We start from the raw sequence: 56691 nt of genomic DNA on the forward strand, positions 1-56691 counted from the left end.
GGGTCAAGGAGCTGTTGCGGGATCGCTGGCGCGGGAAGGCAGCAACATCGGGGATCTTGCTGGGTCGCCGCGGCTGGAGGCAGCAGTATCGGGGATATTGCTGCCTCGACGATCGGGCGCGGGGCGGCGCGGGGCGCGGGGCGGCGCGGGGCGCGGGGCGGCGCGGGCGTGGGGCGGCGTGGCGTGGCGTGGGGTGGCGCGGCGCGGGCGGCGTGGCGCGGGGCGCGGGGTGGCGCGGCGTGGGGTGGGCGCGGGTGGGGTCAGGTGCGCTCGGCCAGCCAGGTGAGCAGGACTTCGGCCTGAGCCTGTTGGAACGCTCGGAGGGTGGGGATGCCCGGCGGTGCGGGCAGGCGTGCCCGGTCGGTGAAGAAGCCGGCCAGGCCGGCGTAGAGACCGGTCACCGCGTCAGGGTCGGCTGCGGCGGTGAGCGGAAGCCGACGGATCAGCGACTCGGTGTCGTGCCCGCCCTGGAGGCGTACGTCGAGCAGCAGCATCGCGGTGTCCAGCCAGTTCGGGCCGCGAGCCGCCCAGGGCCAGTCGACCACGGTGACGCGACCGGCCCGGTCGACGAGCAGGTTGTCCGCGCGGATATCCACGTGGCACAGGGTGTCGCCGGTCAGCGACGCGAGGCCGTGGTCCGCCCAGGAGCAGAGGTCGTCGAGATGCGTCCGGGCCCAGGCGTTCAACTCCGGCGGCGGGTCGTCGACGATTCGCCGCCAGCCGGCGAATTCGTCGGCCAGCCGCTCGGCGATGGCCGGCACCTGCGCCACCGGGCTGGGCGTGAGCGCCGTCGACATCCGTTCCAGGGCGTCCAGCACCGCGTCGAGTTCCTCGGCGCGCCACGGGGTGACCGGATGCCGCCCGTCGACGTCGGTGAGCACCAGCGCCACCCAGTGGCCGTCGTCGTGGCAGCCGAGCAACCGGGGCGTCGGGGCGTACGTGGGGAGTGCCGCGGTGATCTGCGCCTCGGCTCGGTGCATGTCCGGGGTGTCCGGGTTCTGGGTCGGGCTGGCCGCCTTGACGAAGGCGCGACGGCCGCTGGCGGTGCGTACCCGGTCGGCGGTGCCGGGGGAGTAGCCGCCCGGCTGCGACACCGCTTCGATCACCCGGTCGCCGAGGATCCGCTCCACGGCGGATTGGACATCAGGGGGCAACTGGGCCCACCGTAGCCGATTCCGTGTCTGCGCCTGCATGTCGTGCACGCTGCCGGTCGGGCACCCGTACGGGCAACCCGTTTCCCGCCGGTGTGGGCACCCGGCCCACCGGCGAGGACTGTTCACCAGCGCAGCGGGGAATCGGCGGAGCGGACGCACCTGGGGAGGAGCGACGGATGACGCGTGCCGGACTGACCATCGGCGTGCTCGGCTCGTACGGCGGGCGCAACCTGGGCGACGAGGCGATCCTCACCGGTCTGCTGACAGATCTGCGGCAGCAGGAGCCGCACGCCCGGATCATCGTGTTCTCGCGGAATCCCGCACACACCGCGGTCGCCCACCCGGACGTGGAGGCGGTGCCGTGGGAGGGGGTCAGCCGGACCGACTCCGCCCTCGTACTGTCTCAACTCGACCTGCTCATCCTGGGCGGCGGCGGCATCCTCTACGACAAGGAGGCACGCCGCTACCTGCGGGTGGTCCGGGTGGCGCAGGAGCGGGGTCTGCCCCTGCTGACGTACGCCGTCGGCGTCGGGCCGCTCAACGAGATGGTGGACACCGGCATGGTCCGGGAGACGCTGGCCAGTGCGGTCCAGGTGACCGTACGCGACCAGGAGTCGCGGATGGTGCTGGAGGAGGCCGGTCTGCTCAATCCGATCACCGTCACCGGCGATCCGGCGTTTCTGCTGGAACCGGAGGACTTTCCCGCCCAGTTCCTCCGGGAGGAGGGCGTGCCCGCCGGCAAACGGCTGGTCGGCATGAGCGTGCGGGAGCCGGGCCGGGCGGCGGAACGGCTGGACGTGGACGGATACCACCGGCTGCTGGCACAGATCGGTGACTTCCTGGTGCACCGGATCGACGCGCACGTGCTGTTCGTGCCGATGGAACGCGACGACATCCGGCACTCGCACGGGGTGCTGTCGCACATGATCGCCGCAGAGCGGGGGCGGATCCTGCACGGCACCTACTCACCGCAGCAGATCCTCGGGTTGATGCGTCACTTCGACCTGGCGGTCGGTATGCGCCTGCACTTCCTGATCTTCGCCGCGATGATGGGTACGCCGTTTCTGCCCCTGCCGTACGCCGGCAAGGTCTTCGACCTCGCCCAGCGACTCGGGGTGCCGGCGTTGCGTGGCGTGGAGCGTGAGGTGGAGGGCCCCCTGTTGGCCGAGGTGGACCAGTTGTGGGATGAGCGTGAGCAGCGGGCCGAGGTCACCGCCCAGCGGGTGGCGCGGGTGTGTGACGAGGCCAGAGGCACGTCCCAGGTCACCCGGGCGGTGCTGGAGAGCCTGCGCAACCGGTCGCTGGTCGAGGTCGGCGCCTGATCGCTGGCGGGGGGGGCCGGGTCAGACGGCCGGGCCCCGCCAGCAGTAGCGCCACTGCTGGCGGTCGGTGTCAACGGACTCCAACTCGTAGATCTCCGCTGCCGCCAGCCCCTGTGGCCCCAGGTGGTGGTGGGTCAGTGGAGGCCGGCCGTTCGGGTCCAGTTCGACGGTGACGTGCTCACCGTCGGCCGTGCCGCCCACCAGTGGGATCTCAACCGTGGATGCCATGCGCCCATCCTGCCCCGGCCGTCGGTGACCCGCAGGGCGAAGCGGGATGATCCGGCCGTCAACCGGGCGCGTTGCACAGGGCGGCGTAGCGGTCAAGGTAGAGCGGCCATCCTCCGTCGTTGGCAACGCCGTCCCGGACGGACTCCCAGCCGGGGCCGTGCCGGTCGAGGTGGCGGTGCTCCAGTTCCACCCGGGTGCGGTGCGGGGCTTCGGCGACGAACCGCACCTCGACCTCGCTGGTGTTGTCGGGCTCGGTCTCGACCTGCCACTGGGGGCTGATGTCCCAGCTGAACACGACCCGATCCGGTGGGTCGTAGGCGAGCACCCGAGCCCAGCGGCACTCGGTGCCGTCGACGCCACGGTCGTAGATGTGGCCACCGACTCTCGGCTCGAACACGGTCTCGGCGATCGCGACGCCGAGCAGGTTGTGTTCCCGTGGCTTGAAGTCGCCGAAGCGTTCGGTGAACGTGGTGAACGCCCGTTCGATCGGCGCGTTCACGATGATCTGGCGGCGCACCACCACATCCGCTGCCTGGGTCATGAGTCCTCCTCGGTGGTCTGGTCGACGACGTCCTGGTAGCCGTCCAGCGCGCGGTGCCAGAACGTGTCGAGTTGGTCGCGTAGGGCTGCCACGCCAGCCGGGTTGAGCCGGTAGACCCGCCGGGTGCCGGCCTGCCGGTCGACGACCAGTCCGGCGTCCTTGAGCACCTTCAGGTGCTGGGAGACCGCTGGTCGGCTGATCGGTAGTTCCCGGGCGAGTTCGCCGACGGCACGTGGCTGTTCCGCCAGGCACGCGACGATGGCGCGGCGGGTGGGGTCGCCGAGGGCGTCCCAACCCTCGTCAGATTGGTAAGTAGCCACGAACGGTAAGCTACGACTTACCGAAGGAGCTGTCAAGCGCCACCCGGCAGCGGCACGCCCCGGTCGGTCAATCGTGGGGGAGCAGCCCCGGCGGGTACTCCATGCCGTCGTGGGTGCAGGCCGCGGCGGCGACCCGGGACGCGTACCCGGTCGCCTCCAACCAGGTCGCGCCGCGGGACCGGGCCGCGATGATCCCCGCCGCGAAGGCGTCCCCGGCGCCGTTGGTGTCGATCACCGGGCCGGGCGGGACGGCCGCCGGAACGCGATGGACGTCCCGGCCCAGGTACAGATCGGCACCGTCCGCGCCCCGGGTCACCAGCACCGGACGCGGTGCCAGCGCGCCGGCCACGGCCGCCGCCCGGTCGCCGAGCGCCGCACCGCTGACCAGCACGAGCTCGGCGACGTCGGCGAAGCGGCGGTGGTACGGGTTGTGCCCGTCCCAGTCGTGCAGGTCGGTCGAGGTGCCCGACCCCTCGTTGAGCACGTCACCGAGGTCGGGCAGCAACTCCCGCACCCATCCCATGATCGACAGATGCACGTGGGTGGCGTCCTCGATCAGCTCCGCCACCCGGGGTGCCGCGAAGGGTGGCGGACCGTCCGAGGCCCGGGGGTCGTACAGCGACATCCGCCGCCCGCCGGGGTCGACCAGGTTCACCGACCGCCGGGTACCCGCCGGGTCGTCGGCCAGGACCGCCCGCACGCCGGTACGGGCCAGCGCGGCTCGCACGACGGCGCCGGCCGGATCCACGCCCACCGTGTCGACCACCGTCACCCGCAGCCCGAGCGCGTGCGCGGCGAGGACCACCCCGGCGCCGGTGTTGCCGACCCGCAACTCGATCGGATCGACGGTGACCGAGTCGACCACCGGCAGCGGCAGCCGGGGCACCCGCACTCGCACATCGACGCCGAGGCCACCGATCACCAGGAGGTCGCACATGGCGCCGACGCTAGCCGGTCGACGCCGCCTATCCTGGCCCCGGGTCGCCGCCGACGTGGCGTGGACCCGCCCGGTTCGAGGGGGAGTGCGTGCTGGTCGTCCATGGGATGTGGCTGCCCGGCCGGGGGCTGGCGGTCTGGGCCGAGGACAGCACCCTGCCACCCCAGGCCCCGCGTCGTCCCGGCCGGGCGCCGCGAGCCCGCCCCCACCCGTTCGCCGCCGGGCACGCCGAACTGGTCGCACTGCTGGCCGACGTCGCCGAACCGGACGACCTCGGCACGGCGCTGCTGCGCCTGCCCACCCGCGCCGGCTCGCCGCTGGACTCACCGGAACTGGTCCGCACCACCGCCGTGGAACCGGTCCGTGGTCCGGTCACCCTCGCCGGGTGGCAGGTTGCGGTGCTGGCGTACGCCCCGGACGCCGCGCTGTCGTTGCTGCGTACCGTCGAGAAGCTGGCCGCCGCACCCGGCGCGAGCCTGCGACACCTGGCTGAACTGGCCGACTTCGCGACCGACCTGGCCACCCGCGGCCGGGTCCTGCCCAGCCTCGCCGATCCGCTCGCGGCCACCGATCCGCTTCCGGCCACCGGGGCAACCGACGCCCGGGCGGTGTGGCGACCGTTGCTGACCGGCACGGACGCCGCCTGGGCCCGGTCGCTGGCGCTGGCCCTGCCCCCCGCCGCGCGGGCCGTGGTCGAGGCGGAGCTGCCCGCAACGGTGCCCGCCCGCCGGGCGGGCTCGTCGGACGCCCGCCGCCGTCGAGCGGCCTCCACCCGTGCGGCTGCCGACCACGCCGGCCGGGGGTCCGCGACCCGGGCCGCGACCCGCGCCGACACGTCGGCCGAGGTGCCCGGGCTACTGGTCGCCGACGCGCTCGACGCGCTCACCGACGCGGCCGTGCGCGCCGCGCTGCCGCCGATGACGCTGTCCCGGGGGGTGCGACCGAACGGTGCCGTGACGGCCTGGCTGGGCGCGTTGACCGGGCCGCAGCGCGGGTTCACCGCCGAGGCGGCGGCGCTGCGCACGCTCCGCTCCGAGCTGGACCAGTGGCAGCGCGACGCCGCCGGTGGCACGGTGCGGGCCAGCTTCCGGCTGGTCGAGCCGTCGGCCGACGAGCTGACCGAACCGGTGACGGTGGTGCCGGCCGACCCCGATGCCGTGGTCGCCACCACCGGCCGCTGGCGGGTCGAGTTCGGACTGCGCGCCAACGACGAGCCGGGCCTGCACGTCGACGCCGGACAGGTGTGGCGCGGCGACGGCGGGACCGTGGCCGGTGACCATCCGCAGGAGATCCTGCTGGCCGAGCTCGGCCGGGCCAGCCGACTGTGGCCGGAACTGGACGTGGCCCTGCGTACGGCCCGGCCGGAGGCGCTGGAGCTGGACACCGAGGGCGCGCACCGGTTTCTGCGCGAGGGCGCTCCGACGTTGCACGCGGCGGGCTTCACGGTGCTGCTGCCGTCGTGGTGGCGTCGGCCCGCATCGCGGCTCGGCGCCCGCCTGCGGGCCAGCTCCCGCAGCGCGCCCGGCACGGTCAGCGGCCCGGCTGACCGGGTGGGACTGGACGCCCTGGTCGACTATCGCTGGGAGCTGGCTCTCGGCGACGAGCCGTTGACCTCCGACGAGTTGACCCGGCTGGCGGAGCTGAAGACCCCGCTGGTACGGCTGCGGGGGCGCTGGGTCGAGCTGGACCCGAAGCGGCTCGCCGCCGGCCTGCGCCTGTTGCGGGCCAGCGGCGAGCTGACCGTGGCCGACCTGCTGCGGCTCGGTCTGTCCGATGCCGAGCAACCGGACGCGTTGCCGGTGCTCGAGGTGAGCGCCGACGGCGCGCTCGGTGACCTGCTCGCCGGGGCCGTGGACCGTCGGCTCGCTCCGCTGGACGAGCCGCCGTCCTTCCACGGCACCTTGCGGCCGTACCAGCGGCGGGGGCTGGCCTGGCTGGCGTTTCTCCAGTCGCTGGGGCTCGGTGGGGTGCTCGCCGACGACATGGGGCTGGGCAAGACGGTGCAGCTGCTGGCGCTGCTGGCCGCCGACCCGCCGCAGGCCGGTCCGACCCTGCTGATCTGTCCGATGTCGCTGGTCGGCAACTGGCAGCGGGAGGCCGCCCGGTTCACCCCGGACAAGCGCGTACACGTGCATCACGGCGCGCAGCGGGCTCGCGGCACGGAGCTCACCGCCACCGTGCACGCCGCGGACCTGGTCCTCACCACGTATTCGGTGGCTGCCCGGGATGCCACGGAGTTGGCCGGCGTCGACTGGCACCGGGTGGTGGTAGACGAGGCCCAGGCCATCAAGAACGCCGCCACCCGGCAGGCCGAGGCGGTACGCGCCCTGCCCGCCCGGCACCGCATCGCGGTCACCGGCACTCCGGTGGAGAACCGGCTGGCGGACCTCTGGTCCATCATGCAGTTCGCCAACCCGGGCCTGCTCGGCCCGGCGGCGACGTTCCGCAAGCGGTTCGCCGAACCGATCGAACGGCATGGGGACACCGAGGCCGCCGAGCGGCTCCGCCGGATCACCGGTCCGTTCGTGCTGCGCCGGCTCAAGACCGACTCGTCGATCATCTCGGACCTGCCGGAGAAACTGGAGATGGAGGTCGTCTGCAACCTCACCGCCGAACAGGCGGCGCTGTACCGGGTGGTCGTCGACGACATGCTCGCCCGGATCGAATCCAGCGACGGCATCGAGCGGCGCGGGCTGGTGCTGGCCACCATGACCCGGCTCAAGCAGGTCTGCAACCACCCCGCGCAGCTGCTCCGCGACGGCTCACCCCTGCACGGACGGTCGGGCAAGCTGGCCCGGCTGGAGGAGATCCTCGACGAAGTCCTCGCGGCGGGGGAAAAGGCCCTGCTGTTCACCCAGTACGCGGAGTTCGGCGGGATGCTGCGCGGGCACCTGTCGGCCCGGTTCGGCCGGGAGGTGCTGTTCCTGCACGGCGGGGTCGGTAAGGCCGACCGGGACGCGATGGTGGCCCGCTTCCAGTCCGACGGCGGACCGGCGCTGTTCGTCCTCTCGCTCAAGGCCGGCGGCACGGGCCTGACGCTGACCGCCGCCAATCACGTGGTGCACGTCGACCGGTGGTGGAACCCGGCGGTCGAGGACCAGGCCACCGACCGGGCGTTCCGGATCGGACAGCGGCGCCGGGTGCAGGTCCGTAAGTTCGTCTGCGCCGGCACGGTCGAGGAGAAGGTCGCCGCGATGATCGCCGACAAGCGTGGCCTGGCCGCCTCGGTGGTCGGCACCGGCGAGCAGTGGGTCACCGAGCTGTCCACCGCTCAGCTACGGGAGTTGTTCACACTGGAGGCGGGGGCGGTGGCCGAGTGAGGGCCGACGACGGCGGCAGGTTCGCCGAATACGGCCCGCCGCGCCGGGTCGACGGCGGTCTGCGGGCCCGCAGCACCCGGGGCGCGATCGGCGTCTCCTGGTGGTCCCGCCGGTTCCTGGAGGTGCTGGAGTCGTTCGCGCTCGGCACCCGGCTGACCCGGGGCCGGTCGTACGCCCGCGCCGGGCAGGTGCTCCGCCTCGACGTCGCGCCAGGCGTGGTCACCGCGGTGGTGCAGGGCTCCCGGGCCCGGCCGTACCAGGTCAGCGTCGGACTGCCGCCCTTTCCGGCCCGGCTGTGGGCCCGGATCGAGGCGGAACTCGCCGCCCAGGCGTTCTTCAGCGCCCGGCTGCTCGCCGGCGACCTGCCGGCCGAGCTGGAGGAGCTGTTCGTCGCGGCCGAGGCGCCGCTGTTTCCGGCGGCGATCAGCGAACTGGACCAGCGGTGTTCGTGCCCGGACGTCGCAGTGCCCTGCAAACACCTCGCGGCGACGTTCTATCTGCTCGCCGAGGCGTTCGACGCGGACCCGTTCACCCTGCTGCACTGGCGTGGGCGCAGCCGAGCGGACCTGCTCGCGCGGCTACGGCAGCTGCGCGCCGGCGCATCGGCCACCGACGCCTCGACGAGCCGGCGGCCCGGCGGCGGCGAAGCGGCGGGCCGCGCCGACGAAGCGGCGCGGCGGGACGTGACGGCACCGACCGGCCACAGTGCTTCCTCGGCCCCGTCGGGCGCCGGGGCGGCCGACACCGGCTGGCCCGGCGACCACGAGGTGAACATGCCCGCGGCCGGGGCCGTCCGGGCCCTGGCCGACCTGCCCGTCACGCCGCTGGCCGAGGCGGTCGACCGGTTCTGGTTGCCGCCCGTGCCGCTGCCGGACCGCCCGCCGAGCCTGACCGCCCGACCGGACCTGCTGCTGCGGCAACTGGGCGCGCCCGCGCCGGCCATCGGCGGGCCCGGACTCGTCGAACGTCTGCGCCACGCCTACCGCCAGCTCGGTGAGCAGTGAGCCACCACGACCCGCCCGGTCACAGCCAACGTTGACGGAACCGCCACATCAGCGCCGCGTTGGTCAACAGCACCACCGCGAAGATCGCCCCGGCCAGCCGGCCGGCGAGTACGGTGGTCGCCGGCAGCGCCGCCCAGAGCACGACGGTCAACAGCAGCAGCCAGCGGCCGTGACGGCCCCGGGCCCGATGGTCGAGCCGGGCGAAGAACGCCGGATCACTCTCCCGTAGGTGGCGGGTGATCTGCTCAAATCTGCGTTGATCCTCTTTGCTGAGCATGTGCCTTCCCCTCACGCGTTCAGCAACGGTGCGACGGAATACCCGCTGCGGAGAGGGCTCACGCGCTCTTCCTGTTGCTACTTTGGCGCCCACGGCTCCGTCGCGCGGCCGGGCGAGAGCTGAGCGACCCCTTATCCCAGCCTTAAATTTCTCCTGCGCGGCGGTGCGGTGCGGCGCGGGTTCCGGTTGGGGGATTGTCGCCCGCCGGGCAACGGCGGGCGAGCGAAGGCCCTGCTTGTGACGTGCGTACCCGATTGGCCGGTAACCGCCCGACGCCGGCTCGCGATGAGCGCCGCCTTAAGTGCCCCGACCTGGGGCGGTCGACCAGCCTTGTCGGGTGTCGGCCCGGTGACTACCTTCCCGGGGCAAACCCTCAACAGCAGGCGTCGCACTTCGGCAGACCGGTCACGTCCAGGGTCGACGCCCGGCAGGAATCGGAAACGGTGCATGGCCGATCAGCTCGACGAGTGCGGCGGGCGGGCGTGACGACCTACCCCCGCCCGTACGTCAGTCCCCGGCCGGCCGGGCCGGGGACGGGCGCGTCCGCCCCACCGGCGGTCGTGCCGCGGCGCGGTGCCCATGGTCGGCGGCTGCTGGTCGTGCTGTTCCTGGGCGGTCTCGTGGCCAGCGTGCTGCCGTGGTGGCGGGACACCCCGGACGGCTCGTTGACCGGTGCCACCGCCATGACCACCGCCGCCGGGCAGATCACCGGACTGGTCGCCGGCTACCTGCTGCTGGTCCAGGTGCTGATGATGAGCCGCCTGCCGGTGCTCGAACGGTGGGCCGGTGGCGAGCGGATCGCCCGCTGGCACCGCGACGTCGCGACCACGCTGCTGGTCGCGGTGCTCGCCCACACGGCCCTGATCCTGGTCGGCTACGCCGGGCTGGAGGGCCGCTCGCTGCTCGGCCAGGCCGGCGTGATGCTGCGCGAGTACCAGGACATGGCCTCCGCGTTCGCTGCGGCCGGCCTGCTGGTGCTGGTCGGGTTGGTAAGCGTGCGGGCGGTACGCCGGGTGCTGCCGTACGAGCTGTGGCACGCCACCCACCTGGCCGCGTACGCCGTGCTGCTGCTCGGCTTCGCCCATCAGTTCAGCAACGGCAGTCAGCTGTTCCGGCCCGGCCCGGCGCGGACCGGATGGATCGCCCTGTACGTGCTGGTGGTCGCCGCGTGGCTGTGGGGTCGGGTGATCAACCCGCTGCGGTTCAACCTGCGGCACCGGCTACAGGTCAGTGACGTGGTCACCGAAAGCCCCGACGCCGTCTCGCTCTACCTGACCGGGTCGCGCCTCGATCGGCTGGAACTGCTGGGTGGGCAGTTCTTCCGCTGGCGCTTCCTGACCCGGGGCTGCTGGTGGCAGTCGCACCCGTTCTCGGTCTCCGCCGCCGCCAACGACCGCTGGCTGCGACTGACCGTCAAGGTGGTCGGTCGGCACACCCAGGACCTACGCAACCTCGACCCGGGCGTACGGGTCTGGGCGGTCGGCCCGTCGGGCACCTGCACGGCGGCCCACCGCACCCGCGAGCGCGCGTTGCTGATCGCCGCCGGCAGCGGCATCACCCCGCTGCGGGCGATGCTGGAGGAACTGCCGCCCGGTGCCGCCCTGATCTACCGGGCCCGTACCCCGGCCGACGTGTTGTTGCAGGAGGAGTTGGACTGGCTGGTCCGCAACCGTGCTCTGCGGGTCTGGTACGTCGTCGGCTCCCGCAACGACCCGGGTCCACGGCAGGTGATCACCCCGGACGGGCTGCGCCAGCTGGTGCCGGACGTGGCTCGTCGCGACGTCTACCTGTCTGGCCCACCCGGCCTGGTCGAGCAGTATCGCCGGGTGCTCCGCCAGGCCGGCGTCCGCCGCCGGCAGATCCATCTCGCCACCTTCGAACTCTGAGAGGGCCCCACCGCATGCGTCGCGCGCTCCTCGCGATCACCGGCCTGGCCGCCAGCACCACCGCGCTGGTGGTGCTCAAGGCTGCCCCGGGCACCGGTCAACTCGCCCAGGAGACACCCACCGCCGCCGAGGGGCCGGCACCAGCAGCCGGCTCGGACGAGACGACCCCACGGGCCAGCGCCGCGCCGGAAACGACGCGCAGCGCCTCCGGCGCGAGCCGGTCCGGTTCGAGCGGCGCACCGAGTGCCCCCGCCGCGTCCCGGACCGGCACCGCCGCCGCGTCACCCACCGCCAGCACACTCGTCGGGCCGGTGGTGAGCAACGAGTTCGGCGACGTGCAGGTCCGCATCACGGTGGTCGGCGACCAGATCGTCAATGCGGCGGCGCAGCGGCTGCCGCGCGGGACGGCCCAGTCCGACCAGCGCAGCGACCAGGTCGACAGCCGCTACAGCGGTACGGTGGGGATGGTGGTGGAACGGCAGAGCGCCGACCTGGACACCATCTCGGGCGCGACCGCGACCAGCGACGCGTACCGGCGGTCCTTGCAGGCCGCGATCGACCAGAGGCGATGAGCGTGGACACCTCGACCCGACCCGGGCTGCGGCGGGTCGAACACGTGATGGGTACCCCGGTCAGCCTCGACATCGCCGACGATCGGTCCACGACCGAGCTGACTGCGCTGGCCGACGAGGTGTTCGCCTGGCTGCGCGAGGTGGACGCGAGGTTCAGCACGTACCGGACGGACAGCGAGGTGTGCCGCTTCGACCGGGGCGAGCTGCTGCTCTCCGAGGCGTCAGCCGACCTGCGCCGGGTGCTGGAACGCTGCGCCGACCTGTGGGGCGCCACCGACGGCTTCTTCGACGCGTACGCCACCGGGCGGCTGGACCCGTCCGGGTACGTCAAGGGCTGGGCGGTCCAGGTGGCCTCCGACCGGTTACGCGCGGCGGGTGTCGACAACCACTGCCTGAACGCCGGTGGTGACGTCCGGGTGCGGGGCCGCTCCTCGACCGGGCTGCCGTGGCGGATCGGTGTGCGGCACCCGTGGAACCCGTCTTCGGTCTGTCTGGCGCTCACCGGGACAGACCTGGCGGTCGCCACCTCGGTCGCCACCTCGGGTGTCTACGAACGTGGCCCTCACGTGCGGGACCCCCGGCGGGGCGCGCCGGCCAGGGGGCTGCGCTCGGTGACTGTGGTCGGGCACGACCTCGGACTGGCTGACGCGTACGCCACCGCGGCGGTGGCCATGGGCGTGGCCGGGATCGGATGGCTGGATCGGCTGCCCGCGCACCAGCACGTGGTGGTCACCGACGACGCGCGCTGCCTGCACTCTACCAACCTGCCCCTGTCGGCCTAGCCCGACCGACCTCCCCGCCCCGCAGCACCCGGGGGGGGGGAACCGTTGCGGTCAGGGCCAGCGGGTTGGGCGGTGGATGATAGCTGGGCGGGATCCGGTCGGCCGGGGACGGCCGGGCCGGGCTCCCGGGGGACGGGTGGCTGCCCATGGGCGGCCGGGTCGGTGTCGCCGGGGCGGCTCTGCTCCGCCCGGATGGTGTCTGGTGTCGCCGGTGGACATCGCATCCCCGCTCCCGGCGCAGGCGCGCCGTCGAAGGATCCAACGAGCGCCGGTCGGTTCGGGTCTCGCTGCCGGTGCCGTGGAGCGCGGCGAAGGTCGTGTCGGATCCGGTCTGGCAGGGGCCGGCGACGCGTCGCACCGCGCGTCCGGTCAGCGGCTGCGGCGAGGTAGCGGCAGATGGCCGGGGACCAGTGCCGAGGTCAGCGTCACGCCGGTCGTACGCAGCGCCTCGACCAGGGTGTTCTGCACCAGGTAGGCGTCCGGTAGCTGCCAGCGGGCCTGCTCCGGTGCGACCGCCCAGCGGACCTGGCCCTCGGGCAGCCGGGTCGGTGGCGCCGGAACCCAGGAGCCGCGGCCGTGCAGCACCACGTCGAAACAGTGCTCCAGTTCCGGTCGCAGGGGGTCGCCCGGCCGGACCAGGAACATCCAGCGCCCCGTCGGGGTGACCAGCACCGGTCCGCGTACCCCCGGACCGACCGGGTGGACCCGCACCGCGTCCAGGACCAGCCGCCCCAGGTGGGCGGGAACCTCCAGCACGTCGAAGGAGCGGCCGGTGGGCAGCAGTACGCCGTGTGGCCGGGACCGCCACCAGGTGGCCACCCGCGCCGGGTCGGTGCTTGCCGCGTGCTCCCAGTCCTCCAGGGCGGGATGGCAGCCGACGGTCGGGCAGCCGGCCCGGCCGCAGACGAAGCGGCTCCGCGCCAGACAGGCGCCCGGGGTGATCGCCCAGCCGTGCAGGGCGTAGCGCACGGCGATCCGGCGCAGCCGTACCCGTTCCAACGGCGACAGACGCGCCACGTGCGGTGCGACATTCCCCCACATTGGTGCCATCTCCCCTCGCCGCGCCTGACCGGCGTCAGCTCGTACGTCGAGACCCGTCACTGCCGTAGCCCGCCATCGTTTTGTTTGACAAAGTGGCCGATGCAACTTGCACGAAAGTTACGAGGCTCGGCCAGATGGCTGACGCACCTCCTGTGCGACCAGCGGAAACCAGAGATCCGGACGGATCGCCGCGCCCACGGAACGGCCCCCGGCCCCCGGCCAGGGCTCCAGCAAAGGGAGGACTGGGGAGATGGACGAGCTACCCATCGGGCGGCGGGTGGCCTACTGGCGCGGCCGGCGGAAAATGTCGCAGCAGGTTTTCGCCGACCGGTTGGGCAAGTCGAAGAGCTGGGTCGACAAGATCGAGCGGGGCGTGCGGCGGCTGGACAAGTTCTCCGTGCTCTACGAGATCGCCGACATCCTCCAGATGGACGTGCAGTTGCTGCTCGGCAAGGATCCGGAACGCCGCACCGACGCGCTCAACTGCATCGACCAGTTCGAGGTCGAGGAGATCCGGGCCGCGCTGGAGCGGTACGACTCGATCAGCGCGTACTTCGACGCGGCGCCGAGCCCACCGCCGCTGGCCGACATGAGCAAGGCGGTCACCCACGCCTGGCTGACCTACCAGTACGGCCGCTACGGCATGCTCACCCGGGCCCTGCCGAAGCTGCTCCGCGATGCCCAGGCGGCCGACGCCGCGTACGGCGGCGACCAGGCCCAGCGTGCCGCCCACCTGCTCGGGCAGGTCTACCAGCTCGCCTCCTCGGTGCTGCGCAAACTCGGCGAGTGCGATCTCGCCTGGCTCGCCGCCGACCGTTCCATCGCCGTCGCGCAACGCGCCGACGACCAACTGCTCGCCGGGGTCGCCACCACCCGGGTCTGCAACGCGCTGGTGGCGATGGGCCGGCCCCGGCCGGCGCTTGAGCTGAACGTGCGGATCGCCAACCAACTCGCCCCGGGCGGCGGCAACGACAGTCGTCCCGAGCGCCTCTCCGTCTACGGGATGCTGCTGCTCCAGGGTGCGATGGCCGCCTCCCGCATCGGTGACAGCGCCACCGTGGAGGATCTGCTCGACGGAGCCCACGCGGCGGCGGTCGAGCTCGGCGGCGACCACAACCACTACTGGACGTCGTTCGGGCCGACAAATGTGGAGCTGCACCGGGCGGCGGCCGCCGTCGAGCTGGGCGACGGCGGGCGGGCCGTCGAGGTGCACCGCCAGAAGATCCAGCCCGCGCCGTTCGATGCGATGCTGCCCGAACGCCGGGCGCATCACCTGCTCGACCTGGCCCGGGGCTTCGCGCTGATCGGCGACGTGGCCAACGCCGGGGAGATGCTGCTGCGCGGTGACCGCCTGGCACCGTCCGAGATCCGCTGCCGCCCGATCGCCCACGAGGTGATGTCGGACGTCCTTCGTCGCACACGTGGTGCGCCGCCTTCTCCGATCGCAGAGTTGGCTGAGCACATGGGAGTAGGAGTATGACCTCGGAGCCGGCATGACCGGTTCGCACCGCCACGACGGGCACCGCCAGGTGCTCTACATCATCGCCTGTGGTTCGCCACTGGCCCGAGACGTGGGCCGGCTCGTCGACCTGGCCCAGCAGGACGGCTGGGACGTCTGCGTGATCACCACGCCCGACGGTGCCAAGTTCGTCGATCGCACCGCACTGGCCCGTCAGACCGGTCACCCGGTACGCACGCACTACAAGAACCCGGGCGACCCTGACGTGCTGCCCACCGCCGACGCCATGATCGTCTGCCCGGCCACGGTCAACACCGTGAACAAGTGGGTGGCCGGCATCGCGGACACCCTCGCCCTGGGGCTGCTGGTGGAGGCCCAGGGCCGTGGGATACCGCTGGTGGCCGTGCCGTACACCAACGCGGCGATGGCCGCCCACCCCGCCTTCCGGGCGGGCCTCGCCCGGCTCGCCGAATGGGGGGTGGGCGTGCTCTTCGGCGATGACGTCTACCCTCTGCATCCGCCGGGGACGGGTGAGCGGCACCAGCACGCCTTCCCGTGGGCGCTACCGCTGACCGCCGTGCGTGACCTCCTCTGCCGGACCAGTTCACCGGCATCGCACAGTTGACGCCGCCGAGCGGGCCCGGGTGACAGCTTTGTCCCGGCCGCCACAAAGTTCACGTCCCGGCCGCGGCGAGGTCCGCGGCCGGGTGACGTCCGGTAGACGTGCTGACGCCGGTAAGCTCACCGGCCGTGAGCACAACCGAAGCCGTGCCGACCGTCGCCGACGTGGTGGCCGAGGTGGCGCGGCACTACCCGCCGGCCTGGGCCGAGGAGTGGGATCGGGTCGGCTTGGTGCTCGGTGAGCCGTCCGCCCCCGTACGCCGGGTCCTCTGCGTCGTGGACGTGGTTCCCGAGACGGTCGCGGAGGCGCTCGACGCGGGCGTCGACATGATCATCGCCCATCATCCGCTGCTGCTACGCGGGGTGTCGTCGGTGGCGCCGACGACCTACAAGGGCCGCATCGTCCACCAGCTGATCAAGGCCGATGTCGCGCTGTACGTCGCACACACCAACGCCGACGTGGCGGTGCCGGGCGTGTCCGACGCACTCGCCGCCCGGTTCGGCCTGCTCGATCTGCGCCCGCTGAAACCGGCCCGCCCGGGCACCCCCGCCGAGGGGGAGGGGCGCGGCGCCGGCCGGATCGGCCGGCTGCCACAGCCGCTGACCCTGGCCGAACTGGCCCGCCGGGCCGCCGCCGTACTACCGGCGACCGCCGCCGGAGTACGCGCCGCGGGCGATCCGGACCGCCTGCTGCGTACCCTGGCGGTCTGCGGTGGCGCCGGGGACAGCTTCCTGGCCGACGCCACCGCCGCCGGGGTGGATGCCTACCTCACCTCGGACCTGCGCCACCACCCGGCCGGCGAGCACCTCGCCACCGGAGGGCCGGCGTTGCTCGACGCCACCCACTGGGCCACCGAACGGCCGTGGCTGGACGACCTCGCGGCGCTGCTACGGGCCGCGCCCGGCGTCGAGACCCTGGTGTCCGACCTGGACACCGACCCATGGACCGTGCACGCCGCCTCACCGCACCCGGACGAACGCGCGCCGGACGAACCCGCAGCGGACGACAAGGAGCCCGACCGTGAAGGCTGACCCCCAGGTCCAGCGCCGCCTGCTCGATCTCCAGGCGATCGACACCGCCCTCGCCCAGCTCGCCCACCGGCGTCGGTCGTTGCCCGAACGGGCCGAGCTGGAGGCCCTCGCCCGGGAGTTGTCCGCCCTGGAGGACGAGCGGGTCCGCGCCCAGGTGGCGGTCGACGACCTGGACCGCGACATCGCCCGGCTGGAAAAGGACGTGGACCAGGTCCGGGCGCGTAAGACCAAGGACGAGGACCGGCTGGCCGCCGGCACCGGCCCGGCCCGCGAGCTGGAGGCACTCCAGCACGAGCTGGCCTCCCTCAACCGCCGGCAGAGCGACCTGGAGGACGCCGAGCTGGAGCTGATGGAGCAGCGGGAGACCGCCCAGTCGGTGCTGGACGGCGTGGAACAACGACTGACCGAGGTGCGGGAACGGCGGGCGGCCACCGAGCAGCGGCGCGACGACAGCCTCGCCGAGATCGGTCGCGAGGAGGAGTTCAAGCGCTCCGCCCGCCAGCCCCTCGCCAACGACCTGCCCGCCGACCTGGTGCAGCTCTACGACCGGATCCGCACCGACACCGGCCTCGGCGCCGCGCTGCTGACCGCCGGTCGCTGCGGCGGATGTCGGCTGGAGCTCTCCGGCGCCGACCTGGCCCGGATCCGCAAGGCCGACCCAGACGACGTGGTCCGCTGCGAGGAGTGCCGCCGGATCATGGTCCGCACCAACGAGTCCGGGCTGTAACCGTGGCCGCGCGCGCGGTCCTCGTCGAGGCCGACGGCGGATCCCGGGGCAACCCCGGGCCGGCCGGGTACGGTGCGGTGCTCCGCGACCCGGCCACCGGCGAGGTGCTGGCCGAGCGGAGCGAGGCGATCGGCACCGCCACCAACAACGTCGCCGAGTACCGCGGACTGATCGCCGGCCTGGCCGCCGCCGCCGAACTGGGTGCCGACGAGGTCGAGGTCCGGATGGACTCCAAGCTGGTCGTCGAGCAGATGTGCGGCCGCTGGCAGATCAAGCACCCCGGCCTGCGCCCGTTGGCCGCCGAGGCCGCCCAACTGGTCGGCCGGTTCACCGCCGTACGGTTCAGCTGGATTCCCCGGGACCGCAACACCCACGCCGACGCCCTCGCCAACGCCGCGATGGACGCCGCAGCCGCAGCCGGCGTCGCCACGCCCGCCGTCGAGCCGCCCCGCGTGGTCGAGCCGCCGCGTCGCCTCGGTGGCCCGGAGCCCGCCGGTGGCGGTGCCGCCAAGGTCGCCGCCCGGGCCGAGTCACCGGGTGCCGACCTGACCAGCGCGCCGGTGTCCTGGGAGCCCCGGCCCAGCTTCACCGCCACCCGGCTCATCCTGATCCGGCACGGCGAGACCGAGTACACCGAGCAGGGCCGCTACTCCGGTCGCGGTGACATCCCGCTCAGCAGCAAGGGCCAGGCCCAGGTGCGGGCCACGGCCGCACGGGTGGCCGCGCTCGCGCCGAACGCCGTGGCCGTGGTCAGCTCACCGCTGTCCCGGTGTACGGCAACCGCCGAGGCGATCGCCGCCGCCGTCGGCGACCTGCCGGTACGCCGCGACGACGAACTCATCGAATGCGACTTCGGTGCCTGGGAGGGACGCACCTTCGCCGAGGTCCGCGAGGGCTGGGCCGGCGAACTCGACGCCTGGCTCGCCTCCACCCGGGTCGCCCCGCCGGACGGCGAGTCGTTCGCCGCGGTCGCCGAACGGTGCGACCGGGTGGTGCGACGGCTGCTCGACGCGTACCCCGGGCAGACCGTCGTGGTGGTCTCGCACGTCTCGCCGATCAAGCTGATGCTGCGCGACGCGCTCGCCGCCACCGACTCCTTCCTGCACCGCCTCTACCTCGACGCGGCCGGCGTCTCGGTGCTGGACCGCTGGCCCGACGGCGGCGTCGCCGTCCGCTCGGTCAACGAAACCGCTCACCTCGCCGACCTCTGACCCGCCACCCGGCCCCGTCTCGCCGATCTCGCACTCTGGTCCCTGACGGCCGATTCGCGGAGCCACCGGGGCGGGATCGGCGGTTCAGAAGAGGGCGCGCCAGAGCAGGTAGCCGCCGATGACGGTGCCGAAGCTGACGATGATCGTCTTCAGCACCACCGAGGGAAGCCGGCGGACCAGGCGGGCACCGACGTACCCGCCGACCAGCGTGGCCGGGGCTACCACCGCGACCCCGGCCCAGTTCACCGGGCCGGCGATGGCGAAGACGACCACCGTGGTGAGGCCGATCACAGCGGACAGCAGATTCTTGATCGCGCTCACCCGGGCCAGCGTCGCATCCAGCACCAGGGCCAGCCCAGCGACCAGCATCACCCCGACGGCGGCACCGAAGTAACCGCCGTACACCGCGGCCAGCGCCACCACCACCTGCACCGTCACGGCCCGGCGGCGCGGCGTCAGGTCACGCGGGTGGCCGACCAGCCGGCGCAGCGGGTCCTGGAACGCCAGCAGCGCGGTCGCCCCCAGCACCAGGAAAGGTACGACCAGCTCGAACGCCCGCGCGGGGGTGACCAGCAGCAGCCCGGCACCGGCCAGCGCGCCGACCACCGTGGTGGGCACCAACGCGGCCAGCAACCGCGACCGAGGTAGATCCACCCGGCTGCCCGCCACGGCGGCGAGATACCCGGGAGCGACCGACAGCGAGTTGGTGACGTTCGCCGGAACCGGCGGCAACCCGATCGCGAGCAACGCCGGAAACGTGATCAGCGAACCACCGCCGGCCACCGCGTTGACCGTACCCGCGGCGAGTCCGGCGGCGAGCAGTAACGCGGCTTCGGCGAGTTCCATGATCCGCAGGCTAGCGGTCCGGCTCCTGCGCCGGTTGCCCTCCCCGGCTCCTGCGCCGGTTGCCCTTGCCGGCTACTCGCCGATCGGGCCGCCGGCCACCTCGGTCACGATGTCGAGGTGGCCGAGGTGGCGCGCGTACTCCTGCACCAGGTGGAACATGATCCGCTCCAGCGACGCCGGATCCGCGCCCTCCCACCGTGGCCCCGGCGCCCCGCGTGCGGCCAGATCGGTGCCCTCGACCACCGCCCGGGTGTGGGCACCCTGCGACCGCAACGCGGCCGCCAACTCCGCGAAGCTCTCCTCCGGCGCGACGTACCACCGTTCGTCACGCTGGTCGCCCCACGGGTCCGCGACGTCGCGCCCCTGGAACCCCCACTCGATCCAGCGAAGCTCCACGTAGCGCAGGTGCTTGAGCAACTCCAGCGGGGTCCAGCCGGACGGCAGTCGGCTGCCCCGCCGCTCCTCCTCGGTCAGCCCGGCGGCCTTCGCCAGCACGCCCTCCCGGAAATAATCCAGGTAGCGCAGGAACACCTCGGCCCGCCCGTCGGCCGGCGCAGTCGGTTCAGGGAACGGCGGCATCGTCACCGCGCCATTATCCGCCCGCCTGCCCTACGCCGCCCTGCCACCGCGTGCCCAACCGCCCCCACGCGCTGCCGTGTCCGAGCCGCCCCCGGTGGCGCGGTCCATGGCAGCGAATGCGGTCGACCCGCCAGCCCGGAAACACCACCACTGCCACGGATCGCCGGCTGCGCGTCGACCAGACCCCGGCGGCGGGATCGGGGCTGCCCGCGTTACCTGGGCGAGCCTCGTGCCCGCCGGCCCTGATGCAGGCGCGGCAATAGTCGCGCACCCGGTGTCGTTAGGATGGGTACGCGACGGACGAGTCGACCGGGCGGTCGCGGCGGCGGGCTGCGGCCCGCCGCCGAGGAACGTCCGGACTCCACAGGGCAGGGTGGTTGCTAACGGCAACCCGGGGTGACCCGCGGGACAGTGCCACAGAAAACAGACCGCCGGCCCCATCGGGGACGGTAAGGGTGAAACGGTGGGGTAAGAGCCCACCAGCATCCCGGGTGACCGGGATGGCTCGGTAAACCCCACCCGGAGCAAGGCCAAGAAAGGGCTGCCATCGCAGGATGACGCCCGCGCAGACGCTTGAGGGCGGCCCGCCCGATGTCTGCGGGTAGGCCGCACGAGCCTGTCGGCAACGGCAGGCCGAGATGGATGGCCGCCGCCGGCACGCACCCCAGGTGCGCGCCGCGCACAGAATCCGGCGTACAGGTCGACTCGTCCGTCGCCCACCAGGTCGTAGTCTCGATCGAGGCTGCGACCCGGTTCTGTCTTCGGTCATCGATGGGCCTTGCGCTCCACAGATGGCCGTACGAGCAGCGACGTGCCGTCGGCGAACGCCCTAGGCTGACATCATGCCGGCGGAGCGTGAAGTGATCGACCTGGATGAGCACGACCGGCAGTCGACGGGCGCGGGTCGGGCTGCTCCCGACCGCCTCCGGTCCAGACGGAAGATGAGTGTCGGGCTCGTCGCTGCTTTCGTGGCCGGCGGGGTGCTTGGTGGCTTGGGTGTGAGCGAGCTACGGGATTCGCGGGAGGAGCGGGAGCGACATGCTTCGGTCGCGCTCGTGGCGGTCCCCGTGTCCATCGCTGGCGAAGGTTCGTACGTCTCGGGTGTTCTTCGGATGGACGGGCAACTGGCAGTGACAAACGCTGGCCAGGCGCCGATCACGGTTCGTACGGCGACTGGGCAGGGACCGGGCGCCCAGGTCCGGGACACCGGCGAGTCTGGTTTGCTCCGCCCCGGTGATACGGACCTGATCGATGTCGAGCTGCGCCTCGAATGCGCGACCGCGTTCGAGAGTGGGCACTTGCCGATGCGATTCTCGGTCGAGACCGACGATCGCCAGGTCATCGAGATCGACTACCCCGTGGCTCTGGGGGGCAGCGTCTGGCAGGTCCGGGCTGAGCAGCCGTGCGCGCGCACTTCCGGGGAATGAGAAGGCACGGCTGATCCGCGTCCTCATCCTCGTCACCGGGGCCAAGTGGGACGCTGCGGCTAAAGGGATCGGTGCCGGGGCGACTCACGTGCCGGGTGGGAACCATTGTCGAGCCGATGCGGGCAGCAGCAACAAGCCGACAACGGCAGCGAAGGCCAGCATCCGTAACACCGACAGTGGGTGGATGTCGGGGAGTTCCACAAGGCCGTACGCGATGTTGAAAGCGGCGAAACCGACCGTCAGGATCTGGGCACGCCCGACCTGGCGCCACAGGCCGTACGCGAAGGACAGCGACAGGAGGATCAGTCCCACGACGAAGATCGTCGTCCTGGGCTCGGTGGCCCCCGGCGCGGTACTCGTCTTGAACTGGACCACCTGGATGGCGCTTGCCAGCAGAAAGCTGATCGCGGCTGCGACGACCGGGACGGGAACGCGTCGTCGATCCTGATCGATCATCGGCACATGGTAGGTGTGGTCTGCTCGGGTCGACCAGATGTGATCGATGGATCGAGCGGCGCAGGCGACGGCCGGCGGACAGGCGACGGCGGCGGCTTGCGGGGCAGCGGGGACGGGTGGGCTGTCGCTAGGGTCCGGGTATGGAGGCTCCGCCCGGCCACGTGGTCACTGCGATGATGGCGAGCACCGGCGACGAACGCGTGGTGCTCGACGCGTTTCTCGATTTTCATCGCGCGGTGTTGCTCGGGAAGCTGCGGGGGATCTCCGACGCTGAGGCTGCCCGGCGACTCGTGCCGTCGGCGACCACCCTCGCCGGCCTGGTGAAGCACCTGACGCTTGTGGAGCGGAACTGGTTCCGCTGTCTGCTCGCGCCCGGCCCGGGGGACGTCTATCTCACCTCCGAGGAGGACGCGACGGCCAGCTTCGCGTTGGCCGAGGGGGACACCATCGAGCGGTTGTCGGCGGCGTACGAGGCGGAGTGCGCCCGGTCGCGGGAGGTGGCGGCCCGCTTCGACCTCGACCATGTGGTGCCTCACCCGCAGCTCGGGGAGGTTTCGTTGCGCTGGATCATGGTGCACCTGATCGAGGAGACGGCCCGGCACGCCGGCCATGCCGATATTCTCCGCGAACTGACCGACGGCTCGACGGGGGCCATCTGACCGAGGTCCACCCTGCGACTGGCGAAGACCGTTGCCTCAGGCGGGAGCCAGGAGTTTGGCGAGCCGGTCGGCTACCGGTGGGGCGTGCAGGTGCAGGCGGGCCACGTTTATCGCATCGGCACCGACCACCGAGAGCAGCGCATGCGGGCCGACGGCGTACACGGAGAAGTAGCCGGCCTGGTTGCGGACGGTGGACTGACGGAATTCGCCCTGGCCGAGGCGGAGGCTGACCTGCCGGCCGAGGCCGAAGGTCGCCGCCGCCATCGCGGCCAGGTCGTCCGGGTCCAGAGTGTCGGGCACGTCGTGCGCGATGAGCAGGCCGTCGACTCCGCCGAGAACACTTCCCTGCACCCCGGGGATCTGGAGGCGCAGCTCGTGCAGTTCGGTGCCGATCGCCGGGTACGGCAGCGACGGGTCACCGGCCAGCGACGGTGGGAGCCGCACCGGCGGCGGAAGGTTCGGCTGCTGCGCGGTACGACGGGGGAGGAGAGTGTCACCGCTGCTCACAGTTCCAGCTGCTCCTCGATGGTGCGCAGCTGGTGCCGGGCGAGCGCCAGGTTGGACCGGGTCTTGCTGAGCATCAGGTAGAGGAACAGCCCCTTGCCGTTGGGGCCGTTCAGCGGCCGGATGATGTGGTACTGGCCGCCGAGGGTGATGAGCATGTCCTCGATGTCGTCGTTCAGCTTGAGCATCTCGATGGTGCGCATCTTGGCGCGTACCACGTCGGTGTTGCCAGCGGCGGCCACGGTGAGGTCGATCTCCGGAGTACCACCGGCGACGCCGAGGGTCATCCCGCTGGTGTAGTCGACGAGTGCGGCGCCGATGGCCCCGTCGATCGTCATGGCGTCCTTCAGGGCGGTGTCGAGGTTTGCCACGTGCCTCTCCAGGTTCTGCTGACGAGCGGTAGGTGCGCACTGGTACGGGGTCGTACCGGGTGAGCAAATCTCGGATGAGACTGGCACATGCAACCTCCCATCCGCATCTTGTGCAGCGCGAACGGGCTGAGCGGGCCACGTTGGGTGACCACCGGGGCGGCCGAGAATCGCCGCAGCGGCTGATGCCAGAAGAACGAATTCGTCTGCTACCTGCGTGGATGCTTCCCGCTCCAGCTGAGGAGCCGGGCGGCGCGCTGAACGAGACGACGGTCAGTTCAGGCGGGTGCGCCGGCGAGGTCGGCGAGCACACGTCGCTGGAAGGCGCGAGCGGCCGCCCCGGCCGGTGGCGGACCGCCGTCGCGAGCGGCGATCGACCGCTCGACCAGTTCAATGGTGTCGGCGTCGACAAGCGGTCCGGCCTCGTCCAACAGCCGCCGGCCAGCGGCCACCTTGGGTAGCCACATCCCGGTACGCAGGCGTGCCCAGGAACGGCAGGCACCGAGCACGGCGTCCTCCGCTCCGGGCGCGGGCACCTCCTCGGCGGGCACCGGTCGCGCCAACCACCAACGCAACGCCTCCAGGACCAGTCGGCGCAGATCCTCGGGGGCCAGATCGGCGAAGGCGTCGGCGGCGGGCGGACCGAGCAGCGCCCGCCCGCTCTGATGCAGGATGCTGCGGTCCAGGCCGTACCAGAACAGGCCGTCCGCGCTCGGGCGCTGCGCCGGGCCGTACGACACCCGGAAGTCCATCCGGGCACCGGTGTTCAGCTCGACCTCGAAACCCGGCTCCGGCGTGCCGGACCGCGCCGCCTCCCGCTGGTACACGACCAGTTCCAGGCCGCGCGCCGGGCAGGGCAGCGCCTCGTGCCGCAGCCGGGCCACCAACTCCTCGGCGACCCCGTGGTCGAGCGGCCCGGCGCAGACCAGTGCCACGTCCACGTCGCTGCGTCCGGGTTGGTACGCGGCCAGACCCACCGAGCCCGCCGCGTACGCCCCGCACAACTCGGCACCGAGCACGTCGCCGGCCACCGCGACCAGGTCGGTCAGGTACCGCCGCAGCGGTTCAGGCGTACTCCAGCTCACCGGGCTCGCCCCACTGCGTGCCGGCGGGCAGGAAGAAGGCGGAGGTCTCCCCGCCGAGGGCGTGCCGGATGACCAGCCGGGCGTGCTCGTCGAGGTCGGGCAGCCGTCCCGGCGGGAACCATCGCACGTCCAGCGACTCGTCGTCGTTGACGCGTGCCTCGCCGCCCAGCAACCGGCAGTGGAAACCGAGATTCAGGTACTCGCAACGGTCGCCGTTCGGGTACGTGTGCGGGTGCGACACGGCACTGCTGAGCCGCAGCGGTTCGACCGCCAGGCCGGTCTCCTCCAGCACCTCGCGCACCACTGCGGTGGCGGGCTGCTCACCCGGCTCGACGAAGCCGCTCACCACCGACCAGCGACCGTCGTCGGCCCGTTGGGCGAGCAGTAGCTCACTCGCGTCGTTGCGGACGATTGCGCTCACGCTGGGTAGCCAGAGTAGGTCGTGGCCGACGTGCTTGCGCATCCGCAGGATGTAGTCCGGTACGCCCATCCGGTGACCTTAGCCAATCCGTGGATCCACCCCCGCACCCGGGCTGGTGGCGACGATTTTCGCAGTTCAGGCCCGCAGGCCAGGGGCCACGTCTACTGTGGAAGGGCCCGGTGACTTGCGGTGTTCCGGTGGCGGTCGGTCGTTTCCCGGTGCACAGTGATGCCATGAGCGACAGCGGACGTGGACGTTACTACTGGTGTACGCGACACCACCGGGTCGAGTCCGGTGCCGACGTGTGCCCCGCGCGGCACGTTCTCGGCCCGTACGACTCGGCCGCCGACGCGGAGAACGCCCTGCAACAGGTGCGGGAACGCAACGAGGCGTGGGAGGCCGAGGACGCTCGCTGGACCGGGGAGGACAGGTAGACGGCGCGGGACGCCTCCCGCGCCGAGGCACTGCGTGCGTCGCGAGGGCGGCAGCACGTCCCCATGAAGGGAACCGAGATGGCCGAAGCGCAACAGGCCACCCGCCCGGCCGCGAAGCGTACGCCCGCGAGGAAGACCGCCGCGACGGAACGCACCGCGGGCCTCGCCCGTACCCCGTCGACCCGCCGCGCGTCCGGCACCGCGCCGGCTTCCCGTAAGGCGACCGGCGGCGCCGCGGCGCCTGCCGGCAGGTCGGCGACACTGGCGCGGAAGACCGCCGCGGCCAAGAAGGCGGCCCCCGCGAAGAAGACGGTGTCGGCGAAGGCCGCGCCGAGCAAGGCACCCGCCGCGAAGACCAGCTCGGCTTCGGCGCGGACCGCCACCGGCGCGCGCACGACCACATCCGCGGCGAAGCGGGCGGCTGCGAAGAAGGCGACCTCCACACGGAGCACGGCGGCCAAGGCCCCCGCGAAGAAGACCGCCCCGGCCCGCAAGACGGCACCCGCGAAGAAGGCCACCTCCGCACGGGGCACGGCGGCGAAGGCTCCCGCGAACAAGGCAGCGTCCGCGAGGAAGGCGGCCCCGGCCCGCAAGACCGCTCCCGCGAAGAAGGCGACGGGTACGCGGAGCACGTCGGCCGCGCGCAAGGCACCGGCGAAGACCGCGACGTCGACGGTGAAGAAGGCGGCGGCGCGGAAGACGGCGGCGGCTCCGGCGAAAAAGGCCGCGGCGAAGAAGGCACCCGCGAAGACGGTGGCCGCCAAGAAGGCGCCGGCTCGGCAGAGTACGACGGTGGCCAGCCGGACGGCGGCGAGGAAGACGGCCACGTCGAGGGCTCCCGCGAAGACTCCCGCGTCGAAGTCGGCAGCGAAGAAGGCACCGGCGAAGAGGGCCCCCGCGAAGAAGGCACCGGCGGCGAAGAGAGCGCCCGCGAAGAAGGCACCGGCGGCGAAGAGAGCGCCCGCGAAGAAGGCATCCTCGTCGAGGGCGGCGGCGAAGAAGACGCCCGCGAAGACCGCCGCGGCCCGGAACACCGGGCGTGCCGCGTCCGGCGGGCGGACCGGCACCCCGCGCAGGACGGCCGGCTGACCCGGCGTACGCCGACGACCCGTCGCTCGGCGGAGGGCGCGGTGCGTCCGGCGCTGTCAGGATGGGCGCATGGTCATCCGACGTGTGCTGGCGCCGCGCATCGACTTCGGGGCGCTGCGCCGAGAACTGGGTCTGCCCGAGACCTACCCGGAGGCGGCGCAGCGGGAGGCCGACGAGGCAACCGCCGCACCGCCCCGGCCGGCCGTCGACTGCACGGACGTCCCGCTGGTCACGATCGACCCGCCCGGCTCGCGGGATCTGGACCAGGCGATGCACCTCAGCCGCCGCGCTGGCGGCGGCTACCGGGTGCGGTACGCGATAGCCGACGTCGCCGCCCACGTGCGTCCAGGCGGTGTGCTGGAGGACGAGACCTGGCGTCGGGGGCAGACGGTTTACCTTCCCGACGGCAACGTGCCGCTGCACCCGTACTCGCTCGGCGAAGGCGCGGCAAGCCTGCTGCCCGACGTCGACCGGGCAGCCGTGCTGTGGACCATCGACCTGGACGCCGACGGTGACACCAGCGCGGTGGTGGTGCAGCGCGCCCTGGTCCGCAGCCGGGCCCAGTTGGCGTACCCGCAGGTGCAGGCCGACGCCGACGCGGGGCGGCTCCCCGAACCGATCGCCCTGCTGCCCGAGATCGGTGCGCTGCTCACTGCCCGAGGGCTGCGCCGGGGAGCGGTCAACCTGCCGATTCCCGAGCAGGACGTGGAGGCCGACGGCGACGGTTGGCGACTCGTGCTGCGGGCACCGGTGCCGATGGAGGAGCACAACGCGCAGATCTCCCTGCTCACGGGGATGGCCGCCGCTGACCTGATGCTGGCCGGCGGGATCGGCCTGCTGCGGACGATGCCCGCGCCGAAGCCCGAGGCGGTGCAGCGGCTGCGGGCCGCCGCCGCCCCGCTGGGCGTGCACTGGCCGGACGACGTCGGCGTGGGTGAACTGCTGCTCCGGTTGGACCCGGCTCAGCCCCGGGCCGCCGCGTTCATCGACCAGGCGGCGGAGCTGATGCGTGCGGCCGCGTACACCCCGTTCGACGGCGAGCCGCCCGAGCAGCCGGCGCACGGCGGGGTCGCGGCCGCGTACGCCCACGTCACGGCACCGCTGCGACGACTCGCCGATCGGTACGCCACGGAGATCTGCCTGGCGCTGCACGACGGCCGTGAGGTGCCCGACTGGGCCCGCGCGGCGCTGCCCCGGCTGCCGTCGGTGATGGCGGCCACGGACCGCACCGCGTCCGCGGCGAGCCGAGGCGCGATCGACCTGGCCGAGGCGGTGCTGCTGGCCAACCGGGTCGGCGAGACCTTCGACGCCGCCGTGCTCGACGTCGACGCGCCGGCGAACGGCAAGGCCCGTGAGAGCCGCCCACCCGGCGGCACGGTAGCCCTCGACGACCCGCCGGTACGCGCCCGCTGTCTCGGCGAGCTGCCACTGGGCACCCGGGTCCGGGTCCGGCTGGTCGCCGCCGACCCGGCCACCCGTTCGGTCGCCTTCGAACTCGCCTGACACCCCGACGCCGCGCCGCGACCTGTGTTGGCGGTTCGGCCCGTGCCGTGCCGGCGGCAGCGGGCATTGTCACAGCGTCGGGCGCTGCTGCCGGAACAGCTGATTTGCGAGGATGACGACCATGGCATATGACCCGAGCACCCTGCCCGACGTTTCCGGGCTCACCATCGGCATCATCGGTGGCACCGGCGATCAGGGCCGGGGGCTCGCCTACCGGTTCGCCCGGGCGGGCCTGACGGTGCTGATCGGTTCCCGCTCCGCGCAGCGGGCCGCCGAGTCGGCCGCCGAGATTGCCGCGCTGCCCGGCGTGCCTGCCGGTGGCAGCGTCACCGGTGCCGACAACGACGAGGTGGCCCGGCGCAGTGACGTGGTGATCATCGCGGTGCCGTGGGACGGGCACGCCGCCACGGTCGGCGCGCTCGCCGAACCGCTTGCCGGCAAGATCGTCGTGGATTGCGTCAACCCGCTCGGCTTCGACAAGCAGGGCCCGTACGCGCTACCGGTGCCGGAGGGCAGCGCCGTCCAGCAGGCCGCCGCGCTGCTGCCCGGCTCGCGGGTCTGCGCCGCGTTCAACCACGTCAGCGCTCCGCTGCTGGCCGACCCCGAGATCGACCGCATCGAGCTGGACGTGCTGATCTGCACCGAGGAGCGGGAACTGGTCGGCATCGTCGGCGCGCTCGCCGCCCACATTCCCGGCATGCGCGGCATCTACGCCGGACGGCTGCGCAACGCGCACCAGATCGAGGCGTTCACCGCCAACCTGATCGCCATCAACAAGCGCTACAAGGCGCACGCGGGCGTCCGCGTCACCGACCTCTGAACCCGTTCCGGTCAACCGGGTGCTGGCCGCCGACCGCGCAGGTCACCAGGAGCAGCCGAATCCGTGGCAGAGAAAGTGTCAGCCGGCCGGCGTGTCCACTACCGCAGCTGCCACGGATCCGGATCCTTCGTCAGGGGCGTCTGGCGGTCAGAAGTTGACGTTGACGCCGGCCGACTTGCAGGCCGTGCTGAGGGCAGCGCCGGCCTTCTCGAAGCCCGGGTTGTCGGCAGCCGTCGCCGGGTCCGTGGCGTTGGCGGCCTTGCCGGCCTCCGCGCCGAACTCCTCCAACGCGGCAGCTACCTTGCTGTCGGTGGCACCGGTGGCGGCCACCCGGGTCACCTCGTTCTGCAATCCGGACAGGATCTTCTGGAACAGTGCCGGCGACGGCTCGCTACCGGAACTCACCGCGGCGACGAGATCCTCCTTCATCTTGTCGCTGGCCTGCTTCGCCGACTCGCAGAGCTGCTTGTCGCTCACCACGTCCGCCGCGTCGGCGGTCGGCGGCGCGGCGGTGGATGCGGCGGAGGTGGCGGACGCCACGGTGGCCGACGGCGAAGCTCCGCCCGTCGGGGCCGCCTCCTCGCCACCGCAGGCGGCCAACGCCAGCAGTGAGGTGCAGGCCAGGACAGAGAAAATAGCGCGTACTCGATTCACGAGCGAGAACCGTAGCGGCTTTCGGGAAAACTCGCTCGCCCTATCCAGCGTCCAGGCGCGGTGCCACAGTTGCGGAGCGGGGCCGGAACTCTGTCGTACGTATGTTCTATCGTCGGTGGCGTGTTGGAGGAGTTGGAGCGGGCAGAGGTGGCGACGCGTTCCTGCGTCGACGCCGCTGTCTGGGCCGTGCCGGAGAGTGAGCTGATCGATGCCCTCGAAGCCGCGCACCGGCTGGAGCAGCGGCTCGCCGCCATGAAGCTGGCGCTGGTGCGTGAGTTGGAAGGCCGTGGCGTGGCGGTGGCGCAGGGCGCGTCGTCCACCGCCGTCTGGCTCCGCGACCGGCTCCGGCTCGGCGTGCCGGCGGCCCGCCGGTTGGTCGACCTCGCTGAGGCGCTCGACCGCGAGTCCGACGAGATGAGCGCCGCACTCGCCGCCGGCCGGATCGATCTGGAGCAGGTCCGGGTCATCGCCGATGTCGCGGCCACGGTTCGAGGTGCGGCCGGCACCGAGGCGGCCAGGTCGGCTGTCGAACTCCTCCTCGACTGGGCCGGGCAGTTCGATCCGTCCGCCCTGCGCCGACTTGGGGGCCGGATTCTCGAACATCTGGCACCCGAGGTCGCCGAGGCGGCCACCGGTAGAGCGTTGGAAGCAGAGGCGGCCCGCGCCGCGCGCGACCGGCAGGTAACCCTCTCCGACCTGCGGGATGGGCGCACCCGGCTGGCTGGCAGCCTCGACGCGGAGACCGCCGCACTGTTGCGGGCCGCCATCGAGCCGCTCACCGCACCCGCCGGCCCGGACGATCCCCGTTCGCCCGGGCAACGGCGCCACGACGCCCTGGGCGACATCTGTCGGCTCGTCCTGGGCACCGGCGAGTTGCCCGGGCACGGCGCTGACCCCGCCCAGATCGTCGTCACCACCGGGTATGACACCCTCACCGGAAGCCTCGGGCCCGGCACGCTGGACAGCGGTATCACCCTCACGCCCGCAACGGTGCGCCGGTTGGCCTGCGACGCGGCGGTCCTGCCCGCAGTGCTCGGCGGCGCAGGCCAGGTCCTCGACGTGGGTCGGCAACGTCGGCTCATCACCGGGCCGCTGCGGCGGGCCCTGGTGCTGCGAGATCGGGGCTGTGCCTTTCCGGGCTGCGACCGGCCGCCCCGCTGGTGTGAGGGCCATCATCTGCGGCACTGGGCCGACGGCGGCGTCACCAGCCTCGCCAACGCGGTACTGCTCTGCCGCCACCATCATCGTCACGTGCACCAGCACGGCTGGCAGGTCCACCTCGCCGCCGACGGTCATCCAGAGTTCATCCCGCCCGCCTGGCTCGACCCCGGTCAGCGTCCCCGTCGCAACCACCTACACCACTCGCCTGCGCCCGGGACGCCGTGGCCAGCAGACCCAGCGTCCGGCCGGTCGAAGCCGTCGACCTCGATGCCCGCCGCGGGCTCGCCCACGCTCATGTCCAGCGCCCCGGCACAGATGGCCTCCGTGTCCGCCGGGTCGCGATTGCTGACGCAGGTGCCGGCCCGGCCACGAGCCCGCGCGGTCGTAACCCGTCCAACGGCCAGCCGGGAGGCGCGACTGCCGGGCGGGGCGGAACGGCAGGCCACGAGGCGCCCGTTCGGTCGTCCCGTCCGCCGGGCGCACCCGCCCTGACCGTCGAGCCATTGCCGACGGCCATCCGTTGCGCCACGCCGACGCTTGTCGATGACCGGCCGCCGACGGACGATCCTGGAGCACCGATGGGGTGTGGGTCGGTGGAAAGCTGCCGCCGTGGCGGTGGCCGAGGCTAGCGTCCGACGGTGAACAGGTCACCGCGTCAAGGAGAGTCCTGCCATGACCACTCGACTCAACCCTTATCTCACCTTCGACGGCGATGCCCGCCAAGCCATGGAGTTCTACCAGTCGGTGTTCGGCGGGCAGCTACGGATCAGCACTTTCGGTGAGTTCGGCACGTCCGACCCGGCGGTCGCCGACAAGGTCATGCACGCGCTGCTCAACACCGACCGGGGCTACACCTTGATGGCGGCCGACACCGCACCCGGCATGCCGTACCAGCCCGGCAGCACCATCACGTGCAGCCTCAGTGGCGACCCGGAGGAGGGCCTCGCGGAAGCGTGGGAGAAGTTGTCCGACGGCGGCACCGTCACGGTGCCGTTCGAGAAGCAGATGTGGGGGGATCTGTACGGCATGTGTGTCGACAGGTTCGGTGTTCCGTGGATGGTGAACGTCGTGCAGTCGCAGTGATCCGCCGGTAGCCGGCGACGCCCGCCAGGCCGGCGGCAGCGGTCGGGCCGGGCGTGGCAGGAGGATGGCAGCTCCGGCCGCTACCGGCGGGTGGCGGCCAGGGCTGCCACGGCCGTCGTCCCGGCCGGCCCCGCGTCGTCGCCCCGGCGACTCCGACCATCAACTCACCCGGCGACCCCGACCGTCGCCCGGGTGAGTTGATGGTCGTGGCCGGGTCTGCCACAGACCAACAGACGGTCAGAAGGTGTGTTCGGCGGCGGGGAACTGGCCGGAGCGGACCTCGTCGGCGAAGCGGCGGGTGGCCTCGTCGAGCGTGTCGGCCAGGGCGGCGTAGCGCTTCACGAAGCGTGGTGCCTTACCGGTACGCAGGCCGGCCATGTCCTGCCAGACGAGCACCTGGGCGTCGGTGTCCGGGCCGGCGCCGATGCCCACAGTCGGGATCGGCAGCTCGGCGGTGACCCGCTTGGCGACGTCGCCGGGCACCATTTCCAGCACCACCGCGAAAGCGCCAGCCGCGGCGACCGCCCGCGCGTCGGCAAGCACCTCGTCGGCGGTCTCGCCCCGGCCCTGCACCCGGTACCCGCCGATGGTGTGCTCACGCTGCGGGGTGAAGCCGATGTGCGCCATCACCGGGATGCCGGCGCCGACGATCGCCTCGATCTGCGCGGCGCAGCGCTGGCCGCCCTCCAGCTTCACCGCGTGGCAACCGCCCTCCTTCATGAACCGGACGGCCGTCCGCAGCGCCTGGGTCGGACCCTCCTCGTACGAGCCGAAGGGCAGATCACCGACGACCAGGGTCTGCCGGGTGGCCCGGACGACCGCCCGTACCAGCGGCAGTAGCTCCTCGGCGGTCACCGGCAGGGTCGTCTCGTAGCCGAACACGTTGTTCGCCGCCGAGTCGCCCACCAGCAGCACCGGAATGCCGGCGGCATCGAAGATCGACGCCGTGTACTGGTCGTACGAGGTGAGCATGGACCACTTCTCGCCGCGCTCCTTCGCGGCGAGCAGGTCACGGGTACGGACGCGACGGGTGGCCGGGCCGCCGTAGAGAGCGGTCACCTCGGCCGGAGTGGACTCCACCACGATGTTCTCCTTCCTCGAGGCCGCGTACGCGGTCCCCGGGTTCTGCCGCGATCGTCCCACCGTGCGGGCGGTCGGCGGCAGGGCGCAGTGGAGGATGTCACTCCGGCCGGCCGGCGTGGGCCGGCCCCGCGGCCCTGGAGCCGGTCAGCCGTTCTCGCGCCACCGGTTGGTGATCGGTAGCCGCCGGTCCCGTCCGAACGCCTTCATGGAGATCTTCGTACCCGGCGCGGACTGGCGGCGCTTGTACTCGGCGGTATCCACCAACCGCAGCACCTTGTCCACCACGGCCGGGTCGTGGCCGTCGGCGATCAGCCCCTCCCGGCCGAGGTCACCATCGATGTAGCCGATCAGGATCGGGTCGAGCACGTCGTAGTCGGGCAGCGAGTCGCTGTCGAGCTGGCCCGGGCTCAGCTCGGCGCTCGGCGGCTTGCCGATCGAGTTCTCCGGGATCGGTGGCGTCAGACCCAGCCGGGTCGCCTCCGTGTTGCGCCACTTGGCCAGCCGCCAGACCAGGGTCTTCCACACGTCCTTGACCGGGTTGAAGCCACCGACCGAGTCGCCGTACAGGGTCGAGTAGCCGACCGCCAGCTCGCTCTTGTTGCCGGTGGTCAGCACCAGATGGCCCTCCTGGTTCGACAACGCCATCAGGATGACGCCGCGTACCCGCGCCTGGAGGTTCTCCACCGCCACCCCGGACAGCGACATGTTCGCCAGGAAGGTGTCCACCATCGGCTGGATCGGCTCCACCCGGTAGTCCAGGCCGGTCCGCTTGGCCAGGTCGGCCGCGTCGGAGCGGCTGTGCTCCGAGGAGTGCTGGCTGGGCAGGGAGACACCGACCACCCGGTCGCCGCCGAGGGCATCCACCGCGATGGCCGCCACCACCGCCGAGTCGATGCCGCCGGAGAGCCCGAGCACCACAGAGGGAAAGCGGTTCTTCTCGACGTAGTCCCGCAGGCCGAGCACCAGCGCCTGCCACACCTCGGCCTCGTCGGCCACCGGTTCGATGAGGCCGCCGGTGGCCGCCGGGCCCGTCGGTGAGGGCGGGAGCCCGTCGACGGTACGACGCACCACCCGCAGCCCTTCGGCCAACTGCTCGCCGTCGCCCGCATCGGTGCCGTCGGTGGCGGCAGGCAGGTCGACGTCGTGCACGAGCAGGTGGGTGACGAACTGCGGTGCCCGGGTCAGCACCGTCCCGTCCGCCGCGACGATCATCGAGTCGCCCTCGAAGACCAGCTCGTCCTGACCACCGATCATGTTGACGTACGCGATGGTGGCACCGGCCTCGGCGGCCCGCCGGCGGACCAGCGGCATCCGCAGGTCGTCCTTGTTCAGCTCGTACGGTGAGCCGTTGATGTTGACCACCAAGCCAACCCCGGCCCGGCGGGCGGCGGCGAACGGCCCACCGGCCTGCCACAGGTCCTCGCAGATGGTCAGCGCCACGTCCACCCCACCGAGCCGGACCACGGTGAGCATGTCGCCGGGCAGGAAGTAGCGGTCCTCGTCGAAGACGCCGTAGTTGGGCAGGTGGTGCTTGAAGTAGGTGGCGACCACCTCGCCGCGGTGCAGCAGCGCGGCGGCGTTGCGCGCGCCCCGGCCCGGCTCGGCGTCCGCGCTGACCTGCGGCGGGCCGTCGGCGTCCAGGTAACCCACCACGACCGGCAGGTCGCCCAGGCCGTCGGCGGCCAGATCGGCGGCGAGCTGGCCGAGCGCCGCCTGGGAGGCGGCCACGAAGGACCGCCGGAAGACCAGGTCCTCCACTGGGTAGCCGGTCAGCATCATCTCCGGGAACAGGACCAGTTGGGCGCCGGCAGCGGCGGCCCGGCGGGTCCAGGCGCGGACGAGACCGGCGTTGCCGGTGAGGTCACCGACACTGGGGTTGACCTGGCACAGGGCGAGACGCAGGGTGGGCATGTCCTCATCTTGCCCCAGCGCCATGGGCTCGACACGTCGGCGTGGGGCAGTACGACCGGGCCGGACCGCCGGTCGGGACGGGACGGGACGCAACGGCCGCGGTTCGGTTAACGTCTGCGTAATCGGGTCGGTGGAGACTGGTCGGTCAGGTCGGGCAGAGTCCGACCCAAGGCGGACATAGCGTGTCGCGGAAGGTTGGGGAAGTGGACCGTCAGCAGGAGTTCGTCCTCCGTACGCTGGAAGAGCGGGACATCCGTTTCGTCCGGCTGTGGTTCACCGACGTGCTCGGCACGCTCAAGAGCGTGTCGGTCGCCCCGGCCGAACTGGAGGCCGCCTTCGAGGAGGGCATCGGGTTCGACGGCTCGGCCATCGAGGGATTCGCCCGGGTCTTCGAGTCGGACATGGTCGCCATGCCGGACCCGACCACCTTCCAGGTCTTCCCGTTCGAGGGCGGGGTGAGCGGCGAGAGCGCCCGGATGTTCTGCGACATCCTGCTGCCCGACGGCGGCCCGTCCTGGGCTGACCCCCGCCACGTGCTGCGTCGGGCGTTGTCCCGGGCGGCGGAGAAGGGCTTCACCTTCTACACCCACCCCGAGATCGAGTTCTTCCTGCTGGAGAACGGGCCGATGGACGGCACCGTGCCGGTGCCGGTGGACACCGGCGGGTATTTCGAGCACACCACCCACGCCGTGGCGCGGGACTTCCGCCGCCAGGCGGTGCTGTCGCTGGAGCGGATCGGCATCTCGGTGGAGTTCAGCCACCACGAGGTCGCCCCCGGCCAGCAGGAGATCGACCTGCGCTACGCCGACGCGCTGACCACCGCCGACAACATCATGACCTTCCGGCACGTGGTCAAGGAGGTGGCGCTCTCCACCGGCGTGCAGGCCACCTTCATGCCCAAGCCGTTCACCGACCAGCCGGGCAGCGGGATGCACACGCACCTGTCGCTGTTCGAGGGGGAACGCAACGCGTTCCACGACGCCAGCGACCCGATGAAGCTGTCCAAGGTGGCCCGGGCGTTCATCGCCGGGCTGCTGGCCCACGCCCGGGAGTACACCGCAGTCACCAACCAGTGGGTGAACTCGTACAAGCGGCTGTTCCCGCAGGCGCTGCCGGATCGGGTCACCGAGAGCCCCGCGTACGTCTGCTGGGGGCACCTGAACCGCTCCGCGTTGGTCCGGGTCCCGGCGTACGGCAAGCCGAACTCGGCCCGGGTGGAGATCCGTTCGCCCGACTCGGCCGCCAACCCGTACCTCGCCTTCGCGGTGCTGCTCGGCGCCGGGATGAAGGGCATCGAGGAGGGGTACGAGCTGCCGCCGGGCGCCGAGGACGACGTGTGGGCGCTGACCAGCGCCGAGCGGCGGGCGATGGGGTACGAACCGCTGCCGGAGAACCTGTCCGAGGCGATCGACGTGATGGCCGGTTCGGAACTGGTCGCCGAGGTGCTCGGCGAGCACGTCTTCGACTTCTTCCTGCGTAACAAGCGGGCCGAGTGGGAGCAGTACCGCCGCGAGGTCACTCCCTACGAGCGCCAGCACTACCTGTCGCTGTAACCGCCGCTGCGGCGGGCCCGTCGGCACGGGCCCGCCGCCGGGCTGTCGAGCGTTGCCCGGTGCCGCTATCGTCTCGATCACCGTGCCGGCGGCACTCGTCGGCCGGAGACTCGTCGGGAGGCAGTCGGTGCTGGAGGATCTGCTCAGCGGAGCCTGGCAGAGCGTGGTGTTCGGGGTCGTCGGAGTTGGCCTGATGGCCGCCGGCTTCGTCCTGGTCGACCTGCTCACCCCGGGCAAACTGCGGGACCTGATCTGGGTACGCCGCAACGCCAACGCTGGACTGCTGCTCGCCGCGAACCAGCTCGGCGTCGCCGGCATCGTCTTCACCGCGATCCTGACCAGCTACAGCGACTTCGCCAAGGGGCTGGCCTCGACGGTGATCTTCGGGCTGATCGGTCTCGGCATCATGGCGTTGGCCTTCTTCGTGCTGGACCTGATCACGCCGGGCAAGCTCGGCGAGGTCATCTGCGCCGACGAGCCCCACCCGGTGGCCCGGGTCAGCGCCGCCAGCCATTTCGGCGCCGCGCTGATCGTCTGCGCCTGCATCGCCTGACAGCACCCCGACCGAGTCTGCCCGCCGGGGAGCGGCCCGGTCCGGCCCGTACGCGGTCGCCGGATGCGGCAAGTCGGGCCTTCCCGGGCTCGGGAGACCGCGACTTGCCGCATGTCGTGACTCGGGCTGGGCCGGGCTGGGCTGGGCCGGGCTGGCCGGGCCGGGCCCGTCCGGACAGCCCGCCCGAGGTGTCACTTGCCGGCGGACTCGCCCTCGCCGCCCCGCGCGCCCGGGCCACCCCAGCCGCCGAACACACCGGCCTCGACGGCGGCGGTGATCGCGTCGGCCTGCTCCTGGGTCAGCTTGCCGTCCTCGACCGCCTGCGCGAGCCGTTCGGCCAGTGCCTCCTTGCGCTCCTCGGCCGACGGCGGCGTCCGCCGCTCGCCCGCACGGCCCTCGGCGGCACCGTCGCCGCCCATCCGGCCCGCACCGCGGCCCGGGAATCCCCGGTGGCCCTCGCGGTCCGTCCGGCCCTCCGGCTGGTGCTGCTCGCGGAGCTTCTCCAACGCCTCGGTCACCTTCTCGGTGGGCACGCCGAGCTCCTCGGCCAGCGCCTCGGCGAACTGCGCGTGCCGTGCGGCCCGCTGTTCCTGCCGGTCGCCCTGCGGCTCGCTGCTCGCGCTGGCGCTCGGGGTGGCCTTGTCGTCGGCGAGCGCCACGGTGGGAGCGGCGATCCCCACGCCGAGCACGCCCGCCGCAGCCAGGCCGGCCAGCAGGTGCTTCTTCGAAATCGTGCGGGACATCGTTCCTCCAACTCGTCGGTGATGTGATGACGTCACCGACAGTGACGAACCCGGCTGGGCGCGGACCATGGCGAAGCTGTCAGCGAGCTGGCAATCCGGGCCAGAAATCCGGACGTGTCCGACAAAGAGTCAGCGGACGGCGGCGACCACGCTGAGGGTGCCGGCGTCGGCGTCCAGGGTCGCCCGGGTACCGACCGGAACGGTGAGCTGCCCGGGGCCGTGCCCGATCGGCAGACCCCCCAGCACCGGTACGCCCAGGTCGCCGAGGCGCTCGGCGAGCACGTCGGCCACCGTGGTGTCCCAGCCGTCGGCGCAGTCGGTGAACTGCCCCACCGCCACCCCGGCCAGTCCGTCCAGCGCGCCGGCCCGGCGGAGCTGGGTCAACATCCGGTCGACCTTGTACGGCGGTTCCTGCACGTCCTCCAACAACAGCACCGCGCCGGTCAGGTCGGGCATGTCCGGGGTGCCGAGCGAGGCCACGACCAGGCAGAGGTTGCCGCCCAGCAGCCGGCCGGTGGCCCGGCCCGCGACGCGTACGCCGAAGGTCTCCTCGCCCTCGACGGCGCGTACGGTGACCGGCTCGGTGCTGGTCATCGCCGCGTGCAGGGACTCGGCCGAGGCCAGCGGGGTGCGCTCGTCACGCCAGGCCGCCCCGGGACCGTGCACCCCCGCCAACCGGGCACCCCGCCAGAGCGCCAGCTGCAGCGCGGTGATGTCGGAGAACCCGGCCACCATCTTCGGGTCACGGCGTACCGCCGCCATGTCGATCGCGTCCACCACCCGCTGCGCCCCGTACCCGCCCCGGGTGCAGATCACCCCGCGCACCTGCGGATCGGCGAACGCCGTGTTGAGGTCGGCCGCCCGCAGCGCGTCCGCCCCCGCCAGGTAGCCCTGCCGGGCGTAGGCGTTGGGCGCGAGCACCGGCCGCAGTCCCCAGCCGGTGAGCAGCTCCACACCCCGGGCCACCCGTTCCGGGCGGGTTGGTCCGGACGGCGACACCAGCATCACCGTGTCGCCGGGGCGCAGGGCGGGCGGGCGTACGACGTCGTCGGGCGTGATGTGGTCGGACACAGCGGCAGAGCCTACTGCGGTGGCCAGCCAAACTTCGCCGTTGCCGGACACCGCGCCGATCCCTCGCGCCGGCCGGGTCGGCCGGACCGGATAGCCTCGACGATGTGGCAACCGCGTTGGTGATCGAGAACGACCCGACCGACGACCCGCGCCGGCTGGGGGAGTGGCTGACCGAAGCCGGGCTGGAGCTGACGGTGGTCCGCCCGCACGCGGGCGAGGCCCTCCCCGCCGACCTGGACGGCTACGCCGCCCTGGTGGTGCTCGGCGGTGATCAGCAGGCCTACCCGCTGGTCGACGGGGTGCCGGCGGCCCCCTGGTTCCCGGCGGTGGAGAAGTTGCTCCGCAAGGCCGTGCGGCACCGGCTGCCGACCCTGGGCGTCTGCCTCGGCGCGCAGCTGCTCGCCACCGCACACGCCGGCACGGTCGTGCGCAGCCCGTCCGGGCCGGAGGTCGGGCCTGCCGTGGTCGGCCGGCGTGACGCGGCCGAGTCCGACCCGCTCTTCCGGTACGTTCCGCTGATCCCCGATGTGTTGCAGTGGCACGCCGACGAGATCACCGAGCTGCCCGCGGGTGCCACCCTGCTGGCCGCCTCCACCCGCTATCCGCACCAGGCGTTCCGCCTCGGCGACCGGGCCTGGGGGTTGCAGTTCCACATCGAGTGCGACACCGCGATGATCGCCGAATGGGCGACCGACTCGGCGCTGCTGGCCGAGCTGGGCTACGACCCGCAGCTGGTGATCTCCGCGTGTGAGGCGGTGATGGCCGACGTCGAGGAGGTCTGGCAGCCGTTCGCGGCGCGGTTCGCCGCGCTCGCCCTCGGCGAGCTGGACGAGGGGTCGCGACGCAGCCTGCCCCTGCTCGGGCACTGATGGGCCGGCCGACCAGCGCCACGGGCCGGCTCGCCCGCTACGGCTTCGGCGTCACCGACGACGACGCGGGTGCCCGCGCCGCCGACCTGCTCGGCCCGGACGGGCTCGACCTGTGGCGCGCGCAGACGCAGGAACCCACCGGGGAGCAGGCCCAGGAGTTGCTCACCGCGCTGTCCCGGGCCGCCGATCCGGATCTGGCGCTGCGTCAGCTGCACCGACTGGTCGAGGCGGAGCACCGCGCGACGGCTGGCCCGAACGGCACCGCCGGGCCGGGCGCGGCGGTGCGGCAGCGGGGCGCGGGGCCCGGCCGTGTCACGGCGACCCCCACCGGCCAGGGCGGCGCCAGCGGAAGCCCGGGTGCCGCCGGCGATGGCGGTGCGGCCGGAAGCGAGGGGGCCGCCGGCAACGGCGGCACCGCCGGACGTGCGGGTGCCGCCGGGAGCCAGGGCGCCGGGCCTGTCGGCGGCATCGGAGCGGGTTCGGCGCTGCTCGCCGCGCTGCACGACGATCCGGGTCTGCGTCGCCGGCTGCTCGCCGTGCTGGGTGCCTCCTCGGCGCTCGGTGACCACCTGGTGGCCAACCCGGACCAGTGGCCGGTGCTGCGTACCGAACCGGACGGCCTCGCACCGACCGCCGACGGCCGGCTCGACCTGTCCGGCGAGGGCAACCCCGTCGCGGTGCTGCGGCGGGCGTACCGGCTGGCGTTGCTGCGGGTCGCGGCGGCCGACCTGACCGGCGGGCGCGGCCTGGAACAGACCATGGCCGCGCTCTCGGCACTGGCCGACGCCACGCTGTCGGCCGCGTACCAGATCGCCGTGGCGGAGCTGCCCGAGGGCACCCGGGAACCGCGACTGGGCGTGGTCGCGATGGGCAAGTGCGGCGGCGGCGAGCTGAACTACGTCTCCGACGTCGATGTGATCTTCGTGGCGGCCGAGGACGACGACTTGGCCACCGGCACCACCGTGGCCACCCGACTGATCCACATCTGCGGGCTGGTCGCCTGGCCGGTCGACGCGGCCCTGCGCCCCGAAGGCAACCGGGGACCGCTGGTGCGGACCCTCGCGAGCCACCTGGCCTACTACCGGCGCTGGGCCCGGACCTGGGAGTTCCAGGCGCTGCTCAAGGCCCGCCCGGCCGCCGGTGACCTGGCGCTCGGCCAGGAGTGGATCGACGCGCTGGCACCGCTGCTCTGGCAGGCGGCCGAACGCCCCGAGGCGGTCGAGGACGTCCGGGCCATGCGGCGCAAGATCATCGACCACATTCCGCCGAAGGAACTGGAACGCGAGATCAAACGCGGCCCCGGCGGACTGCGCGACATCGAGTTCGCGGTGCAACTGCTGCAACTGGTGCACGGCCGGGGCGACGAGACGTTACGCGCGCCCGGCACCATCCCCGCCCTGCGCTCGCTGGTCACCGGCGGTTACGTCGGTCGGGCCGACGGCGAGGCCCTGCTGCGCGGCTACCGATTCCTGCGCAGCGTCGAGCACCGGCTGCAACTACAGGGCCTGCGGCGTACCCACACCGTGCCGACCGAGCCCGGTGCGTTGCGTTGGCTCGCCACCGCGCTCGGCTACACCGCCGGACCCGGGCGCAGCGCCGTCGAGGAGTTCCGCGCCGAGTGGGTCACCCACGCCTCGGAGGTACGCCGACTGCACGCCAAACTGCTCTACCGGCCGCTGCTGGAGTCGGTGGCCCGGGTACCGGCCGACGGGCTGCGGCTGACCCCGCAGGCGGCCCGCAACCGCCTGGAGATCCTCGGCTTCGCCGACCCGGCCGGGGCGCTGCGTCACCTCCAGGCCCTCACCGGCGGAGTGAGCCGTACCGCCGCCATCCAACGCACCCTGCTGCCGGTGCTGCTCAGCGAGTTCGCCGACGCCCCCGAGCCGGACCGGGGCCTGCTGAACTACCGGCAGGTCTCCGACTCCCTCGGCAGCACCCCCTGGTACCTGCGGCTGCTGCGCGACTCCGGGCCGGTGGCCCGCCGGCTGGCCCGGGTGCTCTCCTCCTCCCGGTACGTCGCGGATCTGCTGACCCGCGAGCCGGAGGCGCTGCGCCTGCTGGCCGAGGAGAGCGAGCTGAGCCCGCGTCCACGCGAGGTGCTCTTCGACGGTCTCACCGCCGCCGCGGCCCGGCACCGCGATCCGGTCGAGGCGACCCGGGCGGTGCGCGCGCTGCGCCGCCGCGAACTGCTCCGCCTCGCCTGTACCGACGTGCTCAGCCGGGCCGGTTCGCTGGCCCCGGCCCGTCCCGACGGCGGCCGGACCACGCCCGCCCTGTCCGACATCACGGCGGTCGGCACCGCGCTCTCCGACGTCACCGACGCGACCCTCGCCGCCGCGCTGCGGACCGCCCGGGTCGCCCAGCCGGCCATGCCGGGACTCACCTTCGCGGTGATCGGGATGGGTCGGCTCGGCGGGTACGAGTCGAACTACCTCTCCGACGCTGACGTGCTCTTCGTCTACGACCCGCCGGAGGGAGTCAGCGAGAGCGCGGCCAGTGCCGCCGCGCACGCCATCGCCGAGGAGCTACGGCGGCTGCTCGGCATGCCCGCGCCCGACCCGCCGCTCGGCGTCGACGCCGACCTGCGTCCCGAGGGCCGGCAGGGGCCGCTGGTCCGCAGTCTCGCCGCCTACCAGCAGTACTACGCCCGCTGGTCGCGGGTGTGGGAGGCGCAGGCGCTGCTGCGCGCCCGCTGCGTCTGCGGCGACGCCGAACTGGGTACCCGGTTCGAGCAGATGGTCGACCCGATCCGGTACCCGGCCGACGGGCTGACCCGGGAGCAGGTCATCGAGATCCGCCGGATCAAGGTGCGGGTGGAGACCGAGCGGCTGCCCCGTGGCGCCGACCCGGCCACCCACACCAAGCTCGGCCGGGGCGGCCTGGCCGACGTGGAGTGGGCGGTGCAGCTGCTCCAACTGCGCCACGCCGGTGCGTACCCGCAGCTGCGCGGCACGCGTACCCTCGACGCGCTCGCCGCCGCCCGGGAGGCGGGCCTGGTCGATCCGGCGGACGCCGAGGCGATGACGGCCGGCTGGACGCTCGCCGCGCAGGTCCGCAACGCGCTGATGCTGGTCCGGGGTCGCGCCGGCGACCAGCTGCCCCGGCACGGCGTGGAACTGGCCGGCGTTGTCCGGCTGCTCGGCCGCGACGACCCGGGCGAGTTCCTCGACGAGTACCTGCGCACCGGCCGCCGCTCCCGCGCCGCCGCCGAGCGCGTCCTGGAGATGTGACGCCGATGTCCGGGTGACCCGCCACCCGGGCCGGTCACCGATCGTGGTAGGACTGCTCGGTGCCGACCTCGACCCACGCTGCCGTCCCGGAAGGGGAGGCCGCCGAAGCTGCGCCGGGTGCCGGCGCGCCCAGGGCGGCGTACCCGGTCCTCGGCGCACTGGTGGTGTCGCTACTGCTGGCTGTGGCGTTTCTGCTGGCCCCGCCCATGGGCACCGACCTCTCCGCGCAGGTGGCCCGCGCGGGTTTCGCCGATCGCAACGGTCTCGCTCCGCTCGACTTCTCCTGGTACGGCGGGGTCAACCAGTTCGGTTACAGCCTCTACACCCAGATGCTCGGTGCGCTTGTCGGGGTGCGTCTGGTCGGTGCGGTGGCGGCGGTCGTCTCCGCCGTGGCACTGGCCTGGCTGCTGGTGCTGACCGGCGCCCGCCGTCCGCTGCTCGGCGGCCTGCTGGGTGCGATCGTCCTGGTGGGGAACCTGGCCAGTGGCCGGATCACCTTCGCCGTCGGCCTGATGTGGGCGCTGCTCGCGCTCTGCCTGGTGGCGCTGCCCCGGGGGGCGCGTTGGTGGCGGCTGGCGGCGGCCGGTGCGGCGGCGGTGCTCGCGACAGCCGCCAGCCCGGTGGCCGGCCTCTTCCTCGGCCTCGCCGGCGGTGCCCTGTTGGTCCTCGACGTCTGGCGGGACCGGCGACCCGGAACCGCCGCGCTGGTGCTGTGCCTCGCTCCGCTGGTGACGGTGGCGCCGATGGCGGCGCTCTTCGGCAACGGTGGCCGGCAGCCGTTCAGCGCCGAATCACTGCGGATCAACCTCGCCCTGGCCGTGGTGGTGCTCGCGCTCGTACCGGTCCGGGCACTGCGGGTCGGTGCCGCGCTCACCGCGCTGCTCCTGGTCGCGGCCTACCACCTGCCCAGCCCGATCGGCTCGAACGCGCTGCGCCTGCCGATGCTTTTCGCCCTGCCGATCGTCGCGGCGTACGTCGGACTGGGTCGGCGCTGGTTGGCCGCGCTGCTCGTCGCGCTGTTCTGGTGGCAGTCCCCGGTGATGACCAACGACATCGCCCGCCGTGGGCCGGCACCGGCGTACGCCGCCTTCCATGAGCCGTTGCTGGACGACCTGGAGCGGCGGGCACCGGTGGGCCGGATCGAAGTGGTGCCGCTGCGGGACCACTGGGAGAGCGCCTTCGTGGCCGCCGCCGTACCACTGGCCCGGGGTTGGGAGCGCCAGGCCGACGTGGGACGTAATCCGCTCTTCTACGACGGCAGTCTCGATGCCGGCCGGTACGGCGAATGGCTGCGCCGCAACGCCGTCAGCTACGTCGCCGTCGCGCCGGACGCGGCCCTCGACCGGTACGGCCAGGACGAGGCAACGCTCGTGCTGGCCGGCCAGCCGTACCTGCGGGAGGTCGGCCGCCCCGGGCAGTGGCGGCTGTACCAGGTGCTCGATCCGGCACCACTCGTCTCCGCTCCGGCTCGGCTCGTCACCTCCGACGGCGCGGGGGTGCGATTCACCGTCGACGCCCCCGCCGATGTGCTCGTCCGGGTCCGTTGGTCCCGTTGGCTGTCGCTGTCCGCGGGCGACGGGTGCCTGAGCGCCGACCCGGACGAATGGGTCGTCGTACGGGCCCGAACCGCGGGAACCTTCGAGGTCACGAGCAGCCTGCGGCCCTCCGGCCACTGCCCGCCGGGCTGACGGTGGGCACTCGACGGTGTGCGGTGAGCGGCCGCCGGCGCGTCGTGCCGGTGGGCGCGGGCGGCGGCCGGGCAGGGGCGGCGCGGGTCCGCCGCGCGATGCCCACCTCCGGACCGGGCGCACGGTACTGGCAGCATGTCGGACGTGCCCCATCACCTCGTGCGCTGGACCGGACTGGCTGGATCGATCATGCTCGCCGTGGCGGCGTTCCTCGGCGGTGCGCTGCCCGACGGTGATCTGCGACCCAACCCGGTCAAGATCTGGCTGGGCCCGAACGGGCCACTGATCATCGGGCTGTGGTTGTTCGGCACCGCAGCCATGGCGGTGGCCTGGTGGACGCTGCGGGACCGGGTGCCGTCGGCGCGATGGGCTCTGGTCACCGCCGGGCTGTGGGCGCTGCCGTTCCTGTTCACTCCGCCGCTGGGCAGCCGGGACGCCTACGCGTACGCGTGCCAGGGGGCAAGCTACGCCAACGGCATCAGCCCCTACGAGTACGGCGTATCGACGCTGCCCTGCCCGTGGCTGGACACCATGTCGTACATCTGGCGGGACACCCCGGCACCGTACGGTCCTTTGTTCGTGGTGCTCTCCGGCGCGGTGGTCGCCGCGACCGGTTCCCTGATCGGCAGCATCGCGCTGTTCCGGGCGCTCGCGGTGGCCGGCGTGGTGCTGACGGCGGCCTGCCTGCCGGTGCTGGCCCGTCGGTGCGGCGTGCCGGTCGGCCGGGCCCTCTGGCTCGCCCTGGCCAGCCCGCTGGTCGGGGTGCACCTGATCTCCGGCGTACACAACGATGCGCTGATGGTCGGGCTGATGGTGGCCGGGCTGGCCGTGGTGGTCAGTCGCCCCGGGCGGCCCTGGCCGCTGCTGGCCGGCGGCGTCGTCCTCGGCCTGGCCGCCGGCATCAAGGTGACCGCGCTGGTGGTGGTGCCGTTCGCGGCGCTCGCCGCGATCACCGGCGGCTTCTCGCTGCGCGCGCTGCTGCGCCACGGTACGCCGGTGGTCGGCGGCGCCGTGGCCACGCTGTTCGGCGTGACCCTCGCCGCCGGGCTGGACCTCGGTTGGATCACCGGGCTGTCCCACGGCAACGAGGTGGTCGCCTGGACCTCGCCGTCGACCGCCGTCGGGCAGACCGTCGGTTACCTGGTGCTGCCGTTCGGCCTGCACATCGACGCGTTGCCGGTGACCCGGGGCATCGCGGTACTGGTGCTGGCGGCGTTGCTGGTGTGGCTGTGGTTCCGGGCCCGTCACCGGGAGCCACTCTGGCACGCCGCGCTGGCGTTGACCGCGACGGTGGCGCTCGCCCCGCTGTTCCACCCCTGGTACTGGTTCTGGCCGCTGGCGCTGCTCGCCGCCACCGCGCAGCGCACCTGGTGGTTCAGCGCGGTGACCGGGTACGCCGCGTTCCTCGTGCTGGCTGACGGCACCGGCCTGCCCCGCTACACCAAGACGGTCGGTGCGCCGCTGATGACGCTGTTCGTGATCGTGGTGGCGGTCCGGTTGGTACGGTCGGCGAAGGAGGCCCGGGCGGCGGCCGGTCAACCAGTGACTGCCGACTAGGGCGTGTTTCCTGGAGGCACCCCCTGGGCCAGTTCCGGCGAGGCGTCCCTGGACCCCGCACCTGAGGAGAGGTACCGCCGGTGACCGATCCCGGCGCCCATCCCGAGCCCCGCTCCACGTCCGGCGACCGTAGTGCTCCGGATCTCCGGCGCGATCCAGGTCTCCGGCGCGATCGGGGACTGGGGCGGGATCCCGATGCCCGGGCGGTGGGCACGCGGGACCGGGTCGCCCGGTACACCGGACTGGCGGGGGCGCTGCTGCTGGCGGTCGCCGGGTACCTCGGCGGCGCGCTGCCCGATGCCACCACCGCCCCCGACGGTGGACCGCTGACCGTCACGTTGTGGCTGCTCGGCACGATCGCCATGGTGGGCGCCTGGTGGGCACTGCGCGACGGTGCGCCGTCGACCAGGTGGGCGTACGTCACCGCTGGGTGGTGGACACTGCCGCTGCTGGTCACCGCCCCGCTGGGCAGCCGGGACGTCTATTCGTACGCCTGTCAGGGCTGGATCTACGCCGACGGTGGTGATCCGTACGCCATCGGGGTGGCTGCGGCCGGTTGCCCCTGGGTCGAGGCGGTCGCGCCGGTCTGGCGGGACACCCCGGCCCCGTACGGGCCGTTCTTCGTGCTGCTCGCCGCGCTGGCCGTGCTGCTCGGCGGTGGGTTGGTCGGCACGGTGCTGCTGCTGCGGATGCTGGCGCTCGCGGGCGTGCTGGCGGCAGCGGCCTGCCTGCCCGGCCTGGCCCGGGCAGCCGGCGTGCCACCTCGGCGGGCGACCTGGCTGCTGCTGGCCTGCCCACTGGTCGGCGTGCACCTGGTGGCCGGGGCGCACAACGACGCGGTGATGCTCGGCCTGCTCCTGCCCGCCCTACTGATGCTGGTCCGCCGTCCGGGCCGGCTCGGATCGCTGCGCCAGGTCGGAGTGCTGCTGGTCGCCGGGGTGCTGCTCGGACTGGCGGTGTCGGTGAAGGCGACCGCCGTGGTGGTGCTGCCGTTCGCGGCGCTGGCCACCGTGCGGGGCCGGCCCGTCGTGCGGACGCTGCTGCGCGACGGTGGCCTGCTGGCCGTCGGGGCGGTCAGCGGGCTGCTGGTCCTCTCGCGGCTGACCGGTCTCGGGCTCGGCTGGCTCGGTGGGCTGGGCCGCAGCGGTGACACCGTGCAGTGGACCTCGCCGCCGACCGCCATCGGCATGCTCGTCGACTACGTCGGCGAACTCTTCGGCCGTCACCCCGACGCGGTCCCCGTGACCCGCATCGTCGGCATACTCCTCCTGACCGCCCTGCTCCCCATCCTCTGGCACCGCACCCTCGCCACCCTCCACCCCCCACCCCCACGCCACGCGGGCTTCAGGCGGTTGATCATGAAGTTACTGCCCTGGGTAAGCGTTTACCGAGGCGACAAGTTCATGATCAACCCGGCTGGGGCTGGGAGTGGGGGTGGGGGCGGGAGTGGGGTGGGGGTGGTGTTGGGGGGTGCGGGGGTGGGGTTGGTGGCCACTGTGGTGCTCGCGCCGGTGTTTCATCCCTGGTACGCCACCTGGCCGCTGGCGGTGCTCGCGGTGGTGGCGACCCGGACCGCCTGGTTCGTGGCGCCGTGTGCGCTGGCCTCGTTCCTCGCCCTGCCGGACGGTACCAACGTGGCCCGGCTGACCAAGGCCCCGGGCGCGATCGTGATGACCGCCCTGGTTCTCGCCGCGTTCCTCTGGTCGCTGTCCCGCCGCCGACCCTGGCGATCAACCCCATCCTGATCGGCGGCGCTGCCCGCTGCCAGGCCCTCCACCGAGTCGCAGCTGATCCGCCCGTCTGCCCGCTCCTGCGGCGCGCGGGTTGCGCGGCCGAAAGCGTGGCAGCACAGCTGCTCGACCCGCCGGTATGAAAGCACCTGCACTGCCACAGTTCGCCCGGGCCTTCGTGCCCCGGTTCAGCGGGGCCCGGTCAGCGGCGGGCGCCACACGTGGGGCAGGGCTCGCTGGGGCTGTCGCCGCCGATGCGACGGCGCAGGGCGACGGCGGCCGGCAGCACGGCCGGCCCGAGCAACCCGACGGTGAGAGCGGCACCGACAAGCGTCGGGTAGGTCGGGCGCGGTGCGCCGCCGAGGCCGTCCACCGCCCCGGCCAGGATGTGCACGCTGAGCAGGCCGATCGGGGTGAGCAGGACGACCACCGCCCAGCCACCCCGCCAGTCCCGACGCATGGCCAACCCGACGGCGAGCAACAGTGCGACCACCAGCAACACCGCACCGGCAGCCGGCAGCAACTGCTCGGACGTCCACCGGTACGAGCCCCAGTAGTTGCTGTGCCCGACGACGTAGGCGGCCATGCCACCACCGGCGACCGCTGCGATCGGCAGCGCCCGGGCGGCCAGCGGTAGGTGACTGTCGACGGCGAGCGCCAGCACACCGAGGGCGACCTGTGGCACCAGCACCAGCAGCGGCGGCCGAGGCAGCCCCAGGATCGGGCTCGCCAGGAGAACCGCCGCGCTGGCCAGCACCGCCACCGCGATGGCCACCCGGGTCGGTCGACCCGGTGCCGCGAGGGCGAGGAACGTCGCCACCAGCCACGCCAGCCACGCCACGATGCCGGTCGACGTGAACGGGCCGAACACCGGCACGCCCGCATCGGCGGGTGGCGGGCTCTGCTCGACGACTGCCCAGAAACCGGCCAGGAAGGCGGCGGTGGTCAGCGCGAGCAGCGCCGCGAGGCGTACCCCGGGAATCAGGTCGGTGGCGCCGGCGGCCCGCAGCCGCTGGCGGAGGCCGCCGCGCACGAGGTCGGCGGCGTCCGCGGGGGAGGGCCAGCGCCGTCGTGGGTCTGCCAGGTCGAGGTACGTCCCGACGATCTCGTCGCCGCGGTCGTGGCGGTAGTCCGTCGGGTACGCCCGCAGCAGGTGCCGGTATCGGCGCTCCAATGTGCTCATGCCGGCCCTCCGCTTCGGTGCGTGCCCAGCGCACCGCGTTGATGATTCGCTCGCTGACGCTCGCTCATGCCAGACCTCCGGCGGTACGCGGGGCGAGCGGACGCGTCGCCCGGGCGCGCAGTCGGGCGGTGGCGGCCTCGACGTTGCGGCGCAGCCGTTCGGTCTCGGCGGCGAGGGTGGCGTCACCGGTGGGGGAGAGGCGGTAGTAGCGGCGTAACCGTCCGTCGACGGTTTCCTCCCGGTCGAGTTCGACCAGGCCGGCGTCGGTGAGCCGGTCCAGCGCGCCGTAGAGGGTGCCGGGGCGCAGCGACAGTCGCCCGTCGGAGAGGGCCGCGACCTCGCCGATGATCGCGTAGCCGTGCATCGGCTCGCGGGCGAGCGCGGTCAGGATGAGGAAGGTGGGTTCGCGTAGTGGAGTGTCCACCGCCTCAATATATCGGACGCGAAGGTATTGGGTTGGCTGAAATGCCGCGGGCCGGCTCCGCGTGGTGCGGAGCCGGCCCGAAGGGCGCTGAGTGGAATCAGCAGTCGAAGTACATCGCGAACTCGTGCGGGGTCGGGCGCAGCCGCACCGGGTCGACCTCGTTGGCCCGCTTCCAGTCGATCCAGGTGGAGATCAGGTCGGGGGTGAAGACGCCACCGTCGAGCAGGTAGTCGTGGTCGGCCTCAAGCGAGTCCAGCACGGCCGGCAGCGAGCCCGGCACCTGCTTGACGTCGCCCCACTCCTCCGGCGGGAGGTCGTAGAGGTCCTTGTCGATCGGCGCCGGCGGCTCGATCTTGCTCTTGATGCCGTCCAGGCCGGCCATCAGCATCGCCGAGAAGGCGAGGTAGACGTTGGCCGACGGGTCCGGCACCCGGAACTCGACCCGCTTGGCCTTCGGGTTGCTGCCGGTGACCGGGATGCGGGTGCAGGCGGAGCGGTTGCGCTGCGAGTAGACCAGGTTGACCGGCGCCTCGAAGCCCGGAACCAGACGGCGGTACGAGTTGACCGTCGGGTTGGTGAAGGCCAGCAGCGACGGCGCGTGGTGCAGCAGACCGCCGATGTACCAGCGGGCCGTGTCGGACAGGCCGGCGTAACCGGTCTCGTCGTAGAACAGTGGCTCGCCGCCCAGCCATAGGCTCTGGTGGGTGTGCATGCCGGAGCCGTTGTCGCCGAAGAGCGGCTTCGGCATGAAGGTGGCGGTCTTGCCGGCAGCCCAGGCGGTGTTCTTCACGATGTACTTGAAGAGCTGGAGCTGGTCACCGGCGTGCAGCAGGGTGGAGAACTTGTAGTTGATCTCCGCCTGGCCGGCGGTGCCGACCTCGTGGTGCGAGCGCTCCACGGTGAAACCGGTGTCGATCAGTCGGCGGACGATCTGGTCGCGCAGGTCGGCGTAGTGGTCGACCGGCGGCACCGGGAAGTAACCACCCTTGTACGCGGTCTTGTAGCCGCGGTTGCCGCCCTCCTCCTCACGGCCGGTGTTCCAGGCCCCCTCGATCGAGTCGATGTAGTAGAACGCCTGGTGCGCGGAGGTCTCGTGGCGGATGGAGTCGAAGATGTAGAACTCCGCCTCCGGACCGAAGTAGGCGGTGTCGGCGATGCCGCTGGCGGCCAGGAAGGCCTCGGCCTTCTTCGCCACGTTACGCGGGTCACGCGAGTACGCCTCGCGGGTGAACGGGTCGTGGATGAAGAAGTTCAGCGCGAGGGTCTTCTGCGCGCGGAACGGGTCGATGAAGGCGGTGGCGACGTCCGGGAGCAGGAGCATGTCCGACTCGTGGATCGCCTGGAAGCCGCGGATCGACGACCCGTCGAAAGCGAGACCGTTGGTGAAGAAGTCGTCGTCGACGGACTCCACCGGCAGGTTGAAGTGCTGCATGACGCCGGGCAGGTCACAGAAACGAACGTCGACGAACTTCACGTCCTCGTTCTTGAGGTAACGCAGGAGTTCCTCGGGATTGGCGAACACTCGTCCTCCTGGCACGTCCACGGATAGCTAGGCTCCTGGCGACGCTATGGCCGTGCGGTTGCCCGGCCATGTCTCCAGTGTTTCCGCCGTGTTACGTCCCTCGCGTTGGGTCACCCCGGGCGCCTGACCCGGACACCTCAACCCGAGGAACGGGTCCGGCTGTGCCAGTGTAGTGAAGCTTGATGAGATTGGTCCTTTTTGGCGCTCCGCGTCGGCGCGCCCGGCACCGGTCCGGCTCCCGCCCGGCACCGGTCCGGCTCCCGCCCGGCATCGGCCCCGGTTCCGCCCGGCGCCGGGCCTGCACCAGGGCTGCCTGCCGCGCTGACTAGGCTCATGCGGGTGACCACGCAGCCGAGCCCCTCGCCACCCCCCGCCGCGGATCCCGACTTCGTCCCGGCCGACCTGGGCCGCCGGTTCGGGGCTCTGGTCATCGACTGGATTCTCTGCCTGCTCGCGTCGGGCCTGTTCGCCAGCCCCACCCGGGACGCCTGGGCGCCCGTGCTGGTGCTGATCCTGCTGTACGGCGTGTTCCTGGGCCTGTTCGCCCAGACCCCCGGCATGTACCTGACCCGGATCCGGTGCGTCGACTGGACCGACGGCGGCCGGATCGGCCTGCTCCGGGCACTGCTGCGGGGTGTGCTGCTGGCCCTGGTCGTCCCGGCCCTGCTGATGGACCAGCACCGGCGCGGCCTGCACGACCGCCTCAGCGGCTCGGTCGTCACCCCGGTACCGCGCTGACCGGCCCTCCTGGGCGAGCCCAGGGGCCCGAGCCCGTGCGCTGACCGGCCCCTCCGTGCTGGGCTCAGCGGCCGCGCATCTGGCGGGACGCGCCGCCCGGCGGGCGGAGGTTCTTGGGGATGGCGCCCTTGGGCATCTGGGGACGGGAGGTGAGCGCCTTGAGGCGCTTGTCCAGGGAGTTGACGTCCTTGCCGGTGAGGTTGCGGGGCAGCCGCATCAGCGTCATCCGCAGCTTGCGGATCGGCAGCTCGCCCTCGTCCTGCCCGATGACGTAGTCGTACAGCGGGGCGCTGCCGATCACCTTGGCCAGCCGACGCTTCTCCTGGCCCAGCAGGCCCCGGACCCGTTGCGGGTTGCCCTCCGCCAGCAGGATCACGCCGGGCCGCCCGATGACCAGGTGCACCATGTCCATCTGGGTGGTCGAGCTGACCGCCGGGGAGACCCGCCAGTCACCGCGCATGTTCTCCATGATCTGCGCGGCGGCGCCCGGTTGCCCCTCGGCCGCGTTCATCATCGCCCGGTTCGACCGGAGGTTGAGCACGATCAGGAGGCAGAGCAGGGCGAACAGGATGCCCAGCGGCAGCCAGAGCCAGCCCCAGAGCGCGACCGCGACCACGGTCAGCGCAAGCGGGATCAGCACCGCACCGGTGGCCAAGGGGGCGAACCACTTGTCCTGCTTGGCGGTGAACCGGAACACCAACCCGATCTGCTTCAGCCGCTGGCCGAACGAGACCTTCTCCTGGGGCTTTGCCATGCCGTCGAGTCTAGTGGTCGCCCGCCGCGCCGTTGATCGGCGGCCGGCTGAGTACCTTACGAGCCCAGCGACCCGCCGTAAGGAGGGCGAGTGGGCACAGATCAGGCGCGATGCCCATGCCCCGGCGGCACCTTCGCGAGCAGAGTCAGAGTCACCAGTTGACGACGATCGCAAGGAGCGCGCCATGTTCGGTCACGACGCCAACCTCATGCTCACCCTCTACCGTTCGCACGCCGCGGAGCTGCGGGCCGAGGCCGCCCAGGCCCGGCTGGCCCGGTCGCTGCCGCACCGCTCGGCCCGCGGCTGGCTGCACCGTCGGCACCATCGGACGCGTACCGACGAGGCACGCCACTGAGCGCCGACTTGGGGGCAGATGACCGAGGACCGGAGGCGGGGGAGGACGGCGGCCGATGGGTGACGGCGGGCGTGGCATGCTCGGTGCCGTGAGCGTCCGCCCCACCAGCACCGTCCTCGTCGGCCGTCAGCGGGAGATGGCGCGACTACGTGCGGCAGCTGGCCGCGCTCGCGCCGGGGAGCCGGTCACCGTTCTGGTCGGTGGCGAGGCCGGGGTCGGCAAGACCCGCCTGCTGGAGGAGTTCGGCCGCTCCGTCAGCGACGACGCCCGCCTGCTGGTCGGGCAGTGCCTGGAACTCGGCGAGGCCGGCCTGCCGTTCGCTCCGTTCGCCGCGGTGCTGCGGTCGGTGCTGCGCCGCGACGGCCCCGGTGTCCTCGACGGGTACGACGCCGAGTTCGCCCGCCTGCTGCCGGAGCTGGTCCGGCCGGCCGGTACCGCCGCGCCCGCCGCCGGACCGCCCTCGGACGCCCCCCGGGGTTACCTCTTCGAACTGGTCGCCCAACTGTTCGGCCGGCTCGCCGCCGCCCAGCCGCTGATCCTGGTGATCGAGGATCTGCACTGGGCCGACCGGTCCACCCGCGACCTCATCGCTTTCCTGGTGCGAGCGGCCCGCACCGGGCGGCTGCTGCTGGTCTGCACCTACCGGACCGACGAACTGCACCGGGGGCATCCGCTGCGGCCCTTCCTGGCCGAGCTGGACCGGGCCCGGGGTGTCGAGCGGATCGAGCTGTCCCGGCTGGAGCGGGACGGCACCGGGGCGGTCCTCGCCGGGCTGCTCGGTGCCGAGCCGGCCGCCCGGGCGGTCGATGACATCCACGACCGTACGCAGGGCAACCCCCTGTTCATCGAGGAGCTCGCCGCCGCTGGCAGCCCGATCGGCTGCGCCGCGCTGCCGGAGACGCTGCGTGATCTGCTGCTGGCCCGGGTGGACCGGCTGCCCGAGCCAGCCCAGCGGGTGCTGCGGATCGCCGCCGCCGGCGGCAACCGCCTGGCACATCAACTGCTCGCCGAGGTCGCTGGCCTGCCCGAGGCGGAGCTGGACGACGCCCTGCGGGCCGCCGTCGCCGCCCAACTGCTGGTCGCCGACCCGGACGGCGACTACGAATTCCGCCACGCGCTGGTCCGCGAGGCGGTCCACGACGAGTTGCTGCCCGGCGAACACGCCCGGCTGCACGCCCGATTCGCCGCCGCCATCGAGGCACACCCGCACCTGGTCGCCGCCGGCCGGGCGCCGGCCGAGATCGCCCACCACTGGTACGCCGCCCACGACCATCCCCGAGCCCTGGTGACCGCCCGGGTGGCCGCCTGCGCCGCCGCCGACCGGTACGCGTACGCGGAGCAGACCCGGCTGTTGGAACGGGTGCTGGAACTCTGGGAAGTGGTGCCCGACGCCGCCGACCGGCTCGGCATGGACCACCTCGCCCTGCTAGAGGAGACGCTCGGCGCGGCGACCACCGCCGGTGACTACCAGCGGGCGTTGACCCTGACCCGGGCTGCGCTGGCCGAGGTGGACACCGGTGAGCAGCCGCTGCGCGCGGCGCGGCTGCTGGATCGGCGCGGCCGGATGCTGGCCATGCTGGGCAAGAGCGACGGCGCGACCGAGCTGCGGGAGGCGTACCGGCTGGTGTCCGGGGTGTCGGACGGGCCCGACCGCCTTCGGCTGCTCGCCGACCTCGCCGATCACCTGGCCCGCATCGACCATGCCGACGCGGCCCGGATCGCCGCGGAGGTGGTGACCGCGGCGCAGGCGGCCGACACCGACGCAGCCCTGCTGCTGGTGCAACTGGCGGTGCTGAAACGACGGGAGGGCGCGGCCGATCTCGGGCTGGCCGAGCTGCGCCGTTGCGAGGCGCTGGCGCGTGCCGCCGGGGAGACCCCGGCGCTGGTCAGCGCGCTGGTACACATCTCCGACGTGCTGTTCGAGCTGGGCCGGTACGACGAGTCGGCGCAGGCCGCCACAGACGGGGTGAGCGAGGCACGTCGGGTCGGCATCAGCCGCTCCACCGGGGCGTACCTGCTCTCGAACCGGGCGGAGGCGCTGCTGGCGCTGGGCCGTTGGACGGAGGCCGACCAGGTCTGCGCCGAGGCGGCCCGGCTCGACCCGCCGGGCGTCTCCGGCCTGCACTGGCTGCAACTGCGGGCCGCGCTGCGGCTGGCGCAGGGCCATCCCCGCGCCGACGAAACCGTCGCCCGGGCGCTGAGCTTCCTCACCAAGCCGTACCTGCATCCGCACAACCGGCTTCCGTTGTACCTGCTGCGGCTGGAGACGGCGCTGGCGGCCGACGACCGGGTCGAAGCGCTGCGGGCGGCGCAGGCGTGCCTGACCGACCCGGCGATCGTCGACTATCCCCGTTACAGCTGGCCGGTGCTGGCCGCCGCGGCCCGGGCCGCCCGACACGTCGGTGACGAGGCGGTGGCGGGCGAGGTGGCCGCGCTGGCCGGCGGCGTCGCGGCCCGGTTTCCCGCCGAGCAGGCGTACGCCGCCGAGGTGGTCGCCTGCGGAGCGTCCGGTGCCGAGACGCTCGCCGCCTGGCGGACGGCGGTCGCGGCCTGGCGGACCGCCGGTCAGCCCGGGGAGCTGGCGCGGGTGCTGCTGGGCTACGCCGAGGTGGCGGCGGGTGCGGGGAAGCGCGACGAGGTCGGCGCGGCGGTGAGTGAGGCGGCGGGGCTGGCCGACGGGCTCGGCGCGGTCCGGCTCGCCGAACGCGCGGCCACCCTGGCGCGCCGCGTGGGCCTGCGTGGTGCCGGCAACGGTCGACCGGGCGCGGATCTGCTGACCGAGCGGGAGCGTGAGGTGTTACGCCTGGTCGCTGCCGGACACAGCAACAGCCGTATCGCCGAGCAGTTGTTCATCTCGCCCAAGACGGCAAGCGTGCACGTCTCCCGGATCATCGCGAAACTCGACGTGACCAACCGCGTCGAGGCTGCCGCCCTCGCCCACCGCCTCAACCTGCTCACCGACCGCTGACGCCCCAAATTGCGCCGATCATGCAGTCGTGGTCGTGGACATATGCCCTTTATGCCGCAGAACAACGACCACAACTGCATGATCGCCGGGGCCGGGGCCGGGGCCGGGGCCGGGGCCGGGTGGGTCAGTGGGTGGCTAGGGTTGCGGGTTCGCGGGCGGCGAGGGCCTGCTGGTAGAGGCGGCCGGCGCGGTAGGAGGAGCGGACCAGGGGGCCGCTCATCACGCCCGCGAAGCCGATCTCCTCGGCCTCCTCGCGCAGCTCGACGAACTCCTCCGGCTTGACCCACCGCTCCACCGGGTGGTGCCGGGGAGAGGGGCGCAGGTACTGGGTGATGGTGATCAGCTCACAGCCGGCGGCGTGCAGGTCGCGCAGGGCCTGGGAGATCTCGGAACGCTCCTCGCCCATGCCCAGGATCAGGTTGCTCTTGGTGACCAGGCCGTCGGCGCGGGCCTGTCGGATGACGTCCAGGGACCGCTCGTAGCGGAAGGCCGGCCGGATCCGCTTGAAGATCCGGGGAACCGTCTCCACGTTGTGCGCGAGCACCTCCGGTTGGGCACCGAAGACCTCGGCGAGCTGCTCGGGTACCGCGTTGAAGTCGGGGATCAGCAGCTCGACACCGCAGCCGGGCTGCAAGGCGTGGATCTGCCGCACGGTCTCGGCGTACAACCAGGCACCGCCGTCGGGCAGGTCGTCACGGGCGACGCCGGTGATGGTGGCGTACCGCAGCCCCATCGACACCACCGACTCGGCGACGCGACGCGGCTCGTCGGCGTCGAACTCGGCGGGCTTGCCGGTGTCGATCTGGCAGAAGTCGCAGCGGCGGGTGCACTGGTCACCGCCGATGAGGAAGGTGGCCTCGCGGTCCTCCCAACATTCGTAGATGTTGGGGCAGCCGGCCTCCTGGCACACCGTGTGCAGCCCTTCGCGGGCGACCAGCCCACGCAGCTGGGTGTACTCGGGGCCCATCTTGGCCTTGACCTTGATCCACGGTGGTTTGCGCTCGATCGGCGTCTCGGCGTTGCGTGCCTCGATCCGCAGCAGTCGCCGCCCCTCCGGGGCGGGCGTCGCGGTACTCGCGGCCTGGCCGGTCGTCGGCGCGGAGTGCTCGATCGTCACAAAACGAGCCTACGCCGGACGGCGGCGGTCGATGAACGGCGGGCGACGGCCGTCACCCCGGAAATCCTGTGACGCCGGACACCGGAGCCACAAAAAACACGTAACAGGACGACCCAACC

52 protein-coding genes and 1 other RNA gene are annotated in these 56691 nt (G+C 72.7%); 28 read left to right on the forward strand and 25 right to left on the reverse strand.

The window, feature by feature from the left end:
- Positions 1-260 precede the first annotated feature (260 nt).
- A complete protein-coding gene (locus tag KBX50_RS26325) occupies positions 261-1154 on the reverse strand; it encodes a phosphotransferase (RefSeq protein WP_374224736.1) in 894 nt (297 codons plus the stop codon).
- Positions 1155-1330: 176 nt separating this feature from the next.
- Between KBX50_RS26325 and KBX50_RS26330 the strand changes: the two genes are divergently transcribed.
- Positions 1331-2476, forward strand: a complete 1146-nt coding sequence (locus KBX50_RS26330; protein WP_210940369.1) for a polysaccharide pyruvyl transferase family protein — start codon at positions 1331-1333, stop codon at positions 2474-2476.
- A gap of 21 nt (positions 2477-2497) precedes the next feature.
- Here the strand turns inward: KBX50_RS26330 and KBX50_RS26335 are convergent, their stop codons facing one another.
- The 4 genes from KBX50_RS26335 to KBX50_RS26350 form a co-directional block, all read right to left on the reverse strand.
- Positions 2498-2704, reverse strand: a complete 207-nt coding sequence (locus KBX50_RS26335; RefSeq protein ID WP_093401294.1) for a hypothetical protein — start codon at positions 2702-2704, stop codon at positions 2498-2500.
- A 58-nt stretch (positions 2705-2762) separates the two neighbouring features.
- Positions 2763-3245, reverse strand: coding sequence for an SRPBCC family protein (locus KBX50_RS26340; protein WP_210940370.1), 483 nt, complete (start codon positions 3243-3245; stop codon positions 2763-2765).
- A complete protein-coding gene (locus KBX50_RS26345) occupies positions 3242-3565 on the reverse strand; it encodes a helix-turn-helix transcriptional regulator (RefSeq protein ID WP_210940371.1) in 324 nt (107 codons plus the stop codon). The genes KBX50_RS26340 and KBX50_RS26345 overlap by 4 nt, the downstream gene beginning before the upstream one ends.
- Before the next feature lie 67 nt (positions 3566-3632).
- A complete protein-coding gene (locus KBX50_RS26350) occupies positions 3633-4502 on the reverse strand; it encodes a carbohydrate kinase family protein (protein ID WP_210940372.1) in 870 nt (289 codons plus the stop codon).
- Positions 4503-4591: 89 nt separating this feature from the next.
- Between KBX50_RS26350 and KBX50_RS26355 the strand changes: the two genes are divergently transcribed.
- Together KBX50_RS26355 and KBX50_RS26360 are read left to right on the forward strand one after the other, a co-directional pair.
- The gene (locus tag KBX50_RS26355; protein WP_210940373.1) at positions 4592-7822 is read left to right on the forward strand and encodes a DEAD/DEAH box helicase; all 3231 of its coding nucleotides are present in this window, start codon (positions 4592-4594) and stop codon (positions 7820-7822) included.
- Positions 7819-8826, forward strand: coding sequence for an SWIM zinc finger family protein (locus tag KBX50_RS26360; protein WP_210940374.1), 1008 nt, complete (start codon positions 7819-7821; stop codon positions 8824-8826). Before KBX50_RS26355 ends, KBX50_RS26360 begins: the two co-directional genes overlap by 4 nt.
- A 19-nt stretch (positions 8827-8845) precedes the next feature.
- Here the strand turns inward: KBX50_RS26360 and KBX50_RS26365 are convergent, their stop codons facing one another.
- On the reverse strand, positions 8846-9103 hold the full coding sequence (locus KBX50_RS26365; RefSeq protein WP_093401288.1) for a DUF3040 domain-containing protein: 258 nt from the start codon (positions 9101-9103) through the stop codon (positions 8846-8848).
- A 482-nt stretch (positions 9104-9585) separates the two neighbouring features.
- Here KBX50_RS26365 and KBX50_RS26370 point away from each other — a divergent pair, with 482 nt between their 5' ends.
- From KBX50_RS26370 to KBX50_RS26380, 3 genes are read left to right on the forward strand one after another with little or no spacing between them, the layout of a single operon-like run.
- Complete coding sequence (locus tag KBX50_RS26370; protein WP_210940375.1) at positions 9586-10989, forward strand: ferric reductase-like transmembrane domain-containing protein; 1404 nt, start codon at positions 9586-9588, stop codon at positions 10987-10989.
- Between the two features lie 14 nt (positions 10990-11003).
- The gene (locus tag KBX50_RS26375; protein WP_210940376.1) at positions 11004-11561 is read left to right on the forward strand and encodes an FMN-binding protein; all 558 of its coding nucleotides are present in this window, start codon (positions 11004-11006) and stop codon (positions 11559-11561) included.
- A 47-nt stretch (positions 11562-11608) separates the two neighbouring features.
- Entirely contained in the window at positions 11609-12343 is a 735-nt protein-coding gene (locus tag KBX50_RS26380) for an FAD:protein FMN transferase (protein ID WP_210940409.1), read from the forward strand.
- 369 nt (positions 12344-12712) lie between these two features.
- Here KBX50_RS26380 and KBX50_RS26385 read toward each other — a convergent pair whose 3' ends face one another.
- A complete protein-coding gene (locus KBX50_RS26385) occupies positions 12713-13393 on the reverse strand; it encodes a bifunctional DNA primase/polymerase (RefSeq protein ID WP_210940377.1) in 681 nt (226 codons plus the stop codon).
- A 241-nt stretch (positions 13394-13634) separates the two neighbouring features.
- On the opposite strand from KBX50_RS26385, the gene KBX50_RS26390 reads away from it, so the two are divergent.
- The 5 genes from KBX50_RS26390 to KBX50_RS26410 all read left to right on the forward strand — a co-directional run bounded on the left by KBX50_RS26390 (position 13635) and on the right by KBX50_RS26410 (position 18434).
- Positions 13635-14864: a helix-turn-helix domain-containing protein gene (locus KBX50_RS26390; protein WP_093401285.1), complete on the forward strand. Its 1230-nt coding sequence runs from the start codon at positions 13635-13637 to the stop codon at positions 14862-14864.
- A 13-nt stretch (positions 14865-14877) separates the two neighbouring features.
- Positions 14878-15468, forward strand: a complete 591-nt coding sequence (locus tag KBX50_RS26395) for a flavoprotein (RefSeq protein ID WP_210940378.1) — start codon at positions 14878-14880, stop codon at positions 15466-15468.
- Between the two features lie 125 nt (positions 15469-15593).
- The gene (locus KBX50_RS26400) at positions 15594-16496 is read left to right on the forward strand and encodes a Nif3-like dinuclear metal center hexameric protein (RefSeq protein WP_210940379.1); all 903 of its coding nucleotides are present in this window, start codon (positions 15594-15596) and stop codon (positions 16494-16496) included.
- Complete coding sequence (locus tag KBX50_RS26405) at positions 16486-17223, forward strand: zinc ribbon domain-containing protein (RefSeq protein ID WP_093401282.1); 738 nt, start codon at positions 16486-16488, stop codon at positions 17221-17223. The genes KBX50_RS26400 and KBX50_RS26405 overlap by 11 nt, the downstream gene beginning before the upstream one ends.
- A gap of 2 nt (positions 17224-17225) precedes the next feature.
- Positions 17226-18434, forward strand: coding sequence for a bifunctional RNase H/acid phosphatase (locus KBX50_RS26410; protein ID WP_210940380.1), 1209 nt, complete (start codon positions 17226-17228; stop codon positions 18432-18434).
- 84 nt (positions 18435-18518) lie between these two features.
- On the opposite strand, the gene KBX50_RS26415 is transcribed toward KBX50_RS26410, so the two are convergent.
- The gene (locus KBX50_RS26415; RefSeq protein WP_210940381.1) at positions 18519-19280 is read right to left on the reverse strand and encodes a sulfite exporter TauE/SafE family protein; all 762 of its coding nucleotides are present in this window, start codon (positions 19278-19280) and stop codon (positions 18519-18521) included.
- A 72-nt stretch (positions 19281-19352) separates the two neighbouring features.
- Positions 19353-19859: a DinB family protein gene (locus KBX50_RS26420; RefSeq protein WP_247674477.1), complete on the reverse strand. Its 507-nt coding sequence runs from the start codon at positions 19857-19859 to the stop codon at positions 19353-19355.
- 301 nt (positions 19860-20160) lie between these two features.
- Between KBX50_RS26420 and rnpB the strand changes: the two genes are divergently transcribed.
- Both rnpB and KBX50_RS26430 read left to right on the forward strand, forming a co-directional pair.
- Positions 20161-20571, forward strand: an RNA gene (rnpB, locus tag KBX50_RS26425) — RNase P RNA component class A.
- A gap of 130 nt (positions 20572-20701) precedes the next feature.
- Positions 20702-21286 carry a hypothetical protein gene (locus tag KBX50_RS26430; protein WP_210940383.1) on the forward strand — a complete coding sequence of 195 codons (585 nt, stop codon included), beginning with the start codon at positions 20702-20704 and terminating at the stop codon, positions 21284-21286.
- Positions 21287-21370: 84 nt separating this feature from the next.
- Here the strand turns inward: KBX50_RS26430 and KBX50_RS26435 are convergent, their stop codons facing one another.
- A complete protein-coding gene (locus KBX50_RS26435; protein ID WP_210940384.1) occupies positions 21371-21748 on the reverse strand; it encodes a hypothetical protein in 378 nt (125 codons plus the stop codon).
- Between the two features lie 167 nt (positions 21749-21915).
- Here KBX50_RS26435 and KBX50_RS26440 point away from each other — a divergent pair, with 167 nt between their 5' ends.
- On the forward strand, positions 21916-22401 hold the full coding sequence (locus tag KBX50_RS26440; RefSeq protein ID WP_210940410.1) for a DinB family protein: 486 nt from the start codon (positions 21916-21918) through the stop codon (positions 22399-22401).
- A gap of 36 nt (positions 22402-22437) precedes the next feature.
- Here KBX50_RS26440 and KBX50_RS26445 read toward each other — a convergent pair whose 3' ends face one another.
- The 5 genes from KBX50_RS26445 to KBX50_RS26465 form a co-directional block, all read right to left on the reverse strand.
- Complete coding sequence (locus KBX50_RS26445) at positions 22438-22908, reverse strand: roadblock/LC7 domain-containing protein (protein ID WP_210940385.1); 471 nt, start codon at positions 22906-22908, stop codon at positions 22438-22440.
- Positions 22905-23276: a hypothetical protein gene (locus KBX50_RS26450; protein WP_210940386.1), complete on the reverse strand. Its 372-nt coding sequence runs from the start codon at positions 23274-23276 to the stop codon at positions 22905-22907. The genes KBX50_RS26445 and KBX50_RS26450 overlap by 4 nt, the downstream gene beginning before the upstream one ends.
- Before the next feature lie 275 nt (positions 23277-23551).
- Positions 23552-24358 carry a nucleotidyltransferase domain-containing protein gene (locus KBX50_RS26455; protein ID WP_307871079.1) on the reverse strand — a complete coding sequence of 269 codons (807 nt, stop codon included), beginning with the start codon at positions 24356-24358 and terminating at the stop codon, positions 23552-23554.
- A complete protein-coding gene (locus KBX50_RS26460) occupies positions 24339-24848 on the reverse strand; it encodes an NUDIX domain-containing protein (RefSeq protein WP_210940387.1) in 510 nt (169 codons plus the stop codon). The genes KBX50_RS26455 and KBX50_RS26460 overlap by 20 nt, the downstream gene beginning before the upstream one ends.
- 190 nt (positions 24849-25038) lie before the next feature.
- On the reverse strand, positions 25039-26280 hold the full coding sequence (locus tag KBX50_RS26465; RefSeq protein WP_210940388.1) for a hypothetical protein: 1242 nt from the start codon (positions 26278-26280) through the stop codon (positions 25039-25041).
- Between the two features lie 91 nt (positions 26281-26371).
- On the opposite strand from KBX50_RS26465, the gene KBX50_RS26470 reads away from it, so the two are divergent.
- Both KBX50_RS26470 and npdG read left to right on the forward strand, forming a co-directional pair.
- On the forward strand, positions 26372-27805 hold the full coding sequence (locus KBX50_RS26470) for an RNB domain-containing ribonuclease (protein ID WP_210940389.1): 1434 nt from the start codon (positions 26372-26374) through the stop codon (positions 27803-27805).
- 121 nt (positions 27806-27926) lie between these two features.
- Positions 27927-28625 (forward strand): NADPH-dependent F420 reductase, encoded by a 699-nt coding sequence (gene npdG, locus KBX50_RS26475; RefSeq protein WP_210940390.1) that lies wholly within the window; start codon positions 27927-27929, stop codon positions 28623-28625.
- Between the two features lie 147 nt (positions 28626-28772).
- On the opposite strand, the gene KBX50_RS26480 is transcribed toward npdG, so the two are convergent.
- Entirely contained in the window at positions 28773-29279 is a 507-nt protein-coding gene (locus tag KBX50_RS26480) for a hypothetical protein (RefSeq protein WP_210940391.1), read from the reverse strand.
- A gap of 120 nt (positions 29280-29399) precedes the next feature.
- Between KBX50_RS26480 and KBX50_RS26485 the strand changes: the two genes are divergently transcribed.
- Together KBX50_RS26485 and KBX50_RS26490 are read left to right on the forward strand one after the other, a co-directional pair.
- Positions 29400-30932 carry an HNH endonuclease signature motif containing protein gene (locus KBX50_RS26485; RefSeq protein ID WP_210940392.1) on the forward strand — a complete coding sequence of 511 codons (1533 nt, stop codon included), beginning with the start codon at positions 29400-29402 and terminating at the stop codon, positions 30930-30932.
- A gap of 180 nt (positions 30933-31112) precedes the next feature.
- Positions 31113-31523 carry a VOC family protein gene (locus KBX50_RS26490; RefSeq protein WP_210940393.1) on the forward strand — a complete coding sequence of 137 codons (411 nt, stop codon included), beginning with the start codon at positions 31113-31115 and terminating at the stop codon, positions 31521-31523.
- A gap of 237 nt (positions 31524-31760) precedes the next feature.
- Here the strand turns inward: KBX50_RS26490 and panB are convergent, their stop codons facing one another.
- Together panB and KBX50_RS26500 are read right to left on the reverse strand one after the other, a co-directional pair.
- A complete protein-coding gene (panB, locus tag KBX50_RS26495; protein WP_093401579.1) occupies positions 31761-32606 on the reverse strand; it encodes a 3-methyl-2-oxobutanoate hydroxymethyltransferase in 846 nt (281 codons plus the stop codon).
- 144 nt (positions 32607-32750) lie between these two features.
- On the reverse strand, positions 32751-34517 hold the full coding sequence (locus KBX50_RS26500; protein WP_210940394.1) for an NAD+ synthase: 1767 nt from the start codon (positions 34515-34517) through the stop codon (positions 32751-32753).
- Between the two features lie 203 nt (positions 34518-34720).
- Here KBX50_RS26500 and glnA (KBX50_RS26505) point away from each other — a divergent pair, with 203 nt between their 5' ends.
- Positions 34721-36070, forward strand: coding sequence for a type I glutamate--ammonia ligase (gene glnA, locus KBX50_RS26505; RefSeq protein WP_093401577.1), 1350 nt, complete (start codon positions 34721-34723; stop codon positions 36068-36070).
- Positions 36071-36197: 127 nt separating this feature from the next.
- Positions 36198-36623, forward strand: a complete 426-nt coding sequence (locus KBX50_RS26510) for a DUF350 domain-containing protein (RefSeq protein WP_099850791.1) — start codon at positions 36198-36200, stop codon at positions 36621-36623.
- A 191-nt stretch (positions 36624-36814) separates the two neighbouring features.
- Here KBX50_RS26510 and KBX50_RS26515 read toward each other — a convergent pair whose 3' ends face one another.
- Entirely contained in the window at positions 36815-37366 is a 552-nt protein-coding gene (locus KBX50_RS26515) for a hypothetical protein (RefSeq protein WP_210940395.1), read from the reverse strand.
- A gap of 129 nt (positions 37367-37495) precedes the next feature.
- The gene (locus tag KBX50_RS26520; RefSeq protein WP_247674483.1) at positions 37496-38371 is read right to left on the reverse strand and encodes an LD-carboxypeptidase; all 876 of its coding nucleotides are present in this window, start codon (positions 38369-38371) and stop codon (positions 37496-37498) included.
- Positions 38372-38541: 170 nt separating this feature from the next.
- On the opposite strand from KBX50_RS26520, the gene KBX50_RS26525 reads away from it, so the two are divergent.
- From KBX50_RS26525 to mptB (KBX50_RS26545), 5 genes are all read left to right on the forward strand, one after another.
- Entirely contained in the window at positions 38542-39306 is a 765-nt protein-coding gene (locus KBX50_RS26525; protein ID WP_210940396.1) for a type 1 glutamine amidotransferase, read from the forward strand.
- Positions 39306-42536 carry a bifunctional [glutamine synthetase] adenylyltransferase/[glutamine synthetase]-adenylyl-L-tyrosine phosphorylase gene (locus KBX50_RS26530; protein ID WP_210940397.1) on the forward strand — a complete coding sequence of 1077 codons (3231 nt, stop codon included), beginning with the start codon at positions 39306-39308 and terminating at the stop codon, positions 42534-42536. Before KBX50_RS26525 ends, KBX50_RS26530 begins: the two co-directional genes overlap by 1 nt.
- Positions 42537-42595: 59 nt before the next feature.
- A complete protein-coding gene (locus KBX50_RS26535) occupies positions 42596-44224 on the forward strand; it encodes a hypothetical protein (RefSeq protein WP_210940398.1) in 1629 nt (542 codons plus the stop codon).
- Positions 44225-44368: 144 nt separating this feature from the next.
- A complete protein-coding gene (mptB, locus tag KBX50_RS26540) occupies positions 44369-45781 on the forward strand; it encodes a polyprenol phosphomannose-dependent alpha 1,6 mannosyltransferase MptB (RefSeq protein ID WP_210940399.1) in 1413 nt (470 codons plus the stop codon).
- A 206-nt stretch (positions 45782-45987) separates the two neighbouring features.
- Positions 45988-47526: a polyprenol phosphomannose-dependent alpha 1,6 mannosyltransferase MptB gene (mptB, locus tag KBX50_RS26545; protein WP_307871080.1), complete on the forward strand. Its 1539-nt coding sequence runs from the start codon at positions 45988-45990 to the stop codon at positions 47524-47526.
- A gap of 187 nt (positions 47527-47713) precedes the next feature.
- On the opposite strand, the gene KBX50_RS26550 is transcribed toward mptB (KBX50_RS26545), so the two are convergent.
- The 3 genes from KBX50_RS26550 to glnA (KBX50_RS26560) form a co-directional block, all read right to left on the reverse strand.
- Positions 47714-48694, reverse strand: a complete 981-nt coding sequence (locus KBX50_RS26550; RefSeq protein WP_210940401.1) for a hypothetical protein — start codon at positions 48692-48694, stop codon at positions 47714-47716.
- 64 nt (positions 48695-48758) lie between these two features.
- Positions 48759-49118 carry a PadR family transcriptional regulator gene (locus KBX50_RS26555; RefSeq protein ID WP_210940402.1) on the reverse strand — a complete coding sequence of 120 codons (360 nt, stop codon included), beginning with the start codon at positions 49116-49118 and terminating at the stop codon, positions 48759-48761.
- A 97-nt stretch (positions 49119-49215) separates the two neighbouring features.
- The gene (gene glnA / locus KBX50_RS26560; protein WP_210940403.1) at positions 49216-50640 is read right to left on the reverse strand and encodes a type I glutamate--ammonia ligase; all 1425 of its coding nucleotides are present in this window, start codon (positions 50638-50640) and stop codon (positions 49216-49218) included.
- Between the two features lie 333 nt (positions 50641-50973).
- Between glnA (KBX50_RS26560) and KBX50_RS26565 the strand changes: the two genes are divergently transcribed.
- Positions 50974-51378: an RDD family protein gene (locus tag KBX50_RS26565; protein WP_210940404.1), complete on the forward strand. Its 405-nt coding sequence runs from the start codon at positions 50974-50976 to the stop codon at positions 51376-51378.
- A 64-nt stretch (positions 51379-51442) separates the two neighbouring features.
- Here KBX50_RS26565 and KBX50_RS26570 read toward each other — a convergent pair whose 3' ends face one another.
- Positions 51443-52132: a DUF4191 domain-containing protein gene (locus KBX50_RS26570; RefSeq protein WP_210940405.1), complete on the reverse strand. Its 690-nt coding sequence runs from the start codon at positions 52130-52132 to the stop codon at positions 51443-51445.
- A gap of 184 nt (positions 52133-52316) precedes the next feature.
- On the opposite strand from KBX50_RS26570, the gene KBX50_RS26575 reads away from it, so the two are divergent.
- Both KBX50_RS26575 and KBX50_RS33435 read left to right on the forward strand, forming a co-directional pair.
- Positions 52317-52487, forward strand: a complete 171-nt coding sequence (locus KBX50_RS26575; protein ID WP_210940406.1) for a hypothetical protein — start codon at positions 52317-52319, stop codon at positions 52485-52487.
- A 55-nt stretch (positions 52488-52542) separates the two neighbouring features.
- Positions 52543-55455: a helix-turn-helix transcriptional regulator gene (locus KBX50_RS33435; protein ID WP_282101634.1), complete on the forward strand. Its 2913-nt coding sequence runs from the start codon at positions 52543-52545 to the stop codon at positions 55453-55455.
- A 124-nt stretch (positions 55456-55579) separates the two neighbouring features.
- Here the strand turns inward: KBX50_RS33435 and lipA are convergent, their stop codons facing one another.
- On the reverse strand, positions 55580-56572 hold the full coding sequence (lipA, locus tag KBX50_RS26585; RefSeq protein WP_210940407.1) for a lipoyl synthase: 993 nt from the start codon (positions 56570-56572) through the stop codon (positions 55580-55582).
- Positions 56573-56691 lie beyond the last annotated feature (119 nt).

It is taken from the genome of Micromonospora sp. C51, from assembly GCF_018070435.1.
Classification (GTDB): domain Bacteria; phylum Actinomycetota; class Actinomycetes; order Mycobacteriales; family Micromonosporaceae; genus Micromonospora; species Micromonospora sediminimaris.

Excerpts from the sequence above, each read along its gene's own strand:
- KBX50_RS26330 (WP_210940369.1), top strand. The coding sequence starts at position 1,331 with ATGACGCGTGCCGGACTGACCATCGGCGTGCTCGGCTCGTACGGCGGG.
- KBX50_RS26335 (WP_093401294.1), bottom strand. The coding sequence starts at position 2,704 with ATGGCATCCACGGTTGAGATCCCACTGGTGGGCGGCACGGCCGACGGT.
- KBX50_RS26340 (WP_210940370.1), bottom strand. The coding sequence starts at position 3,245 with ATGACCCAGGCAGCGGATGTGGTGGTGCGCCGCCAGATCATCGTGAAC.
- KBX50_RS26350 (WP_210940372.1), bottom strand. The coding sequence starts at position 4,502 with ATGTGCGACCTCCTGGTGATCGGTGGCCTCGGCGTCGATGTGCGAGTG.
- KBX50_RS26365 (WP_093401288.1), bottom strand. The coding sequence starts at position 9,103 with ATGCTCAGCAAAGAGGATCAACGCAGATTTGAGCAGATCACCCGCCAC.
- KBX50_RS26375 (WP_210940376.1), top strand. The coding sequence starts at position 11,004 with ATGCGTCGCGCGCTCCTCGCGATCACCGGCCTGGCCGCCAGCACCACC.
- KBX50_RS26380 (WP_210940409.1), top strand. The coding sequence starts at position 11,609 with ATGGGTACCCCGGTCAGCCTCGACATCGCCGACGATCGGTCCACGACC.
- KBX50_RS26385 (WP_210940377.1), bottom strand. The coding sequence starts at position 13,393 with ATGGCACCAATGTGGGGGAATGTCGCACCGCACGTGGCGCGTCTGTCG.
- KBX50_RS26390 (WP_093401285.1), top strand. The coding sequence starts at position 13,635 with ATGGACGAGCTACCCATCGGGCGGCGGGTGGCCTACTGGCGCGGCCGG.
- KBX50_RS26395 (WP_210940378.1), top strand. The coding sequence starts at position 14,878 with ATGACCGGTTCGCACCGCCACGACGGGCACCGCCAGGTGCTCTACATC.
- KBX50_RS26415 (WP_210940381.1), bottom strand. The coding sequence starts at position 19,280 with ATGGAACTCGCCGAAGCCGCGTTACTGCTCGCCGCCGGACTCGCCGCG.
- KBX50_RS26420 (WP_247674477.1), bottom strand. The coding sequence starts at position 19,859 with ATGCCGCCGTTCCCTGAACCGACTGCGCCGGCCGACGGGCGGGCCGAG.
- KBX50_RS26430 (WP_210940383.1), top strand. The coding sequence starts at position 20,702 with ATGCCGGCGGAGCGTGAAGTGATCGACCTGGATGAGCACGACCGGCAG.
- KBX50_RS26440 (WP_210940410.1), top strand. The coding sequence starts at position 21,916 with ATGATGGCGAGCACCGGCGACGAACGCGTGGTGCTCGACGCGTTTCTC.
- KBX50_RS26460 (WP_210940387.1), bottom strand. The coding sequence starts at position 24,848 with ATGGGCGTACCGGACTACATCCTGCGGATGCGCAAGCACGTCGGCCAC.
- KBX50_RS26470 (WP_210940389.1), top strand. The coding sequence starts at position 26,372 with ATGGTCATCCGACGTGTGCTGGCGCCGCGCATCGACTTCGGGGCGCTG.
- npdG (WP_210940390.1), top strand. The coding sequence starts at position 27,927 with ATGGCATATGACCCGAGCACCCTGCCCGACGTTTCCGGGCTCACCATC.
- KBX50_RS26490 (WP_210940393.1), top strand. The coding sequence starts at position 31,113 with ATGACCACTCGACTCAACCCTTATCTCACCTTCGACGGCGATGCCCGC.
- KBX50_RS26500 (WP_210940394.1), bottom strand. The coding sequence starts at position 34,517 with ATGCCCACCCTGCGTCTCGCCCTGTGCCAGGTCAACCCCAGTGTCGGT.
- KBX50_RS26515 (WP_210940395.1), bottom strand. The coding sequence starts at position 37,366 with ATGTCCCGCACGATTTCGAAGAAGCACCTGCTGGCCGGCCTGGCTGCG.
- KBX50_RS26520 (WP_247674483.1), bottom strand. The coding sequence starts at position 38,371 with ATGCTGGTGTCGCCGTCCGGACCAACCCGCCCGGAACGGGTGGCCCGG.
- KBX50_RS26530 (WP_210940397.1), top strand. The coding sequence starts at position 39,306 with ATGGGCCGGCCGACCAGCGCCACGGGCCGGCTCGCCCGCTACGGCTTC.
- KBX50_RS26550 (WP_210940401.1), bottom strand. The coding sequence starts at position 48,694 with ATGAGCACATTGGAGCGCCGATACCGGCACCTGCTGCGGGCGTACCCG.
- KBX50_RS26565 (WP_210940404.1), top strand. The coding sequence starts at position 50,974 with ATGCGGGTGACCACGCAGCCGAGCCCCTCGCCACCCCCCGCCGCGGAT.
- KBX50_RS26570 (WP_210940405.1), bottom strand. The coding sequence starts at position 52,132 with ATGGCAAAGCCCCAGGAGAAGGTCTCGTTCGGCCAGCGGCTGAAGCAG.
- KBX50_RS26575 (WP_210940406.1), top strand. The coding sequence starts at position 52,317 with ATGTTCGGTCACGACGCCAACCTCATGCTCACCCTCTACCGTTCGCAC.
- KBX50_RS33435 (WP_282101634.1), top strand. The coding sequence starts at position 52,543 with ATGGGTGACGGCGGGCGTGGCATGCTCGGTGCCGTGAGCGTCCGCCCC.